Source organism: Ruegeria sp. BA2, assembly GCF_056539605.1.
Map to the genome: position 1 here is coordinate 1 of NZ_JBQFVE010000011.1, position 53699 is coordinate 53699.

Here is a 53699-nt window from a genome sequence, read left to right on the forward strand (position 1 = left end):
CTGCGGTCAGCGTGGTCTTGCCGTGGTCAACGTGGCCAATCGTGCCAATGTTGACGTGCGGTTTTGTACGCTCAAACTTTTCCTTTGCCATTCCTCAGGCGCCCTTTTGCAATTTGGGGGACCCTTGGTCCCGGGTTACATCTGCGCGCGCGAGATATTTGGTTCAGGGGGGAAAATCAAGCACATCCTGAGGGAAATGCGACCTTCACGCCGGATTTTGTGTAACCACTTCGGTTTCAAGCGGTTGGATCAGGTCAGGACGTCTGTCGAACCAGCCATTGTCTTTGTGTTCTTCGGCCAGCCACTCTTCGACACGGTCCGCAACTTTCAACGCAAGGCCGTTCATCTGTTCTTCCCGGGTGCGCGAATGGCCAGACCCGGCCAGGGCACTTTCACCGGTCGTATCTTCCAGAACCTGAAACTGCTTTTTCTTGGCGACAAATTCCTTTTTTCCAACGTCGTAGACATTGACCAGAACAATCGCGGTGCTTTTCGGATTGTAGATCACCGGGATACCCGGAGGCGCCAGCATATAACCTTCTAGGCTGATGCCTATGTCATATTCCTGCGCGCCTTCATATCGGCCCAAACGAATGTCTACTGCGTTCTGAATCGCATCTTCCCATTCTTTGGGCGTTGCATCCCGCGAAACCGGCCCTTGCTTGGCTTTCTCTGCAAAGGCGTAGTTCACGCGCAGTTTAAATTCCCCCAGTGACTCGGGTTCTTCATAGACTTGCGTTTGGGTACACGCCCCCATCAGGGCTAATCCGGTGATCAGTGTCAGAATGCGAAGCATGTCTCTTATCTCGATAGGCCTGTTTTTATTGGATGTAGCGCACCGATACGGGTTGTGCCAAGCCGTATCGGCAGAATTTCACCAAACGAGCGCTCGGATCACGAGAACTTATAATCCCGCGGAAAGCCGTAAGGGGCCTTTTTTCCAACACCCGCGCGCTTGGCAAGCCATTGGGACATGTCAGCCTCGTGCCGGGTCTTGTCACCGCCCATGGACCATTTCAGGCCCTCTTCCCAGTTGAAGGTGGTGATGTCGGACAGACCACCATCCAGTTCCAACGTACCCTGACGCCCCCGCGCCATGTTGTATTTCTGCAGTCGAACACCCTTGCCGCGGGTCATTTCCGGAAGTTCTGATGTCGGGAAGACCAGGAATTTGCCGTTTTGCGAAACGACGGCCACGTGATCACCATCGACCGGCTTACAGATCATCGCTGTCTCGTCGCCTTTGACATTCAGCACCTGCTTGCCGTTGCGGGTCTGTGCCAGAACCTCATCTTCGGGCACCATAAAGCCGTTACCCGCATCCGAGGCCACCAACAGCTTGCGCCCTGGCTTGTGGATCAGGATGTCGATGATCTGAGCCTCGTTTGGCAGATCGACCATCAGGCGCAGCGGCTCACCCATGCCGCGCCCGCCTGGCAGATTGGCAGCGCTGACGGTGTAGAAACGCCCATTCGATGCAAACACCAACAACCGGTCTGTCGTCTCTGCGTGGAAGATAAAACGCGGGCCGTCGCCGTCTTTGAACTTCAACTCGCGCTTCAGGTCGATATGACCGGTCATTGCGCGAATCCAGCCCATCTGAGAGCAGACGACCGTGATCGGTTCCTTGTCGATCATCGCTTCAAGCGGAACCTCTTCAACCTGTCCTGCTTCGGCGAACTGCGTGCGCCGCGAACCGCCTTCATAGTCTTTGCCGAAGGTCTTCTTGGTCTCTTTCAACTGCTCGGCGATCTTGGTCCATTGCAACGCGGGATCGGCCAGCAGGTCTTCGAGGTTTGCACGTTCCAGCATCAGCTCATCGCGCTCACGTACCAGCTCCATCTCTTCCAGACGGCGCAAGCTGCGCAGACGCATGTTGAGGATGGCGTCGACCTGAACTTCGGACAACTCGCCCTCGCCCGGCTTGGGCGAGACATAGTCGGACTCATCGGTCGCGCGGACATGATCGATTCCCCAATCCTCGCGCATCAGGGCGGCTTTAGGGTCGTCATCGTAACGGATGATATCGATCACTCGGTCGAGGTTCAGGAAGGCGACGATAAAGCCTTCCAAGACCTCCAAACGGTGATCAATCTTGGCCATTCGATGGCGCGAACGACGCAGCAGCACCTCTTGCCGGTGATCAAGGAAAGCGCGCAGCACTTCCTTCATCGAGCAGACCTTGGGCGTCACGCCGTCGATCAGCACGTTCATGTTCAGGCTGAACCGCACCTCAAGGTCCGAGTTCCGATAGAGCATGCCCATCAGCACCTCAGGGTCTACGTTCTTGGAGCGCGGCTCAAGGATCAGGCGGATATCATCGGCGGATTCGTCGCGCACATCGGCGAGGATCGGGATTTTCTTGGTCTGGATCAGCTCGGCGATCTTTTCGATCAGCTTCGATTTCTGAACCTGATATGGAATCTCGGTAACCACGATCTGCCATTGGCCACGGCCCAGGTCCTCGACCTCGAACTTACAGCGCAGACGGAAGGACCCGCGCCCAGTGCGATAGGCTTGCGCGATGTTCTCGGGCGGCTCGACTATAACACCGCCGGTGGGGAAATCCGGGCCTGGGACGTAGTTCAACAACGTGTCGTCGCGCGCATCCGGCGTTTTGATCAGGTGCAGGCAAGCGTCGCAGAGTTCCGAGATATTGTGCGGCGGAATATTCGTCGCCATCCCCACCGCGATACCGCTGGCGCCGTTGGCCAAAAGGTTCGGGAATTGCGCAGGCAGCACAACCGGCTCGGTCAGCGTGCCATCATAGTTGTCGCGAAAATCAACAGCGTCTTCGTTCAGACCCTCAAGCAGCGCTTCAGCCACGATGGTCATCCGTGCCTCAGTGTAACGCGAGGCCGCCGGGTTATCGCCGTCGATGTTGCCGAAGTTCCCTTGCCCGTCGACCAGCGGGTAGCGGACGTTGAAGTCCTGCGCCAAACGCGCCATCGCGTCATAGATCGCAGCGTCGCCATGGGGGTGGTAGTTCCCCATCACGTCGCCGGAAATCTTGGCAGACTTGCGGAACCCACCCGTCGCGCTGAGTCGCAACTCGCGCATCGCATAGAGGATTCGCCGGTGAACCGGCTTCAGCCCGTCGCGCGCATCCGGCAAAGCGCGGTGCATGATGGTAGACAGCGCATAGGTCAGATAGCGCTCACCTATTGCGCGGCGCAGCGGTTCAGCCACTTCGCCCCCGCCTTCGGGGGCCTCCATGTTGGGGTCATCGATCGTATCGTTCATATATGATGTGATACGACGCAAGCGCGCGCGGGTAAAGCAATCGACACATATTTTGCTGGGGACAAGTCGCGCTTTTTGCAACAGGGGGAGGCAAGTGTCGGATTTCCCCCATTTTTCGACTCGAAGCTGAATCTATGCTAGGCTTCCGGACATTAAGACTGCTGCCTTTTATTGATGTTACGATTGCCAGGGGGTGCGCCATGACGCGCGTTATCATTATCACTTTCGCCATGCTCGGATGGAGCTTCTATGTCATGAGCGGAGGCCCGGATTTTGAACCGCGCGGCACCCGCGCTGAACAACCTGTGCGCATCGCCTCGGCCCCTGAACCCAAACCGATCCCTGCCCCGACCTCTCGTGCCGAAGAACTTGTGACCAATGTCGCCACGCGCACGGTTTCCGAGCGGGTTCAACCCCAACCCAAGGTCGAAGAGGACGCGGCTGTCGTCCTTGCACAAGTCGCGACCGATCCGCTGTCTCAATTCTCAGCCTTTGACGAGAATGGCGCCAGCTTTACGCTTGCGTCGCTTGAGGATGGCGCCGCTGGGTTGTTGCAGGTTGAAGCAGAGGTCCGGGATGATGTCACACCGGTCTCGCAAGTCGTCGAGCCCGAGAAAGACATTCGCGAAATATCGGGCACGCGCGTTAATATGCGCGACGGACCGGGAACAATTTACCCCGTCATCGCCAAAGCCAGGCTTGGCCAACGTGTCGAAGTACTCAGCGATTCAGGAACCGGGTGGCTGCGCCTACGCTTGCTACCGAATCAAAGCGTGGGTTGGATTTCTGCCTCACTGGTGCGGAAACCAACAAACTGACGCAACTGCGTCATTGTCCTGACCAAAACCTCGCCATAGCTATGGGCCAGATAGACAGGCGGGGGCGATATGCAGAAATCGATTCTGATCACGGGCTGCTCATCCGGGATAGGTCTGGACGCGGCGCACGGGATGCGCGCGCGCGGTTGGCGCGTCTTTGCCTCGTGCCGTCAACAGCGTGATTGTGATCGGTTAAGGGCTCAGGGATTTGACAGCCCCCGGATCGATTATACCGATACCGAAAGCATCAAATCCGGCCTAAATCAGGTTCTGGACGCGACCGGAGGCACGCTGGATGCGTTGTTCAACAACGGAGCCCACGGCCTCCCTGGCGCGGTCGAAGATGTCCCAATCGAAGGGATGCGCCTGATCTTCGAGACCAATGTCTTTGGCTGGCACGAACTGACCCGACAGGTGATTCCCGTGATGCGGGCCCAGGGGCACGGGCGCATCGTGCAGAATTCGTCGGTTCTGGGGTTGGTCGCGTTTCCATGGCGCGGGGCCTATGTTGCCACCAAATATGCCATCGAAGGCCTGACAGACACATTGCGGCTGGAGCTACGGGATACCGATATCAAAGTTGTCTTGATTGAACCGGGCCCGGTGACGTCGAAATTTCGCGTGAATTCGATCCCGGTATTCGAGCGCTTTATCGATTGGGAAAACTCTGCCCTGCGCCAGAGGTATGAGAATTCATTGCTGAAACGCCTCTATGAATCATCTGGGAACGATAAGTTCGAGCTGCCTGCTTCTGCCGTTACAGCCAAACTGACCCATGCAGTCGAATCCAAACGCCCGCGTGCCCGTTACTATGTGACGACACCCACCTATATCGCCGGATATCTGCGCCGCATTCTGCCGACCCGCGCGATTGACCGCATCCTCTCGGACATCTGAGGCGAAATTACCCGTTCGCTTTTGCCCCCATCAACGCTAGATGAGGGGTCAACAACAAAACAATCACGGACGGTGATCTTATGGACCTGTTGATGGTCGTACTGCTTTTGGCCATGGCGGCGGTGGTCGCCGTGCTGGTGATGGGCATTGCCAACTTTGGAAAACCCGGTAAAGACGCCGCGATGAAAAGCAACAAGATGATGCGCCTGCGGATCCTGTTTCAATTCATTGCCGTAGTGCTGATCGTACTCTACGTCTATCTGCGCGGACAGGGGGTTTAAGGTATGGTTGTTCTAAACAAGATTTACACGCGCACAGGCGATGACGGCAAAACCGCGCTTGGAAACGGCGAACGTGTTGCGAAGTATTCCGGACGTGTTGCGGCATATGGCACTGTGGATGAACTGAACTCCTTTGTTGGCGTGGCACGAACCGAAGCTGACGGAGAGGTTAAAGCCGCCCTATCCCGCATCCAGAATGATCTGTTCGATTTGGGCGCCGATTTCTGCCGCCCCGACATGGACAAGGATGCCGAGGCCGATTACCCACCTTTGCGCATTGTATCCGCACAGATCGACCGGCTTGAGGCCGAGATTGACGCGATGAACGAAACGCTGGAACCCTTGCGCAGTTTCATCCTTCCCGGCGGCTCGCGTCTGGCTGCGCATCTCCATGTGTGCCGCACAGTTTCACGCCGAGCAGAACGGCTGGCGGTCGAGCTAACCAATATGGAACCCGTGAACGAGACAGCCGTTAAGTATCTCAATCGCCTCAGCGATTGGTTCTTCGTCGCGGCGCGCTGCGCAAATAACGGTGGACGTGATGATGTGCTTTGGATTCCGGGCGCAAATCGCTGACCATTCCATCGGCAGGGAAACAAAATTTCATTTCATGTCGAAAAAATGACGAAACGCGACGTCTCGAAACCATGACGTGACGATTTTGCTCTGTTGCCGGGCATCACGAGTCGCTATCTAGGCCCACGAGAGCATTGGTGGAGTCGCTGCGCGGCTTGCCGTTTTTGTAAGGAGCTTACGCAAAAATGAAGGTACTTGTGCCTGTCAAGCGCGTGATTGACTACAACGTGAAAGTTCGCGTGAAGGCGGATGGCAGCGGAGTTGATCTCGCCAATGTAAAAATGTCGATGAACCCGTTCGACGAGATTGCTGTTGAAGAAGCGATCCGCCTGAAAGAAGCGGGCAAGGCTGACGAAGTTATTGCCGTTTCGATTGGCGTGAAGCAGGCGCAGGAAACCCTGCGGACAGCGTTGGCCATGGGTGCGGACCGCGCAATTCTGGTTGTGGCTGCCGACGACGTGCACACCGATATCGAGCCTCTGGCCGTCGCCAAGATCCTGGCCAAAGTGGTCGAGGAAGAGCAGCCGGGCATCGTTCTGGCGGGCAAGCAGGCGATCGACAACGACATGAACGCCACCGGCCAAATGCTGTCGGCCCTTCTGGGTTGGTCGCAAGGCACCTTCGCGTCTGAGCTGGACATCGAAGGCGACACCGCCAAGATCACCCGCGAGGTGGATGGCGGTCTGCAGACCATCAGTGTCAAGATGCCGACCATCGTCACCGTTGACCTGCGCCTGAACGAACCGCGCTATGCCTCGCTGCCGAACATCATGAAGGCGAAGAAAAAGCCGCTGGATGAGAAAACCGCAGCCGATTATGGCGTCGATGTCACGCCGCGTCTGGAAGTTGTTAAAACGGACGAGCCTCCGGCACGTGCGGCGGGTATCGTAGTGGGCTCGGTCGACGAGCTGGTTGAGAAACTCAAAGAAACGGGGGCTGTGTAATGGCTGTACTTCTGCTTGCCGAAGTCAACAACGGCGAACTGAGCTTTGATGCGACCGCCAAAACCGTCGCAGCCGCCAAATCGCTGGGCGACATCACCGTTCTGGCCGCTGGTGGTTCCGCCGCCGCAGCCGGTGAAGCCGCTGCAAAGATCGACGGTGTTTCCAAGGTCCTGGTTGCCGAAGACGCCTCGCTGGGCCACCGCCTGGCGGAATCCACTGCCGCTCTGATCGTGGGTCTGGCCGATGGCTACGAGCACATTGTTGCCCCTGCCACCACCGACGCCAAGAACGTGATGCCCCGCGTTGCAGCCCTGCTGGACGTGATGGTAATCTCGGATGCCTCGGGCGTGGTGGACGGCTCGACCTTCGAGCGTCCGATCTACGCAGGCAACGCGATCCAGACCGTGAAATCGAACGACGCCAAGAAAGTTGTCACCATCCGGACTGCATCTTTCGACGCAGCGGGCGAAGGCGGCTCGGCGGCTGTCGAGACGATCGCGGTCGGCGATAACCCAGGCCTGTCGGAGTGGGTTGAGGACAAGGTTGCCGAAAGTGATCGTCCCGAACTAACCTCGGCTGGTGTCGTTGTCTCAGGTGGCCGCGGTGTCGGTTCGGAAGAGGACTTCAAACTGATCGAAACTCTGGCCGACAAGCTGGGTGCCGCTGTCGGCGCCTCGCGTGCGGCTGTTGACTCGGGCTATGCTCCGAACGACTGGCAGGTGGGTCAGACCGGTAAGGTTGTTGCCCCCGATCTATACGTTGCAGTCGGCATCTCGGGTGCGATTCAGCACTTGGCTGGGATGAAAGACTCGAAGGTCATCGTTGCAATCAACAAGGACGAAGAAGCGCCGATCTTCCAGGTCGCCGATTTCGGACTGGTCGCCGACCTGTTCCAGGCCGTGCCAGAACTGACTGAGAAACTTGGCTGATCACCGAGCGGAGATTTTTCGTCAAAATATCTTAAGGGGCCCGCCAATAGGCGGGCCTTAATTAATTCATGCACTCACGTCTTCAATCACCGAGGTCAGAGATGCAGCGATCCTTCGATGCGTGGCCGGGCCAATCATGTGTTCTGCAATTGGTTGTTGCAGAGTTCCAAACAACATGTCCTCAAGCTCGTCCGATACACCGGACGCCTGAACCTGAAGCTCGACAATCTGCGCACATCGAGGCCTCAGGGCCTCCATCATCGATGACGTGATTGCAAAGGGATCGTTCGTGGGTGCGCCCCCCTCGACATTTTCCACGTCCAATCGCAACAGCACGACGGGAGGCGCTGTTTTTGCAAGAAAACTGCCAATTCTCTCAATCCACGCTTTTTGCAGCTCCTGTCTCACAAGCTCTATTCGAACATCCGTATGTAACCCGAGACGCGCGAGCAGATGGCGCACGAAATGAATATCCGTGAAGTCTTCTTCAGGATATAGCGTAACCAACTCTGGCGTCGGCGCGACAAACCGATCATTGCGGCGCTGGTGCACGCGATAGAAGCGGTTTGATTGACCAAGCAAGCCGGGCATTTGAAGGATGCAGATCTCGGACCTATTAACGATCTCCAGAAGCCCATTATCCCGGGTCAAAGCCTCAACCCCGCAAAACAGGCTGCCCAGATTGATGCAGCGGCGGTCAAGCTGCTGCTCTAGCACGCAGGGAAAAGGCGCGTCTACAAAGCGGCCAAAAGTGTCCTCGCTCCCGACGCACGCGATATAGGGGCCGTTCAACGCCCTCTGCGGGCCCCGAAAACGCAGTTTCGAGGATTCGTACACGCAAGTTTCTTCCGCGGAATGACCCGCATTGATCGATTGATAGCTCATCACACTCACCCAATATTATCACCCGGTTGCCATTTTGCCGCCCTAGGTCTTGCGAAATTCCTAATGCGCGCATTTGAAGCGAAATTGACCGGCCTGATCCCCTTGCCGCGCGTGCGGAACTGCCGCTAATGTCGCCGCAACCTGCAAACAAGGGCACCAAAGCATGGATGTAAAATCAGTCGGAGTGATCGGCGCTGGACAAATGGGCAATGGGATTGCCCATGTCATGGCATTGGCGGACTACGATGTTCTGCTGAACGACATCAGCCAGGAAGCGCTGGATGGAGCGATTTCGACGATTGAAACCAACCTGGTGCGTCAGGCTTTGCGTGGCAAAATCTCGGATGATGCGGTGAAAGCCGCGTTGGGGCGGATTACGACCACTTTGAACCTGTCCGATCTGGGGCAGACCGATCTTGTCATCGAAGCCGCAACCGAGCGTGAAACGGTAAAACAGGCGATCTTTGAAGATCTGATACCGCATTTGCAGCCTCATACGATTCTGACGTCGAACACGTCATCTATCTCGATCACCCGACTGGCCAGCCGAACCGATCGGCCAGAGCGCTTTATGGGGTTCCACTTCATGAACCCTGTTCCCGTCATGCAATTGGTCGAACTGATTCGCGGTATCGCAACGGATGAACCAACCTTTAACGCGTGCAAGGCTGTGGTTGACCGGCTGGGTAAGACTTCGGCTAGCGCCGAGGATTTTCCCGCCTTTATCGTCAACCGTATTCTGATGCCGATGATCAACGAGGCGGTTTATACCCTGTATGAAGGCGTCGGTAGTGTTGAGTCGATTGATCAATCGATGAAGCTGGGTGCAAACCACCCGATGGGTCCGCTGGAACTGGCGGATTTCATTGGTTTGGATACTTGTCTGGCCATCATGAACGTTCTGCATGAAGGTCTGGCAGATACCAAATACCGTCCTTGCCCGTTGCTGACAAAATATGTCGAGGCTGGATGGTTAGGGCGCAAGACCGAGCGCGGGTTTTATGATTACCGAGGCGAGGTTCCAGTGCCCACACGCTAGGACAAAGAGAGGGCCAGCCCTCTCTTGAGCCTGCGGCTCAATTCACTCCCGGGATATTTTTGGCCAGATGAAGGGCGGATCAGGATTTGAGTGTCTTGCCCAGCGCCATGGTGTGATCTCGGAGCCAAGCCATGAAACCGCGGGGATCACGCTCAAGCAGCGCCATATCGTCGTCCGAAATCGGATCACCGATGACGGGCGACTGCGGCTTGTTGCACGAGCGGACGATTTCGTGAAGCAGCAAGCCCTGACGCAGAATGGGCGAGATTCGGTTGGCGATCTGATACCAGCGGGAATTGCTGCCTGGGAAAAAGATCGGGACGACTTTGGCGCCCGAGCGACGGATCATTTTGGCCGTAAAGACATTCCATTCCCGCTCGATCGCCGGGCCGAACCAGTCGTCCGACGACATAACAACACCCGACGGGAACAGCGCGACAACGCCGCCATCGGCCAGGTGTTTCATCGTTTTGCTGCGCATTTCGAGCATTTTGGCCTGCGCTTCGGGATCATGTGGGAACGGCACTGGGATCATGAAAGAGGTCGCGGCTTCGTCCAGCCCAGTCAGGACCGAGCGGGTCAGGATGCGATAGTCGCTGCGGACCTGGCCGATCAGTTCGGCAAAAATCATGCCATCGACCATGCCATGCGGATGGTTCGCAACAACCACAACAGGGCCTTCCTTGGGGATACGCGCGATCTGTTCCGCAGGCGTCGTTAGGTCAATGCCCATTATCTTGAGCGCACCGCCCCAGAATTTTTGGCCCCGGTAGTGTTCGTTCTGCTTTTCGAATTTGTTGACCATACGCAAGATGGTCAGTTTGCCCGTGCACCATTCGATGGCGCGAATTGCCGTAGACGTCCAGGCATCGTCAAACGAGTTGGCGTAGGTCAGGGTTCTGCGGTCGTAAATCTCACCCTGATCGGTGTCGTGATCCACTACAGGACCTGTTTTGGTATCGTGCGTGGTTTCCGCCAATTGCCTTGTCTTTCCGTCCTTGGTGTCGTGGCTGTCAGAACCCCTCGCCGAACTTGTCGTTTACCAGAGTTTCCAAAGCTTCTGCCAACGCCTCAGCATCCGGGCCGGACGTCTCGACGTCAATAGTGGTTCCGCGCGACGCTGCCAACATCAAAAGGCCCATGATACTATCGCCCGAAGCAGAAAGTCCGTCACGTGATACTTCTGCGCGCGCATCAAATCCCTCGACCACTTCGACCAGTTTGGCCGACGCGCGGGCATGCAGGCCCTTTTCATTGATAATTTTCAAACTCTTGTTCGTCATACGAATCTATCCGGTGTCAATCCAACGTCACATTTTGCGCATTGATGTATTTTCGTCCAGCTTCCAAAGCCAAACGGACGGCCTCGGCCAGCGGCAGATGGCGGCTTTTGGCCAGTTTGATGAGCATAGGCAGGTTTGCCCCATAAAGGATTCGCCGATCCTGAGGCGCGCAGGCCCTTAAGCTAAGATTCGAGGGGCTGCCCCCAAATAGATCGGTGACCACAACAACGCCGTCGCCCATGTCTACGTCATCAGCCGCACGACATATCTCGGCTTGCTTTTCCTCGCGATCGTGGTCGGCTTCGATTGGGATGGCCACCAGCCCGGGTTGCTTTCCAACCACATGCTGCGTGGCGGCCAGATATTCCTGCGCCAACCCACCATGTGCAACAATTACGATCCCGATCACTCCGGCCTCACATTCAACGCGCGACGTTCCATTTCGCGATGCCTAATTGCCACCTGCTGCCCCCCTTCTGCAAGGGCCTTTGCAACCGCTTCGGCCACCGCGACCGAACGATGCTGACCGCCGGTGCACCCGAATGCGACCGAAAGATGCGCCTTGCCCTCTTCGCGGAAGGCTGGAATCAGTTCGATCAACAAATCGGCGACCCGATCAAAGAAGGTGTGATAGTTCGCATCTGATTGAACATAGGCCGCCACATCCGGGTTTCGACCATCTGCATCCCGCAATTCCGGCCGCCAGTATGGGTTGGCCAGAAACCTGCAATCAAACACCATGTCCAAGCCACGCGGCAAACCCCGCTTATACGAGAAGGATTCAATCGATACAGCCAGATGCCGCCCGCCTTTTGGCGCAAACCAACGCTCGACCTCTTCCCGCAGCTGATGCACGTTCAACGCGCTGGTGTCGATCAGCGTGTCGGCAATTTCGCGAATTGGGGCCAGCAGTTCTTTTTCCTGACAAATGCCGGTTTCCGGGCTGGCATCTGCTGCAACCGGATGACGGCGGCGGGTTTCCGAAAAGCGGCGCAGCAGCACCTCGTCTCCGCAATCCAAGTAGAGAATTGTCAGGTCGACATGTGCCATCTTGCCCAATTTGGCGGCAAGCTCGATAAAGCCGATGGTTGAAAAATCGCGATTGCGCGTGTCGATACCCAATGCCATGGGGCGCGCGGGTCCTGAGCTGTTCACCAGGCGCACCAACAATCCCATCGGAAGATTGTCGATCGCCTCGAACCCCAGGTCCTCAAGCACATGTATCGCGGTTGACCGCCCGGCACCCGAAGGGCCGGTCACCAGAACGACGCGCTGTTGTGCTGTCATGTATTCGGCCACTCCGGGGCGACGCGCCCCATTTTCACAAGTTGTATCAGTGCTGCAGCCAAATTGGGGACACCTGCACCGCGAAGCAAGGGAACAGTTTGCCTCAGCACACGAATATGCGTGGGTTCGGGTAGCCGAGCGGGTTCGGGTTGGTCCATATCCACGATATATGCCAGAGGCACCGGGCCAACGACATCGGCCCGCAGCAAGCCAACTCCACGTGCTTCGATCAGGCCGCGGATTTGCAGGACTTCAGTCGCCAATATGTGATCCCCCTGCCCGGTCAGATCGACCCTATCATCCGCGACAAGCTGTGCCCCAAGCGCCATCATTTGCAGCGCCAGTGCAGATTTTCCCGCGCCCGAGGCACCAATAATCAGAACGCCCAGACCCTTAACCGAAACGCAGGTCGCATGAACGCAGGCCGATTTTTGATCCGCTATTTCAGAAAGAGGGGCCGCGCCCATGGTTTAGACTGGAAGCCCGACGACGAACCGTGCGCCCAGCGGGTCCGAGGTGATGTCGGCCTCGGTCGGGCGGATGTTTTCGGCCCAGATCACGCCGCCATGCGCTTCGACAATCTGTTTCGAGATCGCCAGCCCGAGGCCTGAGTTATTGCCGAAATGCTCTTCGGGGCGTTCGGAATAGAAGCGTTTGAAAATCTTGGTCAGTGCCTGATCCGGAATGCCGGGGCCAGTGTCTTCGACAACCACAAGCACACGATTGTCACGGCGGCGCACCCAGACCCGGATCGCATCTTTGTCCTCACAAAAGGAAATCGCATTGGTGATTAGGTTGACAAAGACCTGTGCAAGACGCGCTTCGAGCCCATTGACCACGATGGGATCTGCCGGCAGATCTGTAATGTATTCAATCCCCTTCGACCGGGCGTCCTCTCCCAGAAACTGACTGATATTGCCGAGCAGATTGAGCAGATCAAAGGGCTGCTCTTCTTCTTTCACCAGCTCCGCATCCAGACGAGATGCGTTCGAAATATCGCTGACAAGACGATCCAATCGCCGGACATCATGCTCTATCACACCCAACAGCTTTTCGCGCTGGTCGTCCCGTTTGACCATCCGCATGGTACCAACCGCCGATTGCAGACTGGCAAGCGGGTTCTTGATTTCATGCGCGACATCGGCCGCAAACTGTTCGTTCGCATCAATTCGATTGTAGAGCGCTGTTACCATCCCACGTAATGCCCGGCTCAATCGACCGATTTCATCCGGACGCGCACTGAGGTCAGGGATACGGATGCGCCCAGGGTTCACGCCCGCGCCACGATCTTTGCCCATCTCGGCAGCGGCAGCCAAATCCGCAAGGGGGTTCGCAATCGTCGAGGCCAAAACCAGGCTTAGACCGATGGAAACCAAAAGCGCGACAACAAACATCTGAAGGATACGCTCTTGTTCCTTGCGCGCCAGCGCATCAATCTCACCGGCCGGGCCTGCCATGGCAACAGCTCCGACGGGTGTATTGTCCAAAAGGATTGGGGCGACAGCCACGATCACCGTCTTACCCATGTCATCCTGAACGGCCTGCACCTGCATCCCACCGTTCAACGCCTGTGGGATCATCTCCTGTACCCGTTGCGCCAGCGTCGGGGCTTCGCTTTGTGAAGATCCACTAAAGACAGCCGAGACACCGTTCCACACGGCATTGAGCGCATCGCTGATCAACGTGCTGCCATTCGCCGTGTCGGCGTCTTGATGCAACAGGCTCGGCAGATCAGAGGCCGTAGATGCACCCCGGGTCCAACCAATCAGCGTACCGGTCCCATCGTAGACAAAGACCTCACCGCCGTCAGGCAAGCTCAGGCCCGCCAGCGTATCCCGGACATCCAGTGTGCCTGCCCCGTTGGCCGAAGGCTGGCGCAGCTGGGTTTCAAAAACGTTGCTGACGAGTTGCGCATCGCCGACCAGATTTCGCGCGGTTTGTTGAACCCGCTCCTTTCGCGAGTCGTCCAGATACAGCAAGCCGGCCACCAAGATGACCAGAGCGATTAAGTTGAAGGTGATAATTCTGCGCGCCAAGGGCGAATAGCGCAACGAAAACAGGTTTCGTCGCGATCGCTTGGCCTGTAGCTCGGCGACGTCAGGGTCTTGGGGAATGACCCAGTCATCCCCAAGAACGACATCCGCGTCGCGCACTTGGTTGGCTTGTTCAGTATCGCGCACGAGACCCATTCGCCTTTGTAAAACGGCCGCGCCTATTCTTCGTTATAACGATATCCGATACCGTACAGCGTTTCGATCGCCGAAAATTCGGGATCTGCAGCACGCATCTTCTTGCGCAGCCGCTTGATATGGCTGTCGATGGTCCGGTCATCCACATAGACCTGATCATCATAAGCAACATCCATCAACTGGTCACGGCTTTTGACAAAGCCAGGGCGTTGCGCAAGTGCCTGTAGCAACAGAAACTCAGTTACGGTCAGAGAGACATCATTGCCCTTCCAGCTGACCGCGTGGCGCAACGGATCCATCCGCAGCTCGCCCCGCTCCATCACTTTGGTATCACCAGTGGCTGCATTGGTGACGTCACCCTCGACAGCCTCCTGCCGACGCAGCAAAGCGCGAATGCGCTCGACCAGCAGCCGCTGCGAGAACGGTTTTTTGACGTAGTCATCTGCGCCCATGCGCAGGCCCAGAACCTCATCGATCTCATCATCCTTGGAGGTTAGGAAAATGACCGGCATCTGGGTTTTCTGACGCAGTCTTTGCAGCAGATCCATCCCGTCCATACGCGGCATCTTGATATCCAACACCGCCATATCGGGCAGTTTTTTGTTGAAAGCGTCCAGCGCGGCCTGGCCATCATTATATGTTTCGACTTCAAAACCTTCGGCTTCGAGAGTCATGGACACGGACGTCAGGATATTTCTGTCGTCATCCACTAGTGCAATCTTTGACATCGGGTTCACCCCTATTCCTGCTCACTCGCGCAATAATACGCTTTTTTGTAAGGCATTGTTGGCGGTTTTGATCCGCCGAATCAACTCGTAACCTCGAATCATGCCATTCTTGCGGCAGGTATGCGGCAAATTTGCCTTGCTGCACGCAAATAGCTGCCTTGTTTTGCAGCGGACATTTGGTGGTGGCGCTAAACCTGAACTTGGTTGCGCTAACTCCACCCAACCCTCCTGTTCATGCCCTAAAGTACCGTGATAAGAGGCGCTTGACCGCCGGTAGTTTCCGGTATCTGCCCAATTGGCGCACCGGCTTTGGGCCACCGCGCCGCCACAGGAGAAGACACACATGACATCTGGACGGGTTAACCCGCAATTCCGCCTCGAAGATCAGGGCATCGAGGGTCTGGGCAATGTCTATTACAACTTCATGGAACCGGCGCTGATCGAAGAAGCGCTGAAGCGCGGCGAAGGTACCCTTGGAAATGGTGGTGCCTTTCTAGTGACCACCGGCAAATTCACCGGCCGTTCCCCCAAAGACAAACACGTCGTCAAAACCGACAGCGTCGCCGACAGCATCTGGTGGGAAAACAACGCCGCGATGAGCCCGGAAGGTTTTGATGCGCTATACAAGGATATGCTGGCCCATATGAAAGGCCGCGACTATTTCGTGCAAGACCTCGTGGGCGGGGCTGACCCGAGCTATTCGATCAATGTACGGATGATCACCGAATTGGCCTGGCACAACCTGTTCATCCGCCACCTGCTGCGTCGCCCGGATCGCGAGGACCTGGATGAGTTCACCTCAGATTTCACCATCATCAACTGCCCCAGCTTTAAGGCCGACCCGGCCAAACATAACTGCCGCAGCGAAACGGTGATCGCGCTGAACTTCGACCGTAAGCTGATCCTGATCGGTGGTACGGAATATGCAGGCGAGAACAAAAAGTCCGTCTTTACCCTGCTGAACTACATGCTGCCCGAAAAAGGCGTGATGCCGATGCACTGCTCAGCGAACCACGCGGTCGGCAACCCGGTCGATACCGCCGTATTTTTCGGCCTATCCGGCACCGGCAAAACCACCTTGTCGGCTGATCCCTCGCGCATTCTGATCGGGGATGACGAGCACGGCTGGTCGGATCGCGGCACTTTCAACTTCGAAGGCGGCTGCTATGCCAAGACCATCAATCTGAATGCCGAGGCTGAACCGGAAATCTACGCGACCACCTCGAAATTCGGCACCGTGATTGAGAACATGGTTTTCGATCCCGAAACCAAAGAGCTGGGTTTCAATGACGACTCGCTGACTGCGAATATGCGCTGCGCCTATCCGCTGGAGTACATCTCGAACGCGTCGAAATCAGCATTGGGCGGGCATCCCAAAAACATCATCATGCTGACATGTGATGCGTTCGGTGTTCTGCCTCCGATCGCGCGGCTGACCCCGGCGCAGGCAATGTATCACTTCCTGTCTGGCTTTACTTCGAAAGTGGCCGGAACCGAGCGTGGCGTGACCGAGCCACAGCCCACATTCTCGACCTGCTTCGGCGCACCATTCATGCCGCGCCGTCCCGAAGCTTACGGCAACCTGCTGCGGGACAAGATCGCCCAACACGGTGCGACGTGCTGGCTGGTGAATACTGGCTGGACCGGAGGAGCTTACGGAGTTGGTAGTCGGATGCCGATCAAAGCCACACGCGCCCTGCTGACTGCAGCGCTGGAAGGCTCGCTGACTGATGCAGAATTCCGCAAGGACGCCAATTTCGGCTTTGACGTCCCCGTTTCGGTTCCTGGTGTGCCCGAGGTCTTGCTGGACCCGCGCCGTACCTGGGATGATCAGGCCGCGTTTGACAAGCAGGCCGAGAAACTGGTGCATATGTTCGCTGAGAACTTCGAACAATACTTGCCCTTCATCGACGAAGATATCAAAGCTGTCGCGATTGGGTGATTTGATTAGGGGCCGCAATGGCCCCTTTTTTCTTGCCAAGTTACGTTGCGGCAACACAGAGTTCACGACAAGTTCATTGCGGCAAGGATCAACTTGCGCTAAGCAAATCCACCAACAAAGCACCTGATCGCGGCCTTCATTCACGGCAGCTTTCTGGTAAATTGATCATAGGCGAACCAAGCGAATATGCTCACACTATGCTTGGGGATGTCTGATAAGGTATGGAATATATTACTAGGGGATGGGTGTTGGATTGATTTGTTCCAAAGGTTTTAGCCTTTCGAACTGCGTTGATCTGACACGGAAACTATGGGCAGGTAATGACTGAAATCTCAAAACTCACCGAACTTCGCAAACTGATGCAAAGCATGGAGCGCACTCTGGGCCTCGAGGAACTCTCTCCTGTCGAGCGCGACATCTATTATGCGGCCGAAGAGCTGTCGAAAAACGATACCGAGGTCCGCACCTTCGGTTTGATCGAGCACACGTTGGTCAAAAGCGTTTCGCGCCCAACCTTTTTCCGGGCCCTCAAATCGCTGGTTCAGAAAGGGTATCTTTCGCAAAGCGGTAGTGCAAATCGTGGGCGGTATCTGGTTCATGCACCTAGGTGATCGCTGCCTGAAGTCTGCAATCGGCTGAATCCCGTGCGCAGATGGGCCTCTGACACATTTTATGCCTCTTTGGCCTATGTCGCTGCATCATTCCTCACATTCGAGGTTCTGATGCCGCTACAGAACGTGTTTTTTCCCGAATATGCCAGCCATGCCAGCCTTCTGTTCCTGCCACATGGGGTACGGGTTCTGTCGGCGTGGTTGTTGGGATGGCGCGCAATATTTGCTCTGCTGCCGGGTGTCTTTATCGTCTTTGCCGCTATCGGTGGCTGGGATGCGCTGCTGCCCAGCCGTCTGCTGGCAATCGCAATCGCAGTCACCACCGTTCCAGCCGTGTTTTATGCTTGCAAAGCGCTGGGATGGGACCTGTTCCCACGCGCTGACCGAAAACCATGCTGGCTGTGCGTGATGGGCGTGGGTGTCATAACCTCGGTGCTGGTATCTGCCTTGACCAACTTGGCTTTTGGCAGCGCGACAGTCGAGTATATTGCCTTCCTGATCGGAGACATCTCAGGGCTGTTTTTTCTGATGCTGGGACTGTATTTTGCATTCCGCATCATCGAGCGGCGTAGTTAACCCATAAGGCCCCGTCTCAGCAGATTCAGCCCGGCAATCAGCAACACAAGCAAAGTAAGCTTGCGGAACTGCGCCTGATCGATGCGGTCCTGCAGAAACTGCCCACCCCGCATCCCCACAACCGCCGGGACGATCAGCAGCGCCGAAAACAGCGCCGTCTCGATTCGAAAAACACCCGATCCTGTATGCGCAGCAACAAGCGCCACAGCCCCCAGACCATAGATCACGCCCTGCACCCGCATCTGATCCTTCTTCGGCGTATTCAGCGCCGTCAGATAAGCCACGGTGGGCGGACCCCACACGCCCGAGACCCCTCCGACAGCGCCGGCCACCGCGCCAACCATCGCCTCAACCCGCATTGACGGGGCCTGCAGCGTAAGCTTCCACCCAAGCAGTTGAACCAAGGCAAAGAACGAGACCGGCGCACCTAAGATCAACAGAAAAGCCTTTGGAGACAATATGTTGATCAGCTGAGCACTCGCCAACAGGCAGACCAACCCAACCCCCAGAAACACGCGGAACTTGCGGATTGAAGCCACCGCCGCAGGTGCCCCTTCGCGCAGGGCCTGCACACCGTTGGTCACCAGCGTGGGCAGGATCAAACCCGCCAGCGCCAGATCGGGTGGTAGCATCATGCTAAGGCCAGATATCAGCACCATTGGCATGGCAAACCCGACCATGCCTTTGACCCAGCCCGCGACAAATGCCACGACCAAAGCCATGTACAATTCTTGTGGCGATATCAGTGAAAACAGTCCCATTGGCCCTTCATATCACTTCAATATTTTTCTGCATCGCAAAAGTAGGCGGGTAATTATTGAACTTTTTGTGGATCATTTACGTATTTTTGTTGCGCTGCACGTGCAGCATGATATGACCAGACAACCCAGCAGAGGACGTGATTCATGGCCCATGACGGACAGGATGTAACGAACATGACGCAACAAGCGGTTTTGCCCGAGCTTCTGAGACTCAGCGCGGCTGCCTTGCCTGCTGTGGAAACGGTGTTCGACAAAGCGCTCGCATCCGTGCATGCCATGGTAACAAGCGAAGATCGCATCTCGGGCGCGTTGATCGAAGCGCACCAGACGGCGGCGCATGGGTTGGCGTGGCTGGCAACCTACCAACAGTCGCTGCAACAGATGCAACGCTGGGCCGAGGCGCTGCAGGCCGATGGTAAATTCGGTGAGATGGAGCAGTTGCTGCACCAAATAGCCTTTGGTGAATACCTGCATCAGATCGCTGGCGGCATCCCCATGAACCAAGGAGAAGTTGTGCGTTTGCAGGACCTTGGGCTTGGTTGGGATGCCCTGTCCGGATTCCACTGCAGCGAGGTTCAAACCCTGATGGCGCAAGCCAATTCTCAGGCGGCGCGAACCCGTCTGGTTGAGCTGATGCAAGAACAGCCCGGCGCCACCATGTTCGGCACCTCAGGTCTCGACGATGAGCTTGAGATGATCCGCGATCAGTTCCGGCGTTATGCGCAGGAAAAGGTCGAGCCCAATGCGCACGAGTGGCACCTGAAGGACGAGCTGATCCCGATGGAAGTCATTGAAGATCTTGCAGAAATGGGCGTTTTTGGCCTGACCATCCCCGAGGAATTCGGCGGATATGGTCTGTCCAAAGCCTCGATGGTTGTTGTGTCGGAAGAGCTGTCTCGGGGTTATATCGGTGTGGGGAGCTTGGGTACGCGACCGGAGATCGCCGCTGAACTGATTATTGCTGGCGGCACTGACGCGCAAAAAGCGCATTGGCTGCCCAAGATCGCATCAGGAGAAATTCTGCCCACCGCAGTTTTCACCGAACCAAACACGGGCTCTGATCTGGGCAGCCTGCGCACACGGGCCGTCAAGGATGAGGACGGTAACTATAAGATAACAGGCAATAAAACATGGATTACGCATGCCGCACGAACCCATGTCATGACCCTGTTGGCGCGCACCAATCCCGACAGTACCGATCACCGTGGATTGTCGATGTTCCTGGCCGAGAAGACACCCGGCACCGATGAGAACCCCTTTCCTACTCCGGGCATGACCGGGGGTGAGATTGAGGTGTTGGGCTATCGCGGGATGAAGGAATATGAGCTGGGGTTTGACGGTTTTGAGGTGAAGGGTGAAAACCTGCTGGGCGGCGAAGAAGGTAAAGGTTTCAAGCAGTTAATGGAAACCTTCGAGTCTGCGCGCATCCAGACGGCGGCCCGCGCCATCGGAGTGGCACAGAGCGCTTTGGACATCGCCATGCAATATGCGCAGGACCGTAAGCAGTTTGGCAAAGCGATTATCAACTTCCCACGCGTGTCAGGCAAACTGGCGATGATGGCGGTCGAAATTATGATCGCGCGGCAGCTAACCTATTATTCTGCATGGGAAAAAGACCATGGCCAGCGCTGTGACCTTGAGGCCGGAATGGCCAAACTGTTGGGTGCGCGGGTCGCTTGGGCCGCTGCGGATAACGGGCTGCAGATCCATGGCGGCAACGGGTTTGCCCTGGAATACAAGATCAGCCGCGTACTGTGTGATGCACGCATTCTGAACATCTTTGAAGGTGCCGCTGAAATTCAAGCGCAAGTCATCGCGCGTCGCTTGCTGGGCTGACGCCCGGACCGACGCAGTTTCCCCAACTGAACCCGGCCTCGCGCCGGGTTTTCTTTTTCTTCCGTGTTGTACTGACCTATGGGCCCGGATCTTCCGAGTTGTACAACATTTTTTGCGGTGCAATGGGCGAAACTTCCCCCTCGGATCGGGGGAGGAAATCGGTTAAACGGCCTCAACCGAAACCAGCCCCTCGTGCTGGTCAAAGGAGAATCGCGTGAAGATCATTTTCTCAATCCTGGCAACCTGTCTGGTCCTTGCCGGATGTGCCATGGCCCCGGTCACAGGCCCTGACGATGTGGACCAGCTGGCGCAGGCGATCCAACAGCTTGACCCCAAGGTCGATCCGGCCGAGGCACGGCGAGCGGCCGAGATTTCATATGCCTATTCCAGCCAGCTCAAGCAGGAGTGGAACGTCACCGACCCGGCGATCATTCACAACGCAAAGGTCATCAACGGTTTTCGCGAAAAAGGCCTGTGCAATGACTGGGCGCAAGCGATGACCACGCGACTGAAGCAGGAAAACTTTCGCACGCTGGACCTGCATTGGGTCACCTCGCCGCCAACAGCGTTTCGGATCATCCATCATTCAGCCCTGATCAGCGCCAAAGGGGCGTCGATGTATGACGGCATCATCCTTGACCCGTGGCGCAACAGCGGGATGTTGTTTTGGGCACCCGTTCGCGAAGATACAAAATACAACTGGCGACCGCGCCTTGAGGTGCGTGAAGAACTGATCACCGGCGTGAACCCTTACTGACAGGATATTGCAATGTTACGTCTGGCCCTGATCCTGCCCCTTGTGGCGCTGTTCCAGTGTGACAAGGATGAAACCGTCGCCGCCTATGGCGCCGCGGATCAGACATGGGCGCTGCAGGAAATTGACGGGCAACCCTTTGAAGCCAGTGCCCTGCTACGCTTTCCCGGGGAGGGTCGGATCGAAGGCAATGCGCCCTGCAACACCTATTCTGGCAAACTGAACGCGCCCTATCCGTGGTTCGAGATTGCCGACCTTGCCGCAACCCGCGCTGCCTGCGCCGGGCTTGAAGCCGAGGGGTTCTATTTCGCCGCGCTGATGGCGATGACCCAGTCGGAGGTTTCGGGCGATGTGCTGATCCTCCGCAATGAGGACGGGCACGAGATGGTGTTCAAAGCCGTCGAATAAACTGCGCTACAAACCGCGCCCGCGCATCGGGCAGCGGTGTGTGGCCCAGCGAAGGGGCCAGATGGTTTTCCAGAAAATATCCGGTTGTCCGCAGGGCATCGGCGATTTCGGCATCCGGGGCTGCGCCTTCGCCACGCAGGCAAGGCGGCAGGGGCAGCAGCTTGTCGGCCCACTCTCCTGCCCCGGTTGCACTGACCGCGCGGCCTGTTTTGGGGGAGACATAGACCAATCCCTCGTTCGCGCCCGTTACGGCGCAGGCCGAGAGATCGAGGCCGAAACCCAATTCCTCTAGCAGCGCCAGTTCCCAGCGCAAATAGGCAAGTGGCCAGACCTCATCCTGCCCCAACAGATCCATCAACTGTTCAGTCTGCTTATAGATCGAAGGATGCGGTTCGCGTTCGGGCAAGCAGAAGGACAGCAGGGCCACAACAGCGTTCAGCCCGGCCAGCGCCAGCCGTCCGGAAAACGCAGCCGCCGCGCGGGATCGCAGGGGTTCGACCTGAAAACTGCCCAGATGTTCCTCAAGCCGCGCGCGCCAGAGCACATCGAGTTGTGCGCCCGGTTGCAGGATCGGGGCAATCTTGCGGCTGGTCCCCCCGCGCACGATGCCGGCATGACGGCCATGGGCTTCGGTAAAGACCTCGATAATCGCTGCCGTTTCCCCATGGCGGCGAGAGGTCAGAAGTATGCCGTGATCGCGCCAGTCCAAGTTTGGCCCCGTTAGTCATCAGATATACATGCAGCAAATCTTATGGCTGTTGCGGGTTCAAGCTACAATTTGGACCGGATGGGCACTGGGAAGAATCCTGTTGCGCGAAACGTATTCAGCGATTAATGTTCTCTTTATGTTCTTATTGTTGGGATTTCAGATATGTCTCTTAACTATGTCATGATCGGCTCGAATGACGTCACCAAAGCGCGCAGCTATTACGACGCGGTTGTGCCCCAAATCGGCGGCAAGGTCATCGCCGAATACATGCCCCATGCTGTCTGCTATGAGCTGCGCGGGGGCGGCACCATGTGGGTTGCAACGCCTTTTGACAAGGAAACAGCGACGGTCGGAAACGGCAATATGGTCGGTCTGCTATGTGAAAGCGAAGCGGAAGTGCGCGATGTACATGCGGCTGCGCTTGCCAATGGTGGCACCAATGAGGGCGATCCGGGTGAGCGACCGCAATATGGTCCGAACTTCTATGGCGCTTATGCGCGCGACCCTGATGGAAACAAGATGAGTTTTGTCTATTTCGGCGAGGCGGAATAATCGCACTTTTCAGAATGTGACCCCGGCGTGGATCAGAATGCCGATAACCATCAGTAGGTTCAGCACCATCGAGATACCGTTGCCCACATAGATGGGCAACTTGCCGACCACCAGCCCATATGCGAACCACAGAAGCGACAGTGCCGCGTAAAGCGACCAGGACAACAGCGACTGGCCGGTCGCATGTTCGGAATGGGTGAAGTAGAGCTTGATCAGTTGTGGCAGCGTTGCGAAGGGGCCGACAACGCCGATGAAGACCATGAAGCCTTCGAAGCGCTGCATCCAGTGGCCAAGTTCCGACTTTTCCAGTTTCTCAGCAAGCGTTTCAGCCACGACATCACCTCTGGGTCTTAGGGTCTTGGTAGAATGGCCGGTTCTTACTGGCCGGATCGCCGACAAAATAGTCGCTTTGGCCCGAGGGTCCAAGACCTCTCTGCTATTCGAGCCCCTCTTCGCCCAGAAGATGCCGGCCCTGCCTGTCTTCCACCTCGATCACCCAGAGATCAGGGTCAAAGCTGCACTGGCGTTGGATGGCGGCATCGACATCGGGCTCGGGTCCGCTGGAAAGTTCAACCCACTTACGTTCACCACTCATCAGATCAAAGCTGCGCTGAAAGGCCATGGCCTGCCCGTCGAGCGTGTTGAGTTTGATCAACACCGCGCCTGCAGTATCATCACCATGCGCCACCACAAAGGCAGGTATTTCCTGAAACCGGAGCCGCGCAAGATAGGCATGCACCCAGAATTCTGCAGTCAGCCGGGTCATGGCACTGACCTCTCCGCAGGGGTTGAGAATTTTCGACGAAAATTCTTGGCCCGGGTCATGCGTTGCCGTCTTTGAAATCCAGGCCCATTTCCGAGTAGCGCTCGGATTCCTCCAGCCAGTTGGGCCGAACTTTCACCTGCAGGAACAGGTGGATCTTGCGGTCAAGGAAGTCTTCCAGCTCCGCCCGCGCGGCCTGGCTGACGGCTTTGATGGTTTCTCCGCGTTTGCCCAGCACGATGCCTTTGTGGCCATCGCGCATGACATAGATGACCTGATCGATCTTGGCCGAGCCGTCTTTGCGCTCTTCCCAGTTCTCGGTCTCGACGGTCAGCTGGTAGGGCAGTTCCTGATGCAGGCGCAGGGTCAGTTTCTCGCGCGTCATCTCAGCCGCGATCATGCGCAGAGGCAGATCCGCAATCTGGTCTTCTGGATAGAGCCACGGGCCCTCGGGCAGTTCCGAGGCCAGCCATTTGCGCAGGTCGTCGACACCGTGGCCTTTTTCGGCCGAGATCATGAAGGTCTCGGCAAAGGGATAACGCGCATTCAGGTCACTGGTCAGCGCCAGCAGCTTTTCCGAGGGCACCTTGTCGATCTTGTTGATCGCAAGTGCAATGGTGCGGCCCTGCCCGATCTCTTCCAGGCCTTCGAGGATGCGTTCGACACCTTCGGTGATACCGCGATGCGCCTCGATCATCAGCACGACCACATCCGCATCCGCAGCCCCGCCCCAAGCGGCGGCGACCATGGCGCGGTCCAGGCGGCGGCGGGGTTTGAACAGGCCGGGGGTGTCCACAAACACCAGTTGCGCATCACCCTCCATCGCGACGCCGCGGATGCGGGCACGGGTGGTCTGCACCTTGTGCGTCACGATCGAGACCTTGGCCCCGACCATGCGGTTCAAAAGGGTGGATTTGCCTGCGTTGGGCTCTCCGATCAGGGCGATAAATCCGGCGCGTGTGCTCATGTGTCCTGCGATCCTGTTTGCAAGTGCGCACCCCTATAGCAGAATGTCCGGACGGGCCAGAGGGATTTGTCGCATAGCAGATGCCGGTGGGAAAAGGCCAGTCCGTGAGCATTAGGGCGTAGCTGCCCGCTCAGCCAGCGCGAGCAACGGCCAGGTTTGATTGCGAGGCTAAGTCGAAGGGTGCAGTGCAAGTATATGGTTCGGGTAGGCTTGATCTCCGATGCGAAAATCCGTGACACCAACCTGCCGGAACCCTTTGGCTAGATAGAAGTCGATTGCGGGCGTGTTTTCAGAATTGGTTGTCAGCCAAATCGAAGGGCGCCCTTTTTCATGCATGTAGTCGACCGCGACGTCCAGCAGCGCAGAGCCGATGCCTTTATCATGATGGCGGGGCTGGACGTAGAACGTTACGATCTCCAGATCAGAAAGCCCGTCCACGGGTGCGGCGCGACTTTCCGCAAGCCGAATATAGCCGTCGATCCCGTCTTCGTTTTCAGAAACCATCAAGAGATCTTGGCCGTCGTCCAATATGGCTTCGAACCGGGCGGTTGTGAATTCGGACAGTGCGAATTCGGCAAAGAAGGAATTCACACCTCGCTTTAGATAGGTTCCGATCCAGACCTCAATTGACAGGGCCGCAAGGCTGGCGGCGTCGGTTTTTTGGGCGGGTCTGATTTTCATGATCTGGCTGCGCAGAGGATCAAGACAACTGTTCCAACAACGCCTTTGCCGCTGCCTGTTCGGCCTGTCGCTTGGAGCCTGCGGTGGCCTGAGCTTCGGTACCATTCTGCAGACGAGCGGCGATCGTGAAGATCGGGGCATGGTCAGGGCCGGTGCGTTTGACCTCGACATAGCTGGGTGGTTTCTGGCCGCGGGCCTGTGCCCATTCCTGCAGGGCGGTTTTTGCATCGCGGGCGTCGGCCTCGACCTTGTGGATGCGATCGCCCCAGAGGGCGAGGATCACGTCTCGGGCAGCCTCGAATCCTGCGTCGCGGTAGATGGCCGCGATGACCGCCTCCATCGCGTCGCCCAGCAAGGCCTGCTTGCGACGACCTCCGGACAGCATCTCGGACCGGCCCAATTTCAGCACCGCGCCCAGATCGATCTGGCGGGCGACGTCGGCGCAGGCCTCTTTGCGGACCAGCGCGTTGAACCGGGGGGCTAGTTGCCCTTCGGAGGCTTTTTTGTCAGCCTCCAGCAGTGCGGTGGCCATGACAAGGCCCAGCACCCGGTCGCCCAGAAATTCGAGGCGCTGGTTGTCGGGGCGTGTGGCGGAAGAGACGGACCCATGGGTCAGCGCACGCACCAGCAACTCAAGGTCCGAGAATTCATATCCCAGACGTTGCTGGAACGCTTTTATCTCAGCCGATAGCTTCAATTGACCGCCTTGAAGAAGCGATCACTGCGCCAAGTCCAGAAGAACAGCATCGAGCGGCCAGCGGACGAGAACATGATCCTGTCGGCGCGACCGATCAGGTTTTCGTAGGGTACATAGCCCACGCCACCGGCGGATTGCGGCAAACGGCTGTCGGCCGAGTTGTCGCGGTTGTCGCCCATGAAGAAATAGTGGCCCTCGGGTACGGTATAGACCCCGGTATTGTCCGATCCCTGATTGCCGATGTTCAGCACGTCGTAGGACACGCCATTCGGCAGAGTTTCGATCAGCCGGTTCTTTTCGCAAACACCGCCGATCCCGACGGGACCGTTGGAACAGCGCGGGCGCAGGCCTTGCGGGCCCTGCGGTTCGGCAACTTCGGTGAACACACCGTCAGGTTGCTGCGGCACAGGTGTGTCGTTCAGGATGATTTGGCCTGCGCGGATCTGGATACGATCACCCGGCAGGCCGATCAGGCGCTTGATATAGTCGCGGCCTGTGACCGGATGGCGGAAGACGATGACATCGCCGCGATCAGGGTCGCCGCCGATCAGACGCGAGTTGTCATCGCTCTGCATCCAGCCGCAGATGTCTTCGGCATCGATGTTGAGGCCAACGCTGGGGATAATGAGGCTGGGGCAGGACGCATAGGAATAGCCATAGGCCATCTTGTTGACGAAGAGGAAATCCCCGATCAGCAGGGTTTGCTTCATCGACCCGGAAGGAATCCAGAACGGCTGAAAGAACAGGGTGCGGAAAATGCCCGCGATCAGCAGGGCATAGACGATGGTTTTGATCGTCTCCCAAATGGCGTTTCCGGATTTGGCTTCCTCGGCCATACTGCTCTCTCCAGTCTCTGCGTGGTTGGGGTGCTACATGCGGGTCAGTTGGGGGCAAGTCAAGGCTGTGAGGGCGCTTCTTGAAGCGGGCGGGCCTCGATCACCACAAAGGCCTGCGCCCAGGGGTGATCATCGGTCAGGGTGACATGGATGATCGCCTCGTGTCCTTCGGGGGTCATTTCCTTCAGACGCTCGGCGGCCCAGCCGGTGACATGCATGACGGGCTGGCCCGTGCGCAAGTTGGTCACCGCCATGTCCTTCCACGCGATGCCCATGCGCAGACCGGTGCCCAGGGCTTTTGAACAAGCCTCTTTCGCGGCCCAGCGTTTGGCGTAGGTGCCTGCGGTATCGTGGCGGCGTTCGGCCTTGCTTTGCTCGGTCTCGGTAAAGACGCGGTTGCGGAACCGGTCGCCGAACCGGTCGAGCGTGCCTTGAATGCGTTCGATATTGGCGAGGTCGGTGCCGATGCCGAGGATCATGTCAGACCTCCAACACCACGGTGCCGAGCTTTTGTCCGGCCTCGACCATCTGGTGGGCAGTGGCCGCATCGCTGAGGTTTCCGCCGGGGACAACGGCGTGAGACAGTGCACCTTGTTCCAGCCACTCACCCAACTGCGCCTCGCCACGACGGCGGGCGGCGGCGTCGAGCTGGTAGACGATCAGCATGTGCAAGCGGATGTTCTTGAACATGAAACCATAGAAATCCAGCGAGGGCGTCATTTGTGAGGCCGAGGCGTAGCTGGCGATGGTGCCGCCGGGGCGGATCAGTGCAAGCGAAGCGGCTTGATTGGCGGCAAAATCGACCTCGACAATGCGGTCGACGCCTGCGCCATCTGTCATATCCATCACGGCGTCGGTCACGTCTTGGGTGCGATAGTTAATACAATCGGAAGCGCCGGAATGGGCGGCTTTCTCCTCGGAACTGACGGTGGTTATCACGCGCGCGCCGCCCAGAGCGGCCATCTGACAGGCATACCGTCCGACCGTACCCGCACCGCCAGTGACCAGAACGGTCTGGTCAGAGATCGGGCCATCGGCATAGAGCGCATACCACGCCGTCATGGCAGGGATACCGAAACAGGCCCCTTCGGCAAAGCTGGTCGTGTCGGGCAGGTGTACCGCCTGATTAGCGGGCAGCGCGATGTATTCCGCCCCGGTGCCAAAGGCGCGTTGCCATTGGCCATTCCAGATCCACACGCGCTGGCCGATACGCGCGGCGTCAACACCCTCACCAACCGCCTCGATCACACCGGCGCCGTCTGAATGGGGAATGACCATTGGATATTGCATCACCGCGCCAGGCCGCGCGCCGCCACGCAGCTTGACGTCCGAAGGATTGATACCACTGGCATGGACCCGCACCAGCACCTCGCCCGCAGCGGGGTTGGGCGTGGGTATGTCAATGAGTTCAAGTACGTCCTTGGCGGGGCCGAAGCTGCGATATGATATAGCTTTCATGACAACCTTACCGTGAGGATTTTGTAGCTGGCCACGCCAAAGAACCCGGCGAAGGCGAAATCAAACCAGCGGCGGGCGCGGCGATAGGCGTTGACCATGCGGGCGGACGAAAACAGGAAAGCGTATCCGATGAAGATCAGCAGCGAACCCGCGTAGAGCATGGCGAAATAGCCCAGCAGCATGGCAAGGCTGGCGTCATTGGGGGCGACGATGGCGTAGATCGAGCCCCAGCTGAGGATCGCCTTTGGGTTGGTCAGGTGGATCGCCGCACCCTTGGCAAAGATGGTCCCAAGCGAGCCGGTGACCGGATTGCCCAGCGCGACCTCATCCGAGGACAGCGCCCGGCACAGGGCCTTGAACGCCAGCCAGCCCAGATATGCAACACCGATATATCGGATCACCTCGAACACCCAGACATTGGCGAGCATGATCGCCGACAGCCCCAGCGCAGCAGCGATGCCCCACGCAGCAGAACCCGCGCAGATGCCCAGCGCAAACGCGAGACCAGCGGTGCGACCCTCGTTCATGGCAGTGCCTGCGATACCCATTGTAGCGGGTCCCGGAGAGCCCCCTGCCATGAGCCAGGCGATCCAGATTGCTATGAAACCGGTGGTGATCATCGCGAGAGGGCCGATCTGATAAGGCCGAGGCCTGCAACTGCAAACAACCCAGCGACAACCCCGTCGATCCAGCGTCGGAAGCGGCGGTATCCTGCCATCATGCCGCTGACCGAGAACAGCATCGAATAGAGGAAATTGTTGAGAAATCCTGCAGCGATGCAGATCAGGGTGGCGGCGGCGACCGACAGCAACCCGTCATCCGGGCCAAGGCCAACCGACAGGGCCGCCATCCATGCGATCACCGATTTCGGGTTCGAGAGGTTAAGGACCAGCCCGCGCCAGAACCATTTCCCTTTTGCAGGCATTGCCACATTGGCCGCATCGGCTTGCATGGCGGACCGGCCCGATTGCCATGCCAGCCACAGCAGGTAGAGCCCACCCAGCACCTTGAGTACCATCAGGACATAGAGCGAGCTTTGCAGCACCGCGCCCATGCCGCTGGCGGCGATCAGACCCCAGAAGACCAGACCGCAGGACAAACCCACTCCGTAGATGAGGCTGGTTTTGCGCCCGAAGCTCATTGCAATGGCGGCGTTGGAGATATTCGCAGGACCGGGCGAGACCGCGACCACAAAGAAAGCCAGCGCCGTGACAGCAAGCGAAGTAAGGTCAATCATCCCCGTGCCTCATCCATCAGGCGGCGCATTTCATGGACGGCTGGGGTGAGGCCGCGAAAGATGGATTCTCCGATTAGGAAATGGCCGATATTCAGCTCTCGCACTTCTGGGAAAGCGGCGACAGGCCGCACAGTGTCGTAGGTCAGGCCGTGGCCTGCATGGACCTCAAGGCCCAGCGAATGGGCATAGGCGGACATCTCGCGCAGAGCGGCCAGCTCGCGCGCGGCCTCGTCCAGTTTGCCCTCGGCGTGGAAGTCGCAATAGGCGCCGGTGTGCAGCTCGATCACCTCGGCCCCAATGCGGTGGGCGGCATCGATCTGGCGCTGGTCAGCAGCGATGAAGATCGACACACGGCAGCCCGCCTCGCGCAGGGGCGCGATATAATGGGCCAGCTTGTTTTCTTCGCGCGCGACTTCGAGCCCGCCTTCGGTGGTGCGTTCCTCGCGCTTTTCGGGGACGATACAGACGGCGTGCGGTTTATGACGCAGGGCTATTTTCTGCATCTCGTCCGTCGCGGCCATCTCAAAGTTCAGCGGTACGGTCAGCGCCTCCATCAACCCTTCGATATCGGCGTCCAGGATATGGCGACGATCTTCGCGCAGATGGGCGGTGATGCCATCGGCCCCGGCCTCTTCGGCCAGTTTCGCGGCGCGGATCGGGTCAGGATAGGCCCCACCGCGCGCGTTGCGGATGGTGGCCACGTGATCGATATTCACACCCAGACGCAAATGGTTGTCAGACATCTTTCGAATCCTTCATTGTCCCTGAGGCCGAGCCTAGTGGTTTTGTTGGGGGAACGTCAGCCTCTGCCTGCGCAAGGCGTTTGATTTGTTCAAATTTCGCTTTGATCCGGGCACGGCGGCGCTGTTGATAGGTGCGAATAAGCGGCAGGCTGAGATAGCCGCATATCGCTCCGGCCACGATACCGGGAATGATCCCGCCCACCATGTAAGGAAAGAACACATCATCATAGAACCGGCTGAGCCCGTGCCAGTCGGCCGTGCGATCCGTAAAGATTGCAATGCAATTGTCCTTGAGATCGCCCATAGCATCGGCAAATTTCCCCATCAGCCCGTCGGTGTCATGCTTGCGGTACTTGCTGCCCAGCAGGAAATGCCCGGTTTGCAGGCTGACCACGCCAATCGGCACATAGGTCAATGGGTTGCCAAAGAAAGTGCCGCTGAGCGCGGCCAGGATATTGCCGTTGATCAGGCGGGCCAGCACGGCGGCAACCACGAAATGCAGGCCATAAAACGGGGTGAAGGCTGCGAACACCCCTGCCCCGATGCCCCGCGCGATCCGTTCGGGGCTGTCAGGCAGGCGACGGACCCGGTGCTTGACGTAATGAAAGGCGCGGGTCCAGCCGCCGCGCGGATAAACGAATTCGGACGCGACTTGGACAGCTGAGCGGCGATCTCGGCGCTTGAAAACCACTCGTGATCACCCCTTCTCAGCCAACCGCGACGGCGGGTTTCTTGCTTTCCCGGTACCGTTCGACCGCGGCCACATCGCTTTCGGCCTCAAGCATCAGCATCAGCGAATGCAGCTGTTCAAGATCGCGCAGCTCGACATTGATCATCAGGCGGTAAAAATCCGGTTTGCGGTCAATGAATTCGAGGTTCGAGATATTGGCCTTTTTCTCGCCAATCAATGTGCAAATACGCCCCAGTACCCCGGCATCATTGCCGATGGTCAGATCAAGCGTCGCGCCATAGACGGCAGGGTGCGTGCCTGCATGCCAGTGCAGATCGACCCAGCGTTCGGGTTCGTCTTCAAACTCGGACAGGCGGTCGCAGTCGATGGCGTGCACCTCAACGCCCTTGCCGCGATAGGTGATGCCAACGATGCGTTCGCCCGGCAGCGGCTGACAGCAGGGCGCACGGTCAAACTTCTGGCCAGGTTCAAGCCCGATCACCGCGCGGCGGGGCGAGATGGCATCGCCATCATCCTTGGTCAGCTCGGGATACACGGCCTCGACCACCTCATGGGCGGTCAGTTCGGCACTGCCCAGACGGGCCAGCAATTCTTGGCGATCTTTCAGGCGCAGGTGCTTGGCGGCGGTGTCGAGCGCCTTGTCAGTGGCCTTGCGTCCGACGTTTTCAAAGCCTGCACGGGCCAGTTCCTTGCCCAGCTTGATGAAACGCTCGCGGTCAACCTCGCGCAGCGCACGACGGATTGAGGTGCGGGCTTTGCCGGTTACCGCAATCTCAAGCCATGTGACCTGCGGCATCTGGCCATCAGCGGTGATGATATCCACCGATTGCCCGTTCTTGAGCCGCGTCCAAAGCGGAACGCGAATGCCGTCAACCTTGGCCCCTACGCAAGCATGGCCGATACGGGTGTGGATCGCATAGGCGAAATCGATCGGCGTCGCCCCGCGCGGCAGTTTCACCACGTCGCCCTTGGGTGTGAAGCAGAACACCTGATCCGAATACATCTCAAGCTTGACGGCTTCGAGGAAGTCCTCGTGATCCTCTTCGTTGTCGAACTGCTCAGTCAGGTTCGAAATCCACTTGGCCGGATCAACCGCAAAGGGGTTTTCGGTACGCACACCATCGCGATAGGACCAGTGCGCCGCCACGCCAGTTTCAGCCACGTCATGCATCTGGCGGGTGCGGATCTGCACCTCGACCCGTTTGCCATCGCGCCCTGACACTGTGGTGTGGATTGAGCGGTATCCGTTGGATTTCGGCTGGCTGATATAGTCCTTGAACCGCCCCGGCACCGCGCGCCAGCGCTGGTGGATCGCGCCAAGGGTGCGATAGCAGTCTTCCTCGGACCCGGTGATGATTCGGAAGCCGTAGATGTCGGACAGGCGCGAGAAACCCTGATCCTTCTCCTGCATCTTGCGCCAGATCGAATAGGGTTTCTTGGCGCGGCCAAACACCTCGGCCTCGATGCCGGCCTTTTCCAGCTCATGCCGCATGTCGCCAGTGATCCGGTGGATCACATCACCGGTTTCGCGCTGCAAAGTGATAAAGCGCCGAATAATCGATTGGCGGCCTTCGGGGTTCAGAACACGGAAAGCGAGGTCTTCGAGCTCCTCGCGCATCCATTGCATCCCCATACGGCCTGCAAGCGGCGCATAGATATCCATCGTCTCGCGCGCTTTTTGCACCTGCTTTTCGGGGCGCATCGCCTTGATCGTGCGCATATTGTGCAGACGATCGGCAAGCTTGACCAGAATGACCCGCAGGTCCTTGGACATGGCCATGAACAGCTTGCGGAAGTTCTCGGCTTGTTTGGTCTCACGACTCGAAAGTTGCAGGTTGGTCAGCTTGGTGACGCCATCGACCAGTTTGGCAACTTCGTCCCCGAACAGTTCGGCCACCTTGCCATAGCTGGCTTTGGTGTCTTCGATCGTGTCGTGCAGCAGGGCCGTTATGATGGTCGCATCATCCAGACGCTGTTCGGTCAGGATCGCGGCAACGGCAACGGGGTGCGAGAAATAGGGCTCGCCGGAATGGCGGAACTGCCCGTCATGCATCTGCTGGCCAAATTCATAGGCCCGCGAGATGCGGTCGGCATTTGTCTTGGGATTGTAATTGCGGACCAGCGCAATCAGGTCTTCTTCTGAAATCATCCGGTCCGCACCTTTGTCGCTGGGGTTTACCCCTGGCCCTGGGCCTCCATCAGAGCGCGCAGGAGTTTTTCCTCGGACATGTCGTCATCCGCAGGTTTGTCGGACTCTGCGCCCATCAACAGGGCCATCTGATCTTCTTCGGGCTCATCAACCTCGATCTGGGTCTGGTTGGCCTCGATCAAACGCTCGCGCAGCTCATCGGCGCTTTGGGTTTCGTCGGCGATTTCGCGCAGCGATACAACGGGGTTCTTGTCGTTGTCGCGGTCAACGGTGATCGGACCACCGGCAGAAATCTCGCGCGCCCGGTGGGCTGCAAGCATCACCAGTTCGAACCGGTTCGGGACCTTGTCTACACAATCTTCGACCGTAACGCGGGCCATTGGGCGCTCTCCGTAAATGAATCCGTGGCAAGAAGGGGTTTATCTAAGCGCGAATCCCCGCCTTGACAAGCAGGAAATGCCGCAAATGCGAGGATCACAGCGGCGTGACTTCGGCCACATCGCCGGGCGGCAGCGCGGCAACCATCTGCGTCACCGTCTGCCCCAACACAGGATGGTGCCAATTGGGCGCGACATCGGCCATCGGAACCAGCACAAAGGCACGGTCTTGCAGGCGCGGATGGGGTAGAATCAATTGTTCGGGCGCGGATTTGACCTGGTCCTTGGGCGGAAGGGTCAGCCAACGGTGATATTCAGCGTCATCCGGCAGCACCAGATCGTCCCAACAGATCAGATCAAGATCGAGCGTCCGCATCCCCCAACGCTGTTCGCGGGCACGCTCAAAATCGTGTTCGATGCGGTGGAGCAGGCTCAGAACCTCATGCGGGGTCAGGTCCGTTTCGATCAAAACTGCGGCATTCACATAGTCTGGCCCGGCACCTGCGGGAAAGCACGGGGTGGCAAAAAACCGGCTTGTGGCGCGAATCACCAGACCTGCATCGGCCATGGCCGCGAGCGAGTGCTCAAGTGTCACCTTGGGTCCATTCCCTCTCAGACTGAGATTTGCACCCAGCGCGATGACCGCTTTTGACAAAGATTTGTCCACTATTAACCCCATATTCCGATCAGAGAATGCTTGCGAAGTAAGCTAAAACGCCTATTTTAAGGTCACCATTGCGCTGACCAATTACTTTATCACTCACAGGACTCACGGTGCGGTGGCTTATACCGGAAGGACCATTTTTATGTTTTACAAAGACGAACGGCTAGCGCTGTTCATCGACGGCTCGAATCTTTATGCAGCCGCCAAAGCACTAGGGTTTGACATCGACTACAAGTTGCTGCGTCAGGAATTCATGCGCAGAGGCAAACTGCTTAGAGCTTTCTACTACACAGCGCTACTGGAAAATGACGAGTATTCTCCGATCCGACCTCTGGTGGACTGGCTGCATTACAACGGCTTCACCATGGTCACCAAACCGGCGAAGGAATACACCGACAGCATGGGGCGTCGGAAGGTCAAAGGAAACATGGATATCGAACTGACTGTCGATGCCATGGAACTGGCACCACGCGTTGACCATATAGTGCTGTTTTCGGGCGATGGGGATTTCCGCCCGCTGATTGCCAGCCTGCAGCGTCAAGGCGTGCGCGTATCGGTCGTGTCGACCATCCGCAGCCAGCCACCGATGATCTCGGACGAACTGCGCCGCCAGGCCGACAACTTTATCGAGCTGGAGGACCTGCGCGACGTGATCGGCCGCCCTCCGCGTGAAATGCCAGCCGAGCCGCGCAGTGTCGCGGCAGCGGGCGGTCACTGACCCACATCAAACCCCACCACTCACTCACCAACGGGGTTTCTTGAAATTAAGTGCGGCCAGGGCCAGAAGCCCTGGCCGCACGTCTTTTAAAGGGATAGGTGCTAAAAACACCCCTTGGCTAACAGCGATTCATGTCAGGTAAATGACGCTGTGCTGTCTGGACCATGGCAATGAAAAGACCTAGTTGTCGTGGGCAAGGAGACCGCCCAATGACCAAGCCGCCACTGACATTATATCTCGCCGCACCGCGCGGATTTTGCGCCGGAGTGGACCGGGCCATCAAGATCGTTGAGATGGCCCTGCAGAAATGGGGTGCGCCGGTCTATGTGCGCCATGAAATCGTGCACAACAAGTTCGTGGTCGACGGTTTGCGAGCCAAAGGTGCGGTGTTTGTCGAGGAACTGGACGAATGCCCCGATGACCGCCCGGTGATCTTTTCCGCCCATGGCGTTCCCAAATCCGTACCCGCCACCGCTGCCCGGCGTGAGATGATCTATGTCGACGCCACCTGCCCGTTGGTGTCCAAGGTGCATGTGGAGGCGCAGCGCCATGCGGATGCGGGGCTGCAGATGATCATGATCGGCCACAAGGGCCACCCCGAAACCGTCGGCACCATGGGGCAACTGCCCGAGGGCGAAGTGCTGCTCGTGGAAACGGTTGATGATGTCGCCGAGGTCGCCGTGCGCAATCCCGAAAAGCTGGCCTTTGTCACGCAAACCACGCTGTCGGTGGATGACACCAAGGATATCATTGCTGCGCTTGAGGCGCGGTTCCCCGCTATTGTCGGGCCGCACAAAGAAGACATCTGCTATGCCACCACCAACCGGCAAGAGGCGGTGAAGGCTGTGGCCCCGAAAGCGGATGCTTTGCTGGTAGTGGGTGCGCCAAATTCATCGAATTCACGGCGTCTGGTTGAAGTCGCCTCGCGCGCGGGCTGCGACTATGCGCAATTGGTGCAGCGCGCGACCGAGATCGACTGGCGCGCATTGGAAGGCATTTCAACCGTCGCCATTACCGCCGGGGCCTCGGCCCCCGAGGTGCTGGTGAATGAGGTGATCGACGCGTTCCGCAGACACTATGACGTCACCGTCGAGATGGTTGAAACCGCCGTTGAAAACGTCGAATTCAAGGTGCCCCGCGTGTTGCGGGAACCGGCATGAGCGGTATCCCCCGCGCGCCGCTGGTTCTTGGGCTGGCGGGGCTGATCCCGTTTATCTGGGGCGCGCTGACCTATCTGAACGGCGATCTGAACGACTGGGGCCGACAGGCGCTGGGATCGCGGTTCGTGGGACCCTATGTACAGTTGTTCTATGGCTCGGTGATCCTGAGCTTTATGTCTGGTGTTCTTTGGGGTTTTGCCACCAAGACCTCGGGCAGCAAGGCGGCGACGTGTTACACATTATCCGTGCTGCCCGCACTGTGGGCCTTCTTTAAAACCGGCGGCGGCCCGGTGACTGCTGGCACGAACCTGATGTGGGGTTTTGCAGGCTTGCTTGTGCTGGATGCAATCTTCGCCTACTGGCGGCTGACCCCGGTCTGGTGGATGCGGCTGCGCATGCTTTTGACGGCGGTCGTGCTGGCCTGTCTTGCAGTGGGAGTTTACCTGTGACTGATAAACGGACAATCGACGCCTATACCACTCGGGTCTCAGACTATCTGAGCATCCCCCTGCCCGCCGAACAGCTTGAAGCGCGGCAGGCCTTTGCGGATGCGGTTGGTAAGGGTGGCTATGTGTTGGATCTGGGCTCGGGCCCCGGATCGGACAGTGCGTTTCTGATGCGACAAGGGCTGAAGGTCCGGGCACTGGATGCCACGCCTGCTTTTGTCGAACACGCGCGCAGTAATGGTGTCGATGCCCATCTGGGCACGTTCGATGATGTCACCGAAGTGGCCGCCTATAACGGGGTTTATGCCAGTTTCTCGCTGCTGCATGCCCCGCGCGCTGATTTCCCGCGTCACCTGAGCGCGATCCATACCGCACTGAAACCCGGTGGCCAGTTATTTCTGGGAATGAAACTGGGTACGGGTGAACATCGCGATGATCTTGATCGTTATTACACCTATTACACTCAGCCCGAGATTGATGACGCCCTGACCACCGCTGGCTTCACCATTGATCGCGCTGTGCGGGGGATGGGCAAGGGGTTGGCCGGGTCTTACGACGGGTTCATTCTGGTGTTTGCTCATGCCTGATCTGTTTGCCTATACCGATGGCGCCTGTTCCGGAAATCCCGGCCCCGGCGGCTGGGGCGTGCTGCTGCGCGCAATGGAGGGCGAGACGGTCCTGAAGGAACGCGAGTTGAATGGCGGTGAGGCCGAGACCACCAACAACCGTATGGAATTGCTGGCTGCGATCAGCGCGTTGGAGACGTTGGAGCGGGCTTCAACGATCACCATCGTCACCGACAGCGCCTATGTGAAGAACGGCGTGACGGGCTGGATTTTCGGGTGGAAGCGGAATGGCTGGAAGACCTCGAACAAGAAGCCGGTCAAGAATGTCGATCTGTGGCAGCGGCTGGACGAGGCCGCGCAGCGCCATGACGTGACCTGGGAATGGGTCAAGGGCCATGCGGGCCATCCCGAGAACGAACGCGCCGACGAATTAGCCCGCGCGGGCATGGCCCCCTTCAAGCCCAAGAAAGAGCAGGCGTGAGCGGTCTTGCCCTGCTGGATTACGCCTCGGTTCTGGTTTTTGCACTGACCGGAGCGCTGGTGGCCAGCCGGGCGCAGCTGGATCTGGTGGGGTTTGCCTTTATCGCCTGCTTGACGGCCGTGGGCGGTGGCACGGTGCGCGACGTGCTGCTGGATCGGCATCCGGTGTTCTGGGTTGGGCAACCCGACTACATCCTGATCGCCTGCGGGGCTGCAGTTCTGATCTTCTTCACCGCGCATCTGGTAGAGAGCCGCTACAATCTGCTGGTCTGGCTGGACAGTTTCGCCTTGTCCATCGCGGTGGCAGCAGGCACTGGCGCGGCGCTGTCGCTCGGCCAATCCGGCATCATCGTGGTGCTGATGGGTGTGACCACGGGCTGTCTGGGCGGGTTGATGCGCGATGTGGTCTGCAATGAGGTGCCTCTGGTGCTGAAACAAGGCGAGCTCTATGTCTCTTGCGCCTTTGCCGGGGCTATAACTGCGGTCTTTGCCACCCGCCTTGGGCTGGACGGCTTGCTTGCGCTGGGGCTATGCGCCTTGGTCTGCTGGGCGCTGCGGGCGGGATCGCTGCTGTTTGGCTGGCAGTTGCCGGTTTACAAGGCCCGACCGCCCCGGCAATAGGGTATAAACGGACACGAGATCGCGATGACCCTTAGGCTTTCATATCTTGCTGCAATGCTGCTGCTGGTAGGCTGTGCAGATGATTACACCCCGGTCAGCTTCTGGGCCGAAGGGGATCAGATCGTGGCCTCTGGCACGATCGACCACACAACGCTCAGTGCGTTCGAAGAGGTGATAGACGAGAACCCCGGGATTAAGACGCTGGTGCTGCAGAATATCGGTGGCTCAGTCGATGATGATGCCAATGTGGTGTTCAGCCGCGTGGTGCGCGAGGAAGGGTTTGATACGGTGGTGCCGTCAAACGGGCTGGTTGCGTCAGGTGGGACTGATCTATTTCTCGCCGGCAATCGGCGCGTTTTGGAACCCGGCGCCTGTGTGGGCGTCCACAGTTGGGGCGGCGGAGGATACATCGCGGCAGAGTTGCCCGAAGGGCACCCGGAACATGACCGATACCTCGACTATTTCGACGATATCGGTGTCGATCCCGATTTCTACTGGTTCACGCTGGATGCCGCGTCCGAGGACGAGATGCACTGGATGACGGCATCCGAGGCCAACCGGTATGACATGACGACACGTTCCGCCCCCCGCCTTGGCACTGCTGCGATCTGCGATGAACGCTAGCGCGTAAGCAGCCGCGCGCCGATTTCCTTGACGAATTTCGCCGCCACCATGGCAGTCATGCCGTATGGATCGCGATGCGGGTTCAACTCAACGATATCCGCGCCAATCAACTGCCCTTTGAAGCGATGGATCAAGTCGATCACCTCACGCGTGCTCAGCCCACCGGGTTCGTGATGCGAAACACCGGGGGCAAAGGCCGGGTCCAGCGCATCTAGGTCCAGTGACAGGTAAACCGGTCCGTCAAAGCTGATCTCCAGATCTGCGCGCCAGTTGCGCATGTCGATCACCTCGACCCCGAATTTGTCGGCCTGTTCCTGCTGATGCGCGTTCATTGTGCGGATGCCAACCTGCACCAAACGGTTGATCTTGCCGGTCTCCATCACCCGGGCAAACGGGCAGCCATGGCCCAGTGGGCCGATCTGCTGGCTGTCATAGAGGTCGGGGTGCGAGTCGATATGCAGGACATTCAGCCCCTCATACCGGTCCGCGTGGGCCTTGATCAGCGGATAGGCCACCGAGTGATCACCGCCCAGCGACAGCAATCGCGCGCCGGTTTCGATCCGGGCGGCCGCGCCTGCTTCGATCCGGTCGATGGGCTCTTGCCCCATCATCTCAAACACATCCAGATCGCCGGTATCCTTGAAACGGTTGGTTGCGCCCAGATCGGTGCCATCTTCTGCGGTCAGGTTCGCCGCTCCGGAATGCAGCGCCTCGCGGATGCGGCCCGGGGCAAAGGCGGGGCCTTGCAGGAACGAGGAATGCAGGTCCAGCGGCACCCCCATAAGGGCAACGTCACCGGTGGTCAGATCATGGGACATGAGGAACCTTTCGACAAAGTGTAGCCGGACACTGGTCGAAGATATGGGTGTGGGTCAAGTGGTCAGCGGCGGATATATGTCTGCCAGATCCAGATCACCAGAAGCGCCCCAAGAACAGCCCCAATGAACCCTGAGAGCCATCCCATCACGGTGATGAGCGTGCGTAGGACCAAGCCGCCCACCAACGCGCCGACGATGCCGATCAACATGGTGGTTGGAATGTCGGCCTCGATCCGCATAAGGCGGGTGGCGAGGAACCCTGCGGCGGCACCTATGATGATCAGGGCGACGATGGGCATCTCATTTCCTCCAATGTGTGGGCACGATGATCAGCGCCCCGATGGAGGACAGCACCGCGTCCAGCCCCGGCGGTCCAAAGCTGATGCCGAACATTATACGGACGAAATAGAACAGAAAGGCCCCGCCCACGCAGATGATGATCGATTGCAGATAGCCGTTGTGGGTAAAGCCGGTCTTTTCAGACAAATAGCCCACGATCCCGGCGATCACGACGGTGCCCATCAGGATCATGAACATGGTCTACTCCGATGACAGGTTGGTGCCGACCGGGATGGGCCAGCCCCGCAGAAAGGTTCCCCTATCCTGCGCGCCTTTGCCCGCCCTTTGCAAGCGCAGCAGTTCGATCGCGCCTTCGCCACAGGCCACGGTCAGGTCGCTATCGAGCACCTTGCCCGGTGTGCCCTGCCCTTCGGCCAGACGCGAGGCCAGCAGTTTGATCCGGTCGCCCTCAATCTCGGTCCATGCGCCGGGGAACGGCGAAAGGCCGCGGATTTTACGGTCAACCTCGGTGGCGGGGGCGGACCAATCGATCCGCGCCTCGGATTTATCGATCTTGGTGGCGTAGGTGACGCCCTCTTCGGGCTGTGGTTCAGGGGTCAGGCTGGGCAGCTTGTTCAGTGCTTCAACGATCAGCGCTGCGCCCATGTCCGACAGGCGATCATGGAGTTGCGCGGTGGTTTCATCGGGACCTATGTCGGTAGCCTCGCGCAGCAGTACAGGCCCGGTGTCGAGCCCGGCCTCCATCTGCATGATGCAGATGCCGGTTTGCGCGTCACCTGACATGATCGCGCGGTGGATCGGGGCGGCGCCCCGCCAGCGCGGCAGCAGGCTGGCGTGGATGTTCAGGCAGCCATGGATCGGCGCGTCCAGAACGGGTTGTGGCAGGATCAGGCCATAGGCCACGACCACAGCGACATCAGCGTTCAGCGCGGCAAAACTGGCCTGTTCCTCGGGCGATTTCAGCGAGATGGGATGGCGGACCTCCAGACCCAGCGCCTCGGCGCGGGCGTGGACCGGCGTTGGACGGTCCTTTTTACCTCGACCAGCGGGGCGCGGGGGTTGGCAGTATACGGCTGCGATGTCGTGACCCGCATCGACCAGCGCATCCAGCACCGGGACCGAGAAATCAGGGGTTCCCATGAAGATTATGCGCATCCGTCCCTCCGTAGGATGGGGTTTCACCCCATCTTCTTTGCCTTGCGCAACAGCATGTCACGCTTGACCTTGCTGAGACGGTCAAAATACATCCGCCCGTTCAAGTGGTCGATCTGGTGCTGCACACTGGTGGCCTCGATGCCGACGAAATCGCGGCGGTCGATCTGGCCTTGTTCGTTGAGGAATTTCACCGTTACCGCGCGCGGGCGTTTTACCTTGGCCGACACGCCGGGCAGGTTTGGGCTGGCCTCGTCATGTTCGCGCAGCTCGATCGAACTGTGCAGGATTTCCGGATTGGCCAGACGCACGGCGCGGCCCCGCTCGGTCGAGCCGTCCACGACAGCCAGACGCAGCATCACCCCGATCTGAGGCGCGGCGAGACCGACACCCGGCATCGCCTCCATCGTGTCGATCATGTCGTCCCAGATTGCACGGATATCATCGGTGATCTCGGGGACGTCCTCGGCCTTGGTGCGCAGGCGTTTGTCGGGCCATGGCAGGCAGGTCCGCACCGTCATGTGCGGGCCTTTTCGCGTTTCAGCTTCTGCATCTTGCGCGTGATCATCTGGCGTTTGAGCGGTTTGAGGTAGTCAATAAACAGCTTACCGTTCAGATGGTCGATCTCGTGCTGCACACAAGTCGCCCAGAGATCATCAAAGGTTTCCTGCTGCAGATTGCCGTCGCGGTCCAGCCAGGTGACATCCACAGTCTTAGGACGGGTCACTTCGGCATATTGCTCGGGGATCGACAGGCAGCCTTCTTCATAGACGTTTGTCTCATCCGACGAGGCGATAACCTCGGGGTTGAACATCACCAGCGGGCGTGGGGCCTCGCCTTCTTCCTTGACGCAGTCGATCACGATGAGCCGATCCAGCACGCCGATCTGCGGTGCCGCAAGGCCAATACCGGGCGCGTCATACATCGTCTCCAGCATGTCATCAGCCAGTTTGCGCAGATCGTCGGTGATGTCGGCCACCGGCGCGCAGACCTTTTTCAGGCGGGGATCGGGATGGATCAGGATATTGCGTTTCATGAGGCTGATTTAGGCCATCGCGCCCGCCACCGCAACGGCCCCCTTGCACATGGCGGATTTGAGGTTAGCTTCGCCTCGACAGATGGAGATGACATGACTTTCAACGACCTGATCGACCGCCGGGGCACCAACTCTTCAAAATGGGACAAGATGGAGCAGCTCTATGGCGTCTCGCCCGAGGATGGGCTGGCCATGTGGACCGCCGATTCTGACTATGCCACTGCCCCTTGCGTGATTGAGGCCGTGCGCAAGGCCGCCGATCATGGTGCATTTGGGTATTCTTGGATGCACCCAGATTATCTGAACGCGGTCCAGTGGTGGATGAAGACCCGCCACAACTGGGAGATCGACACCGATTGGGTGCTGACCTCGCAGGGTCTGGGCAATGCGATCGCCCTGTGTCTGGATGTCTGGAGCGAGCCCGGAGATGGGGTGGTCATCTTTTCGCCCGTTTACCATGAGTTTGCCCATAAGGTGAACAAATCGGGCCGCAGCGTGGTCGAATGCCCGCTGGTGCGCGATGGCGACAGTTATGCGCTGGATCTCGACGATGCACAGTCGCGGCTGGACGGGTCGGAAAAGCTGCTGCTTTGGTGTTCACCTCAGAACCCGTCGGGCCGGGTCTGGACACCGGAGGAGCTGCGCGCGGTGGCGGCATTTGCGGAACGCAACGGGCTGATACTGGTCTCGGATGAGATTCACCACGATCTGGTTTATCCGGGCAATACCTTCGTGCCGATGGATGTGGCGGCGCCAGAGGCGCGCCCGTGGACCGTGATCCTGACCGCTGCATCAAAGACCTTCAACATCGCAGGCCAGCGCACGGGAAACATGATCATCCCCGATGCCAAGCTGCGGGCCGAAATGAAACACCGGATTGTCACATTGGATTATGACCCCAGCGCGTTGGGTGTGGCGATGATCACCGCCGCCTACTCCCCGGAAGGCGCGACATGGGTTGATGAGCAGATCGCCCATCTGGACGCCAACCGGAAGCTGTTCGATGCGGCCATTGCCGAGATACCGGGCCTGTGGTCGATGCCCTTGCAGGCGACCTATCTGGCATGGGTCGACTTCTCGGGCACTGGCATGTCGCACGAAGAGTTTGTCCGTCGCCTGCGCGAGGATGCGCGAATCGCGACCTCTTCGGGCCCCGGTTTTGGCACTGGCGGTGAAACGTTTGAGCGGTTCAATCTGGCCACCCAACGCGCGCGGGTAGAAGAGGCCTGCGCACGGCTAAAGGCAGCCTTTGGCGATCTGCAATAAACTCGGTCTAAAACAAACGGAGGCACATCATGCCCACCCCCCTTTTTACGATTCCGGACACTCCTGGCATCCCGGTCCAAGGGGAACAGGCAACCTATCCGATCGGGCGGATTTTCTGCGTAGGCCGCAACTATGCCGCCCACGCCGCCGAAATGGGGCATGAGGTGGATCGTCAGGCACCGTTCTATTTCACGAAATCCGCACCCAACGCGGTTTTGACCGGTGCACAAGTGCCTTATCCGGCGGGTACTGAGGATTATCATCACGAAATGGAACTGGCCGTCGCCATCGGCAAGCCGGTTTTCAAGGCAACGGCGGATCAGGCCCGGGCCGCGATCTTTGGCTACGGGTGTGCGCTGGACATGACGCGCCGTGACTTGCAGATCCGCGAGCGCAATAAACAGCGCCCCTGGGATCTGGGCAAAGACGTGGAAAACGGCGCGGTTTTTGCCCAGCTGACCCGCGCCGATCAGTGGAGCCCATCGGATGACAAGCGCATCTTTCTGAGCGTCAATGGGCGGGTGGCGCAGGATGCCACATTGTCAGAATTGGTCTGGAAGATTGATGAGCTGATCTGCCATCTTTCGGGTTTCTATCATTTACGCCCGGGCGATCTGATTCTGACCGGAACGCCCGCCGGGGTCGGCCCTGTCGTCGCCGGAGATCGCATCGAAGGTGGCATCGATGGTCTGGCGCCGGTGCACCTGACCCTGACAGACCCCGAATAAAACGGCGCTGCTAACACCCGGCAATCATGTGGCACCAATGCCCTTTGATCGCCGGTGGCGCGGTAGGGCAATAGGGTCAGGGATCAAGAGCTGTGCGCGTCAATCGCGGGCTTCAAGCAATGCAATCGGCGCATCCGGGGCGCGGTAGAAATCCAGTGGAGCCTTGTCAGCTGCCACAGTGCTGCGCTTGAATTCATAACGCATCTCACCCACCGCTTCTTCATCGGCAATGATCAGACATTGGTACAGGTGATTGGCCCCGTCATAGATATCGACCAACCCACGCAAACGCGGTGTGGTCTCGGCCTCGACGGTGAAGCCATCCTTCCACAATGTCAGAATTTTGAAGCTATTGTCGCCAAATTCGACCCGCAAACGGCTGGATTTTTTGAGGGTGGCGATTCGGGCCGCATCCAATTCGGCGCGAATTTCCTTTGAAACATAAGTACTCATAATAAACTTTCCCCCTTAACTGACTCTATTCTGGACCGGTTTTTGTAAAAATCCAGTGAACTGCGTCACTTGGATTGCCGGAAATCTGATTTGTTGCGCAGACATCCCGCCAGACCTGTGCGCGCATGCAGGCCAGATGCGCGCGCGATGAAATAGGCACCCAAGGCAAAGCGGCCTATCTTTGACCCAATCGCAATGCGAAAGGAACAATGATGGGCCTGCTTGTCGACGGCGAATGGCATGACACCTGGTATGACACCAAATCCACCGGCGGGGCGTTCAAACGCTCGGCCGCGCAGTTTCGCAACTGGATCACCGCCGACGGCGCGCCCGGCCCCTCGGGGCGCGGCGGGTTCGAGGCTGAATCGGGGCGCTATCACCTCTATGTCTCTCATGCCTGCCCGTGGGCGCATCGCACGCTGATCTTTCGTGAGTTGAAAGGGCTGCGCGACCACATCTCGGTCTCGGTCGTGCATCCAGACATGCTCGACAAGGGTTGGACCTTTGAAACCGACGACTATGGCTCGACGGGCGACAAGTTGTTCGGGCATGACTTTGCCCACCAGATCTATACCCGCGCCGATCCCAATTACTCGGGCCGCGTGACGGTGCCGATCCTGTGGGACAAGGTGGAAAAGACCATCGTGTCGAATGAAAGCTCGGAGATCATCCGCATGTTCAATTCGGCCTTCAACGGGATCACCGGCAATACCGACGATTACTGGCCCGAGGCGATGCGGGATGACATTGAAGAGGTCAACGCGCGCATCTATTCCGACATAAATAACGGGGTCTACAAATCCGGCTTCGCCACCTCGCAAGAGGCGTATGACGCCGCCGTTGGCCCGCTGTTCGACACATTGGATTGGCTGGAGGATCGTCTGTCCCACAGCCGTTACCTGATGGGCGACCGCATCACCGAAGCCGATTGGCGGCTGTTCACCACGCTGATCCGGTTTGACCCGGTCTATCATCTGCATTTCAAGTGCAATAAGCGCCGGTTGGTGGATTACCCGAATCTATGGGCGTACACGCGCGAGCTGTACCAATGGCCGGGTGTCGCCGAGACGGTGAACATGAACCACATCGTGCGCCACTATCATTACAGCCACGAAAGCATCAATCCGCACCGGATCGTACCGGTGAACCCGGTGCTGGATTATTCAGAACCCCATGGGCGGGATCAGCGCCCGGCGGCGTAGTGTTCAACCATCGCCGCCAGATCCTCGGGCGGGGTCGAGCTTTGAACATAGGCGCAGGCATTGGCGCTGTGGGCAAAGATGGACCCGTCCGAGAAGAAGGTGGTGTTGGTGACAAAGATCACCCGCGTATCCGGCCTGCGGTAGCTGGCGAAATCGGCGACGGCGAGCGCGCTGCCGGTTTCCAGCACCAGATCCAACACAATGATATCGAAGGCCGTCCCGTAGAGCGCGAGGATCGCGGCCTCTTGCGTTTCGACCAATGTGACTTCGGCGTCCTGCCTTTGCAGATGCCGTTGCCAGACCCGACCAAGATCGGGGTTACTCTCAACAATCAGTACTTTCATTTGCAACAACCTCGGCACGTGATATGGGTGAGTGGTGCCGACCCCTGTTGTCCGTGATCACGCGATTTCCTTAACAAAGTGTTAACAGCGCCCGCACAGGGCCGTGAACACCCGGATTCGCTTGTGTGAACGGCAAAAATCCGCTTGAAGCAGCTGAAATGAACGATTCTGGCTGGGACTGATGGTTGGACAAGATGACAGATTGAACCCACGGGCAGCGCGCGATCATGGCGGCGGGCTGGATGGCGCGATGGCGCAGTTCGGCGGTGCGCGCAGGGATTGGATCGACCTGTCGACCGGGATCAACCCGCACCCGTATGACGTCTCTGGCCTGCAGCCCTCGGACTGGATGGAACTGCCCGATCATGGCGCGTTCGAGCGACTGTCGGAGGCAGCGCGCGCGTTTTGGAACGTGCCGGACGGGGCCGAGATTCTACCCGCCCCCGGCGCATCAGCCGTGATCGCGCGCATTCCGGCGCTAGCGCCGACGGGCCGAGTGCAAATCACGATGCCCACCTATAACGAACATGCCGCCGCTTTCACCGCGCAGGGCTGGACGGTGCAGGACGCTGGACCCACTGAGGCGCGGGTGATCGTACACCCCAACAATCCCGATGGGCGCTACTGGCACGAAGCGGATGCCAATGCCCCGCTGACCGTGATTGACGAGAGCTTTTGCGACGTGATCCCCGATGCTTCATTGATCCATCTGGCGGAGCGGCCCGGAGTGATCGTCCTGAAAAGCTTTGGCAAGTTTTGGGGGCTGGCCGGGCTTCGGCTGGGCTTTGCAATCGGCCATCCGAACCTGATCGCAAGGCTGAATGATCTGACCGGCCCCTGGGCGGTCTCGGGCCCTGCTTTGCGGATCGGCGCACGGGCCTTACGCGACACGGGTTGGGCCGAAGAGACTCGGATGCGCCTGGCCGATGAAGCGTCACGGCTGGATCAGCTTGTAACGGCTAAAGGTGCGCGGTTGATCGGTGGGACCAGCCTGTTCCGCCTCTTTGATGTAGACGATGCCGCCACGTGGCAGGACCGGTTGGCACAGGCTCATATCTGGAGCCGCATATTCCCCTATTCCAAAACCTACCTGCGCCTTGGATTACCGCCTGCTGAAGGCTGGACACGACTGGAGGCCGCGCTGTGAGCACGGCGTTCCTGTTGGTCTGCGCCCTGTGTCTGGACGCAGCATTGGGTGAGCCGGATTGGCTGTGGTCGCGCGTCCGCCACCCTGCAGTCCTGATGGGTAATGCGATTGGTTGGCTGGACAATCGACTGAACCATGGGGCGCATCGTCGCCTCAAAGGCGTTTTGGCGGTGATTGTCCTGGTACTGGCCGCATTCGTACTGGGCCGCGTGCTGGCCTTGCTGGGCCCGATCGCCGAGATCGTGATCTGCGCCATCCTTCTGGCGCAAAAGTCCCTTGTCACCCATGTTCGCGCGGTGGGCGAAGGACTGCTGAGCTCGCTTGCTGAAGGGCGCGCGCAAGTCGCCATGATTGTCTCGCGCGATACGCAGGACATGACCGAGGCGCAGGTGGCGCGATCCGCCATCGAAAGCGCCGCCGAGAACCTGAGCGACGGGGTGATCGCCCCCGCCTTCTGGTTTTTGATCGCAGGTCTGCCGGGGTTGCTGGTCTACAAGGCGGTCAACACCGCTGACAGCATGATCGGTTATCGCAACGAGAAATACCGCGCCTTTGGCTGGGCTGCGGCTCGGCTGGATGACGCGTTGAACCTGATCCCGGCGCGTTTAACCTTTGTGATGATCGTGGCGCTGTCCGGGCAATGGTCCCGCTGGGCCGAGATGATCGCGGACGCCCGCCGCCACATCTCACCCAATGCAGGCTGGCCCGAGGCCGCGATGGCCCGGGCGCTGGATATCGCGCTGGCCGGGCCGCGCAGCTATGATGGAGAGATGCGGGATCTTGCCTGGGTGAACGGAAATGCGCGGCAAAATATCGACGCGGCAGAGGTTTTTCGCGCATCAGACATACTCTGGCAGGTCTGGGGGCTTGCGCTTGGGCTCGTGTCGGTGTGGGTTGGGCTTAACTTCATTTTCTGACGGATCAAACCCATGCGTTTTCTTTCTGGCATTGTCGCCGCCACCCTGTTCGCCGCACCCGCCTTTGCCCAATGCGGCGGCGGGTTCAATGCCTTCGTCGATGGGTTGAAGGCTGAGGCCGTTCAACAAGGGTTCGACAAATCCACCGTCAACAGCTTTTTCCAAGGTGTTCAGCAGGACGGTGCTGTACTGAAGGCCGACCGGGCGCAGGGTGTGTTCCAGAAACCGTTCATCGATTTTTCGCGTCGCCTGATCTCGCAAAACCGGATTGACCGCGGGCAGGCCATGTCGGGGAAATACGATGCGGTGTTTGACCGGATCGAGCGGGAATACGGCATCTCGCGTGGCGTGTTGCTGGCCTTCTGGGCGTTCGAGACCGACTACGGCTCGTTTCAGGGCGATTTCAACACCCGCAATGCGCTGGTGACGCTGGCCCATGATTGCCGCCGACCCGAACTGTTCCGGCCACAGATCTTTGCCGCGATCGAGCTGTACCAACAAGGCAATTTCGACCCGGCCCGCACCACCGGTGCCTGGGCGGGTGAGATCGGCATGGTGCAAATGCTGCCGCGTGATATCTTGGAAAACGGCGTGGATGGGGACGGCAACGGCAAGGTCTCTCTAAAAACCTCCGCACCTGATGCGTTGATGTCGGGGGCCAAGATGCTGTCGCATCTGGGGTGGCAACCGGGTCAACCCTGGCTGCAGGAGGTCACCGTGCCCGCGCAGATGGACTGGTCGCTCTCTGGCCCCGGAAAACCGCGCCCGATCTCAGAGTGGCAGGCGATGGGTGTGCAGCCACGCAGCGGATCGCTGGCCAACCTGCCCGCCTCGTTGATCCTGCCGCAAGGCCACAAGGGGCCAGCCTTCCTCGCCTATCCGAATTTCGACGTCTATTTCGAGTGGAACCAAAGCTTTGTCTATGTCCTGACCGCCGCGTATTTCGGCACACGGCTGGAGGGCGCGCAGATCTACAACGCAGGCAGCCCGGCCTCCGGGCTGAACGGTGCGCAGATGAAACAACTGCAGACAAAGCTGCGGGCGCGCGGATACGACGTGGGTAAGATTGACGGCATCCTCGGGGCCGGCACACGCGCCGCGGTACAGGCCGAACAGGCACGGTTAGGCTTGCCAGCGGATGCATGGCCAACGGCTGACCTGCTTGGTCGGCTGTAAAGTCCCCCTCATCGCTATCTACCATTTGCGGCCAACTGGACATTTCACTAGGCTGGCCGCAGCGCCCGAAACCCCCTGAGTTCATTCCATGACAATCGATGATCGCCGTAAACTGCTTGCCGATGTTCTGCGCCCATTTGACGTGGGGCACCCGCTGATCCGGATCGGAGCCTTCAGCGATGGCGGCTATCTTGTGCCCAGCGATCTGCAAGGGATCAAAGCCTGCTTTTCACCGGGCGTATCCCAGCAATCGAGCTTTGAGCTTTCCGCACCCTCTGGACTTGGCGCATCATTCGAAGCGACCCGAGATCGCTGTGCCGGATGAGTGGTTGGGGCAATACGTGCGGGAGAGCTGACGCGACATTGGCAGAGTCTGGGAATGGGGCCGTAGTGGTTAAAGGCCGCTATTAAGGTCGGCTGAAAGCCCAATCCAGACGTTGCTTATCCCGGCCAGGCAAAAGACTGCGAACACCTCATCAGCGCGTCAAGTGCAGGTGAATATTTTCGACCGGGGACTGTAAAGGCCGCGATAGTTCTTGAAACTTCTGGTTCAACAAGCGGGCGCTGTAGCAAGCCCGGCAGAGTAACCGAGTACTCAGGCATGAAGGCAAAACCAATGCCTGCAGCAACCATTGCTTGCACCCAATCTTCACGCTCTGACCGGAAGCGAGCGTAAAGCTCTACGCCTTGTGATTGACAAACCGACATTACCATCTCTCGCATCTCACAGGCCAAGCGATCAACGTAGTCTTCTTGTGATAAGTCTTGGAGCGAAACAGAGTTGAGTTGTCCAATGCGGTGTTCCGGCGGGAAAACAACCACATATCTCTCGACGTAGAGTGGGCTAGCCCTGAATTCTTCTTCCAGCTCTTCAGTTAGCGTCATTAAAGCGACATCAATATCGCCATCGGAGAGTTTTTTCTTTAGCTCTAATGCGCTTGCTTCGTTGACGGACAACTCCAATCCGCTGTGTTTGTTCTCGAATTGGGCTAAAAAGCGAGCAAGGCGAACGTGCCCAATTGTTGATAGGACACCCAAGCGCAGCGGCACCTTTTCTAGCAGGCGAAAATTCTGAGCCAGCGCTTGTGTAGCTGCTGCTTCGTCGACGATGTGCTGTAGATGCGGCAGCATTGATTTCCCAAAGTCGCTGACCAGTATTTTCCGACCTTCCCGATGAAAAACCTGTGCGCCCAGTTCGGTCTCTAGTGACTTTACGCCCTTGGTAAGCGCTGGTTGGCTCACATTGCATTCTGCAGCAGCTTTGGTGAAATTCAGATGCTTTGCAGCAGATAAGACATATCTAATCTGAGACATCTCCATATTAGGGTACCTCGTCACTGATAACGAAAGACAATCATGACGCAGAATACACCGTTTTGTCCAAACCTGGAGTTATTAAGCAATAAAGTAACGATAGTTCACTGAGCCACCGCTCCGTGGTGCAATAGATCCACTGGATTTGACCATTCGGAAAGGAAGCGAGATGTCAGTATTTTTGGTCGAAAGAAACCTTAAGGGTATCAGCATGGATGACCTGGGTGCTGCTCAAGAAGCCGCGATAGCAACTGCGCGGAAAATGACGGCAGATGGAGACATGATTAGGTACATCCGTTCAACGTTCGCTCCCGAAGACGGGCGCTGCATGTGCTTGTTTGATGGTGACAGCGCCGATCAAGTTCGCCGATTGAACGATACCGCTGGGCTCCCTTATGAAAAGGTCGTGGCGGCAATGGACCTTACTCCATGACGACTTGTCGGAATTAGCGTTTAGACAGGGCCCTGAGCATGAGCTCTATAGCCCACAAAGGTTAATCATCACATTCGTTTAGCTGAAAGGAATTGGCTGTGCCTGCTAGATCGACGAAGTTTGTTCTTGGAATGGAGGCGAAGAAAAACGCGACAACCTTGAAGAAACTGCTACAACTTCAACTGGAGATCGAAAGACTGAGCAAGGCCAAGAGCGCTAATCCAAAGGCGATCAGTCAGAAAATCGCCATGTCCAAGAAGCTGTACCAGTCTGTCTGGAAGTCGATGGAGGTGATGATAAAGATTGATGGGCATTAGCCCGACAAGGCTCGAAGGTATTGTATCGCCTATTCATCAAATTTTTTCAAAAGATATCGCCATACTCGGCTAAAATGGCAGCACAGCCCGCCCAGCCGCCATGGCAGCAAGAAGCTCGCAGTCGCTTATCCCTCTTAATCAGGTCGCACCGGATACCGATCGCCCTTCTCATCAATCAGGATCAACCTTTCACCACTGCGCACAAACAGATCGCACCGGCTGAACCCGTTGCGATAGGCGATGCAGATGCTGCCGTCTTCGGCGATCGAATAGGTGCCAAAGGCAGATTCGCCGCTTGCATAGGTATAGGAATAGGCCCCTCCGGCCGAGTATTTGGACTGCCCGTCATCGTAGAATGTCAGCGTCTGGCCCGCCAAAGCCTCAAGCTCTTGCGGGTTGAGCGGCTTGTCTCCGGGTTTGGTGGCCCATTCGGCGGCGGAAATCGGTGTGGCACAGAGCAGCAATGGGATCAGAAATCGGGTCATGCGCCACCCTAACCCGGCTGTCTTCGAATGGGTCATAACGTTGCAGTGATCGCTTAGGCGACCATCTGTTCGGCCTTCTTGAGGTCGACCGAAACCAGTTGGCTGACGCCCTGCTCCTGCATGGTCACGCCGAACAGCCGGTCCATCCGCGCCATCGTCACCGCGTGGTGGGTGATGATCAGGAACCGCGTATCGGTTTGGCGACACATTTCGTCAAGCAGGTCGCAGAACCGGGTGACGTTGGCGTCGTCCAGCGGCGCGTCGACCTCGTCGAGCACGCAGATCGGGGCCGGGTTGGCGAGGAAGACGCCAAAGATCAGCGCGGTTGCGGTCAGGGTCTGCTCCCCACCCGACAGCAGGCTGAGGGTCGAGAGCTTTTTGCCCGGCGGTTGGCACATGATTTCCAGCCCCGCATCCAGCGGATCGTCGCTTTCGACCATGACCAGATTGGCTTCACCGCCGCCGAAGAGATGCTTGAATAACATCGCGAAGTTCGAATTCACCTGTTCAAACGCGGTCAGCAGACGCTCGCGCCCTTCGCGGTTGAGGCTGGCGATGCCGCTGCGCAAGGCCTTGATCGCCTCTTCCAGATCACCCTTTTCTCCGCTCAGCGTGTCGAATTCTTCCTGTACTTCCTTGCTGTCCTCTTCGGCGCGCAAGTTCACCGCGCCCATCGCATCGCGCTGACGTTTGTGGCGATTAACCTCTGCCTCCAGAGCGTCAGCGGCAGGCATCTGATCGGGGTTGGTGTCGAGCTGGTTCAGCAACTGGTTTGGCGTCAGTTGCTGATCCTCGGCAATCCGTTCCGCCGCAGCCACAACGCTTTCCTTGGCCGCGTCACAACGCGCCTCAGCCGCCGCCCGGCTTTCGCGAGCTTCCGAGGCCAGACGTTCTGCTTCGCGTTCCGCCAGCACAACCTCGCGCTGCTGGGTTTCGGCCTCGGCCAGCTTATCGGCTGCTTCGGCCCGGCGGGCCTCGGCGGTTTCGATCAGCTCGTTCAGTTCTTCCCGCGCTTCGGCGATTTCACCAGGGGCCGCCATGGCCTCAGATAGTTCTTCCTCGGAACTTTCCTTACGTTCAGCCAGTTCAGAGATACGTTTTTCGGCGGTCTCCAGCCGGTGCCGCCATCCGCTAAGATCTTTGGTGACCTCTTGGCTGCGGCGGGTGCGGGCCTCACCTTCACGGCGCAGCTCGTCATGGGTCGAACGGTGCGTCAGCATGGTGATCCGCGCCGCCTCGACTGTTTGTTTGATATCTTCGACCTGCGCACGGGCGCTGTCGAGGTCACCAAGCCCGGTCAGCGCCGCTTCGGCCTCGCGCAACTGAGCGCGGGCGGACATGGCGTCTTCCTTGTGCCGGTCGACGGCGAGGGTTAGCGTCTCCAGCTTGCCTTGCGCCAGATTGCGATCTGCCTCGGCGCGGCTCAGCATCCGAGCGGTTTCGGCCATGCGCTGATCGGCAGCTCGGCGGGCTTCGCGCGCACGG

Annotated in this window: 69 protein-coding genes (1 of these 69 running past the window's edge); 30 read left to right on the plus strand and 39 right to left on the minus strand. The window is 58.4% G+C overall.

Annotated features, from left to right (window positions below; all coding sequences use genetic code 11):
* The 3 genes from ACR0NN_RS19070 to parC form a co-directional block, all read right to left on the minus strand.
* Positions 1-91: GTP-binding protein (locus ACR0NN_RS19070; protein WP_215675807.1), on the minus strand; the 91-nt coding region annotated here is incomplete at its 3' end.
* A gap of 114 nt (positions 92-205) precedes the next feature.
* Positions 206-796: a hypothetical protein gene (locus ACR0NN_RS19075; RefSeq protein WP_170686699.1), complete on the minus strand. Its 591-nt coding sequence runs from the start codon at positions 794-796 to the stop codon at positions 206-208.
* 98 nt (positions 797-894) lie between these two features.
* A complete protein-coding gene (parC, locus tag ACR0NN_RS19080) occupies positions 895-3243 on the minus strand; it encodes a DNA topoisomerase IV subunit A (RefSeq protein ID WP_170724367.1) in 2349 nt (782 codons plus the stop codon).
* 200 nt (positions 3244-3443) lie between these two features.
* On the opposite strand from parC, the gene ACR0NN_RS19085 reads away from it, so the two are divergent.
* The 6 genes from ACR0NN_RS19085 to ACR0NN_RS19110 all read left to right on the plus strand — a co-directional run bounded on the left by ACR0NN_RS19085 (position 3444) and on the right by ACR0NN_RS19110 (position 7688).
* Positions 3444-4061: an SH3 domain-containing protein gene (locus ACR0NN_RS19085; protein WP_480685318.1), complete on the plus strand. Its 618-nt coding sequence runs from the start codon at positions 3444-3446 to the stop codon at positions 4059-4061.
* 69 nt (positions 4062-4130) lie between these two features.
* A complete protein-coding gene (locus ACR0NN_RS19090) occupies positions 4131-4958 on the plus strand; it encodes an SDR family NAD(P)-dependent oxidoreductase (RefSeq protein WP_170724370.1) in 828 nt (275 codons plus the stop codon).
* An 80-nt stretch (positions 4959-5038) separates the two neighbouring features.
* Entirely contained in the window at positions 5039-5239 is a 201-nt protein-coding gene (locus ACR0NN_RS19095) for a twin transmembrane helix small protein (RefSeq protein ID WP_010437734.1), read from the plus strand.
* A 3-nt stretch (positions 5240-5242) separates the two neighbouring features.
* The gene (locus tag ACR0NN_RS19100) at positions 5243-5815 is read left to right on the plus strand and encodes a cob(I)yrinic acid a,c-diamide adenosyltransferase (protein ID WP_170724372.1); all 573 of its coding nucleotides are present in this window, start codon (positions 5243-5245) and stop codon (positions 5813-5815) included.
* 185 nt (positions 5816-6000) lie between these two features.
* The gene (locus ACR0NN_RS19105) at positions 6001-6759 is read left to right on the plus strand and encodes an electron transfer flavoprotein subunit beta/FixA family protein (RefSeq protein WP_170724374.1); all 759 of its coding nucleotides are present in this window, start codon (positions 6001-6003) and stop codon (positions 6757-6759) included.
* On the plus strand, positions 6759-7688 hold the full coding sequence (locus ACR0NN_RS19110) for an FAD-binding protein (protein WP_170724377.1): 930 nt from the start codon (positions 6759-6761) through the stop codon (positions 7686-7688). Before ACR0NN_RS19105 ends, ACR0NN_RS19110 begins: the two co-directional genes overlap by 1 nt.
* Before the next feature lie 66 nt (positions 7689-7754).
* On the opposite strand, the gene ACR0NN_RS19115 is transcribed toward ACR0NN_RS19110, so the two are convergent.
* Positions 7755-8573 (minus strand): DUF6473 family protein, encoded by an 819-nt coding sequence (locus ACR0NN_RS19115; RefSeq protein WP_480685320.1) that lies wholly within the window; start codon positions 8571-8573, stop codon positions 7755-7757.
* Between the two features lie 163 nt (positions 8574-8736).
* Between ACR0NN_RS19115 and ACR0NN_RS19120 the strand changes: the two genes are divergently transcribed.
* On the plus strand, positions 8737-9612 hold the full coding sequence (locus ACR0NN_RS19120) for a 3-hydroxybutyryl-CoA dehydrogenase (RefSeq protein ID WP_170724378.1): 876 nt from the start codon (positions 8737-8739) through the stop codon (positions 9610-9612).
* Between the two features lie 79 nt (positions 9613-9691).
* Here the strand turns inward: ACR0NN_RS19120 and ACR0NN_RS19125 are convergent, their stop codons facing one another.
* From ACR0NN_RS19125 to ACR0NN_RS19155, 7 genes are read right to left on the minus strand one after another with little or no spacing between them, the layout of a single operon-like run.
* Positions 9692-10591 carry a lysophospholipid acyltransferase family protein gene (locus tag ACR0NN_RS19125; protein ID WP_170686692.1) on the minus strand — a complete coding sequence of 300 codons (900 nt, stop codon included), beginning with the start codon at positions 10589-10591 and terminating at the stop codon, positions 9692-9694.
* A gap of 34 nt (positions 10592-10625) precedes the next feature.
* The gene (locus ACR0NN_RS19130) at positions 10626-10895 is read right to left on the minus strand and encodes an HPr family phosphocarrier protein (RefSeq protein ID WP_039541855.1); all 270 of its coding nucleotides are present in this window, start codon (positions 10893-10895) and stop codon (positions 10626-10628) included.
* A gap of 16 nt (positions 10896-10911) precedes the next feature.
* On the minus strand, positions 10912-11304 hold the full coding sequence (locus ACR0NN_RS19135; protein ID WP_170686691.1) for a PTS sugar transporter subunit IIA domain-containing protein: 393 nt from the start codon (positions 11302-11304) through the stop codon (positions 10912-10914).
* The gene (rapZ, locus tag ACR0NN_RS19140) at positions 11301-12182 is read right to left on the minus strand and encodes an RNase adapter RapZ (RefSeq protein WP_170724380.1); all 882 of its coding nucleotides are present in this window, start codon (positions 12180-12182) and stop codon (positions 11301-11303) included. Before rapZ ends, ACR0NN_RS19135 begins: the two co-directional genes overlap by 4 nt.
* Positions 12179-12649, minus strand: a complete 471-nt coding sequence (locus ACR0NN_RS19145; protein ID WP_170724382.1) for an HPr kinase/phosphatase C-terminal domain-containing protein — start codon at positions 12647-12649, stop codon at positions 12179-12181. The genes rapZ and ACR0NN_RS19145 overlap by 4 nt, the downstream gene beginning before the upstream one ends.
* Before the next feature lie 3 nt (positions 12650-12652).
* Positions 12653-14362 carry an ATP-binding protein gene (locus ACR0NN_RS19150; RefSeq protein ID WP_480685322.1) on the minus strand — a complete coding sequence of 570 codons (1710 nt, stop codon included), beginning with the start codon at positions 14360-14362 and terminating at the stop codon, positions 12653-12655.
* Positions 14363-14394: 32 nt separating this feature from the next.
* A complete protein-coding gene (locus ACR0NN_RS19155) occupies positions 14395-15099 on the minus strand; it encodes a response regulator transcription factor (protein ID WP_170686687.1) in 705 nt (234 codons plus the stop codon).
* A 343-nt stretch (positions 15100-15442) separates the two neighbouring features.
* Here ACR0NN_RS19155 and ACR0NN_RS19160 point away from each other — a divergent pair, with 343 nt between their 5' ends.
* The 3 genes from ACR0NN_RS19160 (at position 15443) to ACR0NN_RS19170 (ending at position 18228) form a co-directional block, all read left to right on the plus strand.
* Complete coding sequence (locus tag ACR0NN_RS19160) at positions 15443-17041, plus strand: phosphoenolpyruvate carboxykinase (RefSeq protein ID WP_170724386.1); 1599 nt, start codon at positions 15443-15445, stop codon at positions 17039-17041.
* Between the two features lie 320 nt (positions 17042-17361).
* Complete coding sequence (locus tag ACR0NN_RS19165) at positions 17362-17652, plus strand: hypothetical protein (RefSeq protein ID WP_170724391.1); 291 nt, start codon at positions 17362-17364, stop codon at positions 17650-17652.
* A gap of 33 nt (positions 17653-17685) precedes the next feature.
* On the plus strand, positions 17686-18228 hold the full coding sequence (locus ACR0NN_RS19170; protein WP_480685324.1) for a hypothetical protein: 543 nt from the start codon (positions 17686-17688) through the stop codon (positions 18226-18228).
* Here ACR0NN_RS19170 and ACR0NN_RS19175 read toward each other — a convergent pair.
* Positions 18225-18989 carry a sulfite exporter TauE/SafE family protein gene (locus ACR0NN_RS19175; RefSeq protein WP_170724394.1) on the minus strand — a complete coding sequence of 255 codons (765 nt, stop codon included), beginning with the start codon at positions 18987-18989 and terminating at the stop codon, positions 18225-18227. The genes ACR0NN_RS19170 and ACR0NN_RS19175 overlap by 4 nt on opposite strands.
* A 144-nt stretch (positions 18990-19133) precedes the next feature.
* Between ACR0NN_RS19175 and ACR0NN_RS19180 the strand changes: the two genes are divergently transcribed.
* From ACR0NN_RS19180 to ACR0NN_RS19190, 3 genes are all read left to right on the plus strand, one after another.
* The gene (locus ACR0NN_RS19180) at positions 19134-20825 is read left to right on the plus strand and encodes an acyl-CoA dehydrogenase family protein (protein ID WP_170724396.1); all 1692 of its coding nucleotides are present in this window, start codon (positions 19134-19136) and stop codon (positions 20823-20825) included.
* 214 nt (positions 20826-21039) lie between these two features.
* A complete protein-coding gene (locus tag ACR0NN_RS19185) occupies positions 21040-21582 on the plus strand; it encodes a hypothetical protein (protein WP_170724399.1) in 543 nt (180 codons plus the stop codon).
* A 12-nt stretch (positions 21583-21594) separates the two neighbouring features.
* Positions 21595-21987, plus strand: a complete 393-nt coding sequence (locus ACR0NN_RS19190) for an META domain-containing protein (protein WP_170724401.1) — start codon at positions 21595-21597, stop codon at positions 21985-21987.
* Here the strand turns inward: ACR0NN_RS19190 and recO are convergent.
* The gene (gene recO / locus ACR0NN_RS19195; RefSeq protein WP_170724405.1) at positions 21971-22696 is read right to left on the minus strand and encodes a DNA repair protein RecO; all 726 of its coding nucleotides are present in this window, start codon (positions 22694-22696) and stop codon (positions 21971-21973) included. The two genes, ACR0NN_RS19190 and recO, sit on opposite strands and share 17 nt — an antisense overlap.
* A 162-nt stretch (positions 22697-22858) precedes the next feature.
* Here recO and ACR0NN_RS19200 point away from each other — a divergent pair, with 162 nt between their 5' ends.
* Positions 22859-23248 carry a VOC family protein gene (locus tag ACR0NN_RS19200; protein ID WP_170686679.1) on the plus strand — a complete coding sequence of 130 codons (390 nt, stop codon included), beginning with the start codon at positions 22859-22861 and terminating at the stop codon, positions 23246-23248.
* A gap of 9 nt (positions 23249-23257) precedes the next feature.
* Here ACR0NN_RS19200 and ACR0NN_RS19205 read toward each other — a convergent pair whose 3' ends face one another.
* The 15 genes from ACR0NN_RS19205 to folK all read right to left on the minus strand — a co-directional run bounded on the left by ACR0NN_RS19205 (position 23258) and on the right by folK (position 34526).
* Positions 23258-23581, minus strand: coding sequence for a SemiSWEET transporter (locus tag ACR0NN_RS19205; protein WP_170686678.1), 324 nt, complete (start codon positions 23579-23581; stop codon positions 23258-23260).
* 103 nt (positions 23582-23684) lie between these two features.
* Positions 23685-24014 carry a DUF1491 family protein gene (locus ACR0NN_RS19210; RefSeq protein WP_170724409.1) on the minus strand — a complete coding sequence of 110 codons (330 nt, stop codon included), beginning with the start codon at positions 24012-24014 and terminating at the stop codon, positions 23685-23687.
* 55 nt (positions 24015-24069) lie between these two features.
* Complete coding sequence (gene era, locus ACR0NN_RS19215) at positions 24070-24978, minus strand: GTPase Era (RefSeq protein WP_170724412.1); 909 nt, start codon at positions 24976-24978, stop codon at positions 24070-24072.
* Between the two features lie 168 nt (positions 24979-25146).
* On the minus strand, positions 25147-25659 hold the full coding sequence (locus tag ACR0NN_RS19220) for a GNAT family N-acetyltransferase (protein WP_170724413.1): 513 nt from the start codon (positions 25657-25659) through the stop codon (positions 25147-25149).
* Between the two features lie 19 nt (positions 25660-25678).
* Positions 25679-26356: a ribonuclease III gene (gene rnc, locus ACR0NN_RS19225; protein ID WP_170724416.1), complete on the minus strand. Its 678-nt coding sequence runs from the start codon at positions 26354-26356 to the stop codon at positions 25679-25681.
* Positions 26353-27192 carry a signal peptidase I gene (gene lepB, locus ACR0NN_RS19230; protein WP_170724421.1) on the minus strand — a complete coding sequence of 280 codons (840 nt, stop codon included), beginning with the start codon at positions 27190-27192 and terminating at the stop codon, positions 26353-26355. The genes rnc and lepB overlap by 4 nt, the downstream gene beginning before the upstream one ends.
* A 59-nt stretch (positions 27193-27251) precedes the next feature.
* Positions 27252-27671 (minus strand): holo-ACP synthase, encoded by a 420-nt coding sequence (gene acpS / locus ACR0NN_RS19235; protein ID WP_170724423.1) that lies wholly within the window; start codon positions 27669-27671, stop codon positions 27252-27254.
* Position 27672: 1 nt separating this feature from the next.
* Positions 27673-28650, minus strand: coding sequence for an NADPH:quinone reductase (locus ACR0NN_RS19240; protein ID WP_170724426.1), 978 nt, complete (start codon positions 28648-28650; stop codon positions 27673-27675).
* Positions 28647-29270 (minus strand): LysE family translocator, encoded by a 624-nt coding sequence (locus tag ACR0NN_RS19245; protein WP_170724428.1) that lies wholly within the window; start codon positions 29268-29270, stop codon positions 28647-28649. The genes ACR0NN_RS19240 and ACR0NN_RS19245 overlap by 4 nt, the downstream gene beginning before the upstream one ends.
* On the minus strand, positions 29267-29887 hold the full coding sequence (locus ACR0NN_RS19250; RefSeq protein WP_170724430.1) for a LysE family transporter: 621 nt from the start codon (positions 29885-29887) through the stop codon (positions 29267-29269). Before ACR0NN_RS19250 ends, ACR0NN_RS19245 begins: the two co-directional genes overlap by 4 nt.
* On the minus strand, positions 29884-30630 hold the full coding sequence (locus ACR0NN_RS19255) for a pyridoxine 5'-phosphate synthase (RefSeq protein ID WP_170724432.1): 747 nt from the start codon (positions 30628-30630) through the stop codon (positions 29884-29886). The genes ACR0NN_RS19250 and ACR0NN_RS19255 overlap by 4 nt, the downstream gene beginning before the upstream one ends.
* Positions 30623-31321 (minus strand): DUF2062 domain-containing protein, encoded by a 699-nt coding sequence (locus tag ACR0NN_RS19260; protein ID WP_170724435.1) that lies wholly within the window; start codon positions 31319-31321, stop codon positions 30623-30625. Before ACR0NN_RS19260 ends, ACR0NN_RS19255 begins: the two co-directional genes overlap by 8 nt.
* Before the next feature lie 16 nt (positions 31322-31337).
* Complete coding sequence (locus tag ACR0NN_RS19265; RefSeq protein ID WP_170686667.1) at positions 31338-33470, minus strand: RelA/SpoT family protein; 2133 nt, start codon at positions 33468-33470, stop codon at positions 31338-31340.
* Positions 33471-33496: 26 nt separating this feature from the next.
* Positions 33497-33850, minus strand: a complete 354-nt coding sequence (rpoZ, locus tag ACR0NN_RS19270; RefSeq protein ID WP_010437681.1) for a DNA-directed RNA polymerase subunit omega — start codon at positions 33848-33850, stop codon at positions 33497-33499.
* A 94-nt stretch (positions 33851-33944) separates the two neighbouring features.
* On the minus strand, positions 33945-34526 hold the full coding sequence (folK, locus tag ACR0NN_RS19275) for a 2-amino-4-hydroxy-6-hydroxymethyldihydropteridine diphosphokinase (RefSeq protein ID WP_170724437.1): 582 nt from the start codon (positions 34524-34526) through the stop codon (positions 33945-33947).
* A gap of 127 nt (positions 34527-34653) precedes the next feature.
* Between folK and ACR0NN_RS19280 the strand changes: the two genes are divergently transcribed.
* The 7 genes from ACR0NN_RS19280 to ACR0NN_RS19310 all read left to right on the plus strand — a co-directional run bounded on the left by ACR0NN_RS19280 (position 34654) and on the right by ACR0NN_RS19310 (position 39126).
* Positions 34654-35229, plus strand: coding sequence for a LabA-like NYN domain-containing protein (locus tag ACR0NN_RS19280; RefSeq protein ID WP_170686665.1), 576 nt, complete (start codon positions 34654-34656; stop codon positions 35227-35229).
* Between the two features lie 209 nt (positions 35230-35438).
* The gene (gene ispH, locus ACR0NN_RS19285; protein WP_170724439.1) at positions 35439-36389 is read left to right on the plus strand and encodes a 4-hydroxy-3-methylbut-2-enyl diphosphate reductase; all 951 of its coding nucleotides are present in this window, start codon (positions 35439-35441) and stop codon (positions 36387-36389) included.
* Positions 36386-36838, plus strand: a complete 453-nt coding sequence (locus ACR0NN_RS19290) for a DUF3429 domain-containing protein (protein ID WP_170686663.1) — start codon at positions 36386-36388, stop codon at positions 36836-36838. The genes ispH and ACR0NN_RS19290 overlap by 4 nt, the downstream gene beginning before the upstream one ends.
* The gene (locus tag ACR0NN_RS19295; protein ID WP_170724441.1) at positions 36835-37422 is read left to right on the plus strand and encodes a class I SAM-dependent methyltransferase; all 588 of its coding nucleotides are present in this window, start codon (positions 36835-36837) and stop codon (positions 37420-37422) included. The genes ACR0NN_RS19290 and ACR0NN_RS19295 overlap by 4 nt, the downstream gene beginning before the upstream one ends.
* Positions 37415-37882 carry a ribonuclease HI gene (gene rnhA / locus ACR0NN_RS19300; protein WP_170686661.1) on the plus strand — a complete coding sequence of 156 codons (468 nt, stop codon included), beginning with the start codon at positions 37415-37417 and terminating at the stop codon, positions 37880-37882. Before ACR0NN_RS19295 ends, rnhA begins: the two co-directional genes overlap by 8 nt.
* The gene (locus tag ACR0NN_RS19305) at positions 37879-38502 is read left to right on the plus strand and encodes a trimeric intracellular cation channel family protein (RefSeq protein ID WP_170724443.1); all 624 of its coding nucleotides are present in this window, start codon (positions 37879-37881) and stop codon (positions 38500-38502) included. The genes rnhA and ACR0NN_RS19305 overlap by 4 nt, the downstream gene beginning before the upstream one ends.
* Before the next feature lie 54 nt (positions 38503-38556).
* Complete coding sequence (locus ACR0NN_RS19310) at positions 38557-39126, plus strand: COG3904 family protein (RefSeq protein ID WP_480685333.1); 570 nt, start codon at positions 38557-38559, stop codon at positions 39124-39126.
* Here the strand turns inward: ACR0NN_RS19310 and speB are convergent.
* The 6 genes from speB to def (ACR0NN_RS19340) form a co-directional block, all read right to left on the minus strand.
* Positions 39123-39944: an agmatinase gene (gene speB / locus ACR0NN_RS19315; RefSeq protein WP_170724447.1), complete on the minus strand. Its 822-nt coding sequence runs from the start codon at positions 39942-39944 to the stop codon at positions 39123-39125. The two genes, ACR0NN_RS19310 and speB, sit on opposite strands and share 4 nt — an antisense overlap.
* 62 nt (positions 39945-40006) lie before the next feature.
* The gene (locus ACR0NN_RS19320) at positions 40007-40243 is read right to left on the minus strand and encodes a GlsB/YeaQ/YmgE family stress response membrane protein (RefSeq protein ID WP_170724449.1); all 237 of its coding nucleotides are present in this window, start codon (positions 40241-40243) and stop codon (positions 40007-40009) included.
* Between the two features lies 1 nt (position 40244).
* Positions 40245-40481, minus strand: a complete 237-nt coding sequence (locus ACR0NN_RS19325) for a hypothetical protein (RefSeq protein WP_039541692.1) — start codon at positions 40479-40481, stop codon at positions 40245-40247.
* 3 nt (positions 40482-40484) lie between these two features.
* Positions 40485-41399 carry a methionyl-tRNA formyltransferase gene (gene fmt, locus ACR0NN_RS19330; RefSeq protein WP_170724454.1) on the minus strand — a complete coding sequence of 305 codons (915 nt, stop codon included), beginning with the start codon at positions 41397-41399 and terminating at the stop codon, positions 40485-40487.
* 23 nt (positions 41400-41422) lie between these two features.
* Positions 41423-41917, minus strand: a complete 495-nt coding sequence (def, locus tag ACR0NN_RS19335; protein ID WP_170724456.1) for a peptide deformylase — start codon at positions 41915-41917, stop codon at positions 41423-41425.
* Positions 41914-42432: a peptide deformylase gene (def, locus tag ACR0NN_RS19340; protein ID WP_039541683.1), complete on the minus strand. Its 519-nt coding sequence runs from the start codon at positions 42430-42432 to the stop codon at positions 41914-41916. The genes def (ACR0NN_RS19335) and def (ACR0NN_RS19340) overlap by 4 nt, the downstream gene beginning before the upstream one ends.
* Positions 42433-42525: 93 nt before the next feature.
* Between def (ACR0NN_RS19340) and ACR0NN_RS19345 the strand changes: the two genes are divergently transcribed.
* Both ACR0NN_RS19345 and ACR0NN_RS19350 read left to right on the plus strand, forming a co-directional pair.
* A complete protein-coding gene (locus tag ACR0NN_RS19345) occupies positions 42526-43698 on the plus strand; it encodes a MalY/PatB family protein (RefSeq protein ID WP_480685364.1) in 1173 nt (390 codons plus the stop codon).
* A 29-nt stretch (positions 43699-43727) separates the two neighbouring features.
* Positions 43728-44426 carry a fumarylacetoacetate hydrolase family protein gene (locus tag ACR0NN_RS19350; protein ID WP_170724458.1) on the plus strand — a complete coding sequence of 233 codons (699 nt, stop codon included), beginning with the start codon at positions 43728-43730 and terminating at the stop codon, positions 44424-44426.
* 99 nt (positions 44427-44525) lie between these two features.
* On the opposite strand, the gene ACR0NN_RS19355 is transcribed toward ACR0NN_RS19350, so the two are convergent.
* Complete coding sequence (locus tag ACR0NN_RS19355; RefSeq protein WP_170686652.1) at positions 44526-44879, minus strand: hypothetical protein; 354 nt, start codon at positions 44877-44879, stop codon at positions 44526-44528.
* Positions 44880-45091: 212 nt separating this feature from the next.
* Between ACR0NN_RS19355 and ACR0NN_RS19360 the strand changes: the two genes are divergently transcribed.
* Positions 45092-46081: a glutathione S-transferase family protein gene (locus ACR0NN_RS19360; protein WP_170724482.1), complete on the plus strand. Its 990-nt coding sequence runs from the start codon at positions 45092-45094 to the stop codon at positions 46079-46081.
* Here ACR0NN_RS19360 and ACR0NN_RS19365 read toward each other — a convergent pair.
* Entirely contained in the window at positions 46063-46425 is a 363-nt protein-coding gene (locus ACR0NN_RS19365; RefSeq protein WP_170686650.1) for a response regulator, read from the minus strand. The genes ACR0NN_RS19360 and ACR0NN_RS19365 overlap by 19 nt on opposite strands.
* A gap of 181 nt (positions 46426-46606) precedes the next feature.
* Between ACR0NN_RS19365 and cobD the strand changes: the two genes are divergently transcribed.
* The 4 genes from cobD to ACR0NN_RS19385 all read left to right on the plus strand — a co-directional run bounded on the left by cobD (position 46607) and on the right by ACR0NN_RS19385 (position 49990).
* Positions 46607-47572 carry a threonine-phosphate decarboxylase CobD gene (gene cobD / locus ACR0NN_RS19370; RefSeq protein ID WP_170724485.1) on the plus strand — a complete coding sequence of 322 codons (966 nt, stop codon included), beginning with the start codon at positions 46607-46609 and terminating at the stop codon, positions 47570-47572.
* Positions 47569-48489: an adenosylcobinamide-phosphate synthase CbiB gene (gene cbiB, locus ACR0NN_RS19375; protein ID WP_170724487.1), complete on the plus strand. Its 921-nt coding sequence runs from the start codon at positions 47569-47571 to the stop codon at positions 48487-48489. The genes cobD and cbiB overlap by 4 nt, the downstream gene beginning before the upstream one ends.
* Positions 48490-48501: 12 nt before the next feature.
* On the plus strand, positions 48502-49665 hold the full coding sequence (locus ACR0NN_RS19380; RefSeq protein WP_170724492.1) for a lytic murein transglycosylase: 1164 nt from the start codon (positions 48502-48504) through the stop codon (positions 49663-49665).
* Positions 49666-49753: 88 nt separating this feature from the next.
* Positions 49754-49990 carry a hypothetical protein gene (locus ACR0NN_RS19385; protein ID WP_170724494.1) on the plus strand — a complete coding sequence of 79 codons (237 nt, stop codon included), beginning with the start codon at positions 49754-49756 and terminating at the stop codon, positions 49988-49990.
* Positions 49991-50106: 116 nt separating this feature from the next.
* On the opposite strand, the gene ACR0NN_RS19390 is transcribed toward ACR0NN_RS19385, so the two are convergent.
* A complete protein-coding gene (locus ACR0NN_RS19390; RefSeq protein WP_170724497.1) occupies positions 50107-50979 on the minus strand; it encodes a LysR family transcriptional regulator in 873 nt (290 codons plus the stop codon).
* A gap of 169 nt (positions 50980-51148) precedes the next feature.
* On the opposite strand from ACR0NN_RS19390, the gene ACR0NN_RS19395 reads away from it, so the two are divergent.
* Both ACR0NN_RS19395 and ACR0NN_RS19400 read left to right on the plus strand, forming a co-directional pair.
* Positions 51149-51412 (plus strand): DUF4242 domain-containing protein, encoded by a 264-nt coding sequence (locus ACR0NN_RS19395; protein WP_170724499.1) that lies wholly within the window; start codon positions 51149-51151, stop codon positions 51410-51412.
* A gap of 98 nt (positions 51413-51510) precedes the next feature.
* Positions 51511-51729 carry a hypothetical protein gene (locus ACR0NN_RS19400; protein ID WP_170746989.1) on the plus strand — a complete coding sequence of 73 codons (219 nt, stop codon included), beginning with the start codon at positions 51511-51513 and terminating at the stop codon, positions 51727-51729.
* 134 nt (positions 51730-51863) lie between these two features.
* Here the strand turns inward: ACR0NN_RS19400 and ACR0NN_RS19405 are convergent, their stop codons facing one another.
* Both ACR0NN_RS19405 and ACR0NN_RS19410 read right to left on the minus strand, forming a co-directional pair.
* A complete protein-coding gene (locus tag ACR0NN_RS19405) occupies positions 51864-52214 on the minus strand; it encodes a hypothetical protein (RefSeq protein WP_170724509.1) in 351 nt (116 codons plus the stop codon).
* 53 nt (positions 52215-52267) lie between these two features.
* A protein-coding gene (locus tag ACR0NN_RS19410) for an AAA family ATPase (RefSeq protein ID WP_170724511.1) crosses the window boundary here: on the minus strand, positions 52268-53699 show its final stretch. Its footprint extends 2024 nt past the window's final position; the window shows 1432 of its 3456 coding nt (coding positions 2025-3456); the start codon falls outside the window, past its right edge; it ends in the stop codon at positions 52268-52270.

Bases quoted from the DNA above. Each gene is read 5' to 3' on its own strand.
- ACR0NN_RS19090 (WP_170724370.1), top strand. From the start codon at position 4,131: ATGCAGAAATCGATTCTGATCACGGGCTGCTCATCCGGGATAGGTCTG.
- ACR0NN_RS19280 (WP_170686665.1), top strand. From the start codon at position 34,654: ATGTTTTACAAAGACGAACGGCTAGCGCTGTTCATCGACGGCTCGAAT.
- ACR0NN_RS19360 (WP_170724482.1), top strand. From the start codon at position 45,092: ATGGGCCTGCTTGTCGACGGCGAATGGCATGACACCTGGTATGACACC.
- ACR0NN_RS19365 (WP_170686650.1), bottom strand. From the start codon at position 46,425: ATGAAAGTACTGATTGTTGAGAGTAACCCCGATCTTGGTCGGGTCTGG.
- ACR0NN_RS19265 (WP_170686667.1), bottom strand. From the start codon at position 33,470: ATGATTTCAGAAGAAGACCTGATTGCGCTGGTCCGCAATTACAATCCC.
- def (WP_170724456.1), bottom strand. From the start codon at position 41,917: ATGACGGTGCGGACCTGCCTGCCATGGCCCGACAAACGCCTGCGCACC.
- ACR0NN_RS19165 (WP_170724391.1), top strand. From the start codon at position 17,362: ATGACTGAAATCTCAAAACTCACCGAACTTCGCAAACTGATGCAAAGC.
- ACR0NN_RS19320 (WP_170724449.1), bottom strand. From the start codon at position 40,243: ATGCCCATCGTCGCCCTGATCATCATAGGTGCCGCCGCAGGGTTCCTC.
- cobD (WP_170724485.1), top strand. From the start codon at position 46,607: ATGGTTGGACAAGATGACAGATTGAACCCACGGGCAGCGCGCGATCAT.
- ACR0NN_RS19155 (WP_170686687.1), bottom strand. From the start codon at position 15,099: ATGTCAAAGATTGCACTAGTGGATGACGACAGAAATATCCTGACGTCC.
- ACR0NN_RS19405 (WP_170724509.1), bottom strand. From the start codon at position 52,214: ATGACCCGATTTCTGATCCCATTGCTGCTCTGTGCCACACCGATTTCC.
- ACR0NN_RS19110 (WP_170724377.1), top strand. From the start codon at position 6,759: ATGGCTGTACTTCTGCTTGCCGAAGTCAACAACGGCGAACTGAGCTTT.
- ACR0NN_RS19190 (WP_170724401.1), top strand. From the start codon at position 21,595: ATGTTACGTCTGGCCCTGATCCTGCCCCTTGTGGCGCTGTTCCAGTGT.
- ACR0NN_RS19385 (WP_170724494.1), top strand. From the start codon at position 49,754: ATGACAATCGATGATCGCCGTAAACTGCTTGCCGATGTTCTGCGCCCA.
- era (WP_170724412.1), bottom strand. From the start codon at position 24,978: ATGAGCACACGCGCCGGATTTATCGCCCTGATCGGAGAGCCCAACGCA.
- ACR0NN_RS19310 (WP_480685333.1), top strand. From the start codon at position 38,557: ATGCTGCTGCTGGTAGGCTGTGCAGATGATTACACCCCGGTCAGCTTC.
- ACR0NN_RS19210 (WP_170724409.1), bottom strand. From the start codon at position 24,014: ATGACCCGGCTGACTGCAGAATTCTGGGTGCATGCCTATCTTGCGCGG.
- ACR0NN_RS19085 (WP_480685318.1), top strand. From the start codon at position 3,444: ATGACGCGCGTTATCATTATCACTTTCGCCATGCTCGGATGGAGCTTC.
- ACR0NN_RS19245 (WP_170724428.1), bottom strand. From the start codon at position 29,270: ATGATCACCACCGGTTTCATAGCAATCTGGATCGCCTGGCTCATGGCA.
- acpS (WP_170724423.1), bottom strand. From the start codon at position 27,671: ATGATCCTCGGCATCGGCACCGACCTCGCCAATATCGAACGCATTCAA.
- parC (WP_170724367.1), bottom strand. From the start codon at position 3,243: ATGAACGATACGATCGATGACCCCAACATGGAGGCCCCCGAAGGCGGG.
- ACR0NN_RS19160 (WP_170724386.1), top strand. From the start codon at position 15,443: ATGACATCTGGACGGGTTAACCCGCAATTCCGCCTCGAAGATCAGGGC.
- speB (WP_170724447.1), bottom strand. From the start codon at position 39,944: ATGTCCCATGATCTGACCACCGGTGACGTTGCCCTTATGGGGGTGCCG.
- ACR0NN_RS19180 (WP_170724396.1), top strand. From the start codon at position 19,134: ATGGCCCATGACGGACAGGATGTAACGAACATGACGCAACAAGCGGTT.
- ACR0NN_RS19345 (WP_480685364.1), top strand. From the start codon at position 42,526: ATGACTTTCAACGACCTGATCGACCGCCGGGGCACCAACTCTTCAAAA.
- ACR0NN_RS19095 (WP_010437734.1), top strand. From the start codon at position 5,039: ATGGACCTGTTGATGGTCGTACTGCTTTTGGCCATGGCGGCGGTGGTC.
- ACR0NN_RS19240 (WP_170724426.1), bottom strand. From the start codon at position 28,650: ATGAAAGCTATATCATATCGCAGCTTCGGCCCCGCCAAGGACGTACTT.
- ACR0NN_RS19220 (WP_170724413.1), bottom strand. From the start codon at position 25,659: ATGAAAATCAGACCCGCCCAAAAAACCGACGCCGCCAGCCTTGCGGCC.
- ACR0NN_RS19380 (WP_170724492.1), top strand. From the start codon at position 48,502: ATGCGTTTTCTTTCTGGCATTGTCGCCGCCACCCTGTTCGCCGCACCC.
- ACR0NN_RS19145 (WP_170724382.1), bottom strand. From the start codon at position 12,649: ATGGGCGCGGCCCCTCTTTCTGAAATAGCGGATCAAAAATCGGCCTGC.
- ACR0NN_RS19355 (WP_170686652.1), bottom strand. From the start codon at position 44,879: ATGAGTACTTATGTTTCAAAGGAAATTCGCGCCGAATTGGATGCGGCC.
- rpoZ (WP_010437681.1), bottom strand. From the start codon at position 33,850: ATGGCCCGCGTTACGGTCGAAGATTGTGTAGACAAGGTCCCGAACCGG.
- ACR0NN_RS19255 (WP_170724432.1), bottom strand. From the start codon at position 30,630: ATGTCTGACAACCATTTGCGTCTGGGTGTGAATATCGATCACGTGGCC.
- ACR0NN_RS19325 (WP_039541692.1), bottom strand. From the start codon at position 40,481: ATGTTCATGATCCTGATGGGCACCGTCGTGATCGCCGGGATCGTGGGC.
- ACR0NN_RS19100 (WP_170724372.1), top strand. From the start codon at position 5,243: ATGGTTGTTCTAAACAAGATTTACACGCGCACAGGCGATGACGGCAAA.
- ACR0NN_RS19395 (WP_170724499.1), top strand. From the start codon at position 51,149: ATGTCAGTATTTTTGGTCGAAAGAAACCTTAAGGGTATCAGCATGGAT.
- folK (WP_170724437.1), bottom strand. From the start codon at position 34,526: ATGGGGTTAATAGTGGACAAATCTTTGTCAAAAGCGGTCATCGCGCTG.
- ACR0NN_RS19350 (WP_170724458.1), top strand. From the start codon at position 43,728: ATGCCCACCCCCCTTTTTACGATTCCGGACACTCCTGGCATCCCGGTC.
- ACR0NN_RS19105 (WP_170724374.1), top strand. From the start codon at position 6,001: ATGAAGGTACTTGTGCCTGTCAAGCGCGTGATTGACTACAACGTGAAA.
- ispH (WP_170724439.1), top strand. From the start codon at position 35,439: ATGACCAAGCCGCCACTGACATTATATCTCGCCGCACCGCGCGGATTT.
- ACR0NN_RS19250 (WP_170724430.1), bottom strand. From the start codon at position 29,887: ATGATTGACCTTACTTCGCTTGCTGTCACGGCGCTGGCTTTCTTTGTG.
- rapZ (WP_170724380.1), bottom strand. From the start codon at position 12,182: ATGACAGCACAACAGCGCGTCGTTCTGGTGACCGGCCCTTCGGGTGCC.
- lepB (WP_170724421.1), bottom strand. From the start codon at position 27,192: ATGGCCGAGGAAGCCAAATCCGGAAACGCCATTTGGGAGACGATCAAA.
- ACR0NN_RS19390 (WP_170724497.1), bottom strand. From the start codon at position 50,979: ATGTCTCAGATTAGATATGTCTTATCTGCTGCAAAGCATCTGAATTTC.
- fmt (WP_170724454.1), bottom strand. From the start codon at position 41,399: ATGCGCATAATCTTCATGGGAACCCCTGATTTCTCGGTCCCGGTGCTG.
- ACR0NN_RS19115 (WP_480685320.1), bottom strand. From the start codon at position 8,573: ATGAGCTATCAATCGATCAATGCGGGTCATTCCGCGGAAGAAACTTGC.
- ACR0NN_RS19290 (WP_170686663.1), top strand. From the start codon at position 36,386: ATGAGCGGTATCCCCCGCGCGCCGCTGGTTCTTGGGCTGGCGGGGCTG.
- rnhA (WP_170686661.1), top strand. From the start codon at position 37,415: ATGCCTGATCTGTTTGCCTATACCGATGGCGCCTGTTCCGGAAATCCC.
- ACR0NN_RS19075 (WP_170686699.1), bottom strand. From the start codon at position 796: ATGCTTCGCATTCTGACACTGATCACCGGATTAGCCCTGATGGGGGCG.
- ACR0NN_RS19120 (WP_170724378.1), top strand. From the start codon at position 8,737: ATGGATGTAAAATCAGTCGGAGTGATCGGCGCTGGACAAATGGGCAAT.
- ACR0NN_RS19200 (WP_170686679.1), top strand. From the start codon at position 22,859: ATGTCTCTTAACTATGTCATGATCGGCTCGAATGACGTCACCAAAGCG.
- ACR0NN_RS19130 (WP_039541855.1), bottom strand. From the start codon at position 10,895: ATGACGAACAAGAGTTTGAAAATTATCAATGAAAAGGGCCTGCATGCC.
- ACR0NN_RS19175 (WP_170724394.1), bottom strand. From the start codon at position 18,989: ATGGGACTGTTTTCACTGATATCGCCACAAGAATTGTACATGGCTTTG.
- def (WP_039541683.1), bottom strand. From the start codon at position 42,432: ATGAAACGCAATATCCTGATCCATCCCGATCCCCGCCTGAAAAAGGTC.